Here is a 45,590-nt window from a genome sequence, read left to right as displayed (position 1 = left end):
GCGCCCGGATCGCTATGCGATCCGAAACAGGCTTCCTATTGCTGCTGGCGGCAGTATGGTCGCGGTCAATGCGCAGATTGATACAGAACAGAGGGTGAGACATGCCGGTATTGCTGGAAACAGAATTCAAAGGGGAAGTGGTTTGGGCGGGGGAAACTGCATCAGACAGCGGTATTTCTGCTTCGGTTGTTGAAGCTCTTACATTTGGTTTTCACGGTATTAGCGGCGAGCGGCGTCAGGGTGAGAACCGGGCTTCTTGTGTGCGCGTGCGCAATCTCTATCCAGAAGGCACGAAAATTCGAAACGTACGACAACTGACGGTCCTCTCGGAGGAGGAACTGGCGTTGATCGCCGCTGACATGGGGCTGGACCAGGTCGACCCATCGGCATTGGGGGCCAATTTGGTGCTACGCGGCATTCCGGATTTCACCTTTGTGCCGCCTTCCTCACGTTTGCAGGGGCCGGATGGGGTTACCCTGACTGTGGATATGGAAAACCGCCCCTGCATTTTTCCAGGCCGTGAAATCGAAAAGGACCATGCTGGCTTTGGCCCGAAGTTCAAACCGGCCGCAAAGGGGCGGAGGGGAATCACCGCCTGGGTGGAGCGTCCGGGGCATCTAAAGCTTGGTGATAGCCTGCGGTTGTTTGTGCCGGATCAGCGCGCCTGGGCCCCCTAGGGCAACCCATCGGGTACAGAACTTTCGTTTTGGCGACTTTCGTCCCCTCAATCTTTGCCTCGACGCCGCTTCATGGCCGGATAATGTCGGAAATCACGCGCGCGAATTGCCGCATTCTGACTAAATCTGGAACAGATCCGGCACATCAAAGTCGGTGTTTGTATTCTCACATTCAGGAACCAGGCCATGAGCTACAAGAGTGACATCGAGATCGCCCGCGAGGCGAATAAGCTCCCGATCCAGGAAATCGGTGCCAAGATTGGCATCTCCAGCGATGATCTGCTGCCCTATGGTCACGACAAGGCCAAGGTCAGCCAGGACTTCATCAACTCGGTTCAGGATCGCACAGACGGCAAGCTGATCCTTGTCACCGCGATCAACCCAACACCCGCAGGCGAAGGCAAGACCACTACAACCGTGGGTCTGGGCGATGGTCTGAACCGCATTGGCAAAAACGCCATGGTCTGTATTCGCGAAGCAAGCCTGGGCCCGAACTTCGGCATGAAGGGCGGCGCTGCTGGTGGTGGCTATGCGCAGGTCGTGCCCATGGAGGAAATGAACCTCCACTTCACCGGTGACTTCCATGCGATCACCTCGGCACATTCGCTGCTTTCTGCGATGATCGACAACCACATCTACTGGGGTAACGCATGCGAGATCGACATTCGCCGCGTGGCCTGGCGCCGTGTGGTTGACATGAACGACCGGGCTCTGCGTCAGATTACCGCTTCTCTTGGGGGCGTGTCCAACGGCTTCCCCCGTGAAACCGGATTTGACATCACCGTGGCCTCCGAGGTCATGGCGATTCTCTGTCTGGCCACTGATCTGAAGGATCTTGAAAAGCGCCTGGGCGACATCATTGTGGCCTATCGCCGCGACAAGACCGCTGTTTACTGCCGCGACATCAAGGCCGAAGGTGCAATGACCGTGCTGCTGAAAGACGCGATGCAGCCTAACCTAGTGCAGACCCTAGAAAACAACCCGGCCTTTGTGCATGGCGGTCCTTTCGCCAATATCGCCCATGGCTGTAACTCGGTCATCGCCACCAAAACCGCGATGAAAGTCTGCGACTACGTTGTGACCGAAGCGGGCTTTGGGGCGGACCTTGGCGCTGAGAAATTTATGAACATCAAATGCCGCAAGGCCGATATCGCGCCTTCAGCCGTCGTCTTGGTCGCCACCGTGCGGGCGATGAAAATGAACGGCGGCGTTGCCAAGGCCGATCTGGGGGCCGAAAATGTCGAGGCCGTCAACAATGGCTGCGCCAACCTGGGCCGTCACATCGAGAACATCAAAAGCTTTGGTGTGCCCGTTGTTGTCGCCATCAACCACTTTGTCACCGATACCGATGCCGAAGTGCAGGCCGTCAAAGCCTATGCCGAAACCCACGGCGTTGAGGCGGTTTTGTCGCGTCACTGGGAGTTGGGCTCGGAAGGGTCTGCGGATCTGGCCAAGAAGGTTGTTGAAATCGTCGATACCGGATCGGCCAACTTTGCGCCGATCTACCCTGACGACATGTCACTCTTCGACAAGATCGACACCATCGCCAAGCGTATCTACCGTGCGGACGAAGTGCTGGCCGACAACAAGATTCGCAACCAGCTGAAAGAGTGGGAAGCTGCAGGATACGGGAACCTGCCGGTCTGCATGGCAAAAACCCAGTATTCCTTCTCGACTGACCCCAGCCTACGTGGCGCGCCTGTTGGCCATTCGGTTCCGGTTCGCGAAGTACGCCTTTCGGCAGGGGCAGGTTTCATCGTTGCGGTTTGCGGCGAGATCATGACCATGCCGGGTCTGCCCCGCACCCCAGCGGCAGAAAACATCCACCTGAACGAAGATGGACAGATCGAAGGCTTGTTCTAAGCTCAAAAACACGCAATCTGCGGCCCGAGACAGTCTCTCGGGCCGCATGAGTTTCTACCCGGGCCCAAGGGCGAGACCTTCGCACCCATTGCGATCCGGGCAGAGGTCTAGATCCCACGGGTGATATCGGTAAAAAGCGGGCCGTGAGGTGCGCGGTAAAAGGAAGAATGCAATGGCAGCAAACATCATTGACGGCAAAGCCTTCGCCGCCACAGTACGGGAAAAAGTGGCAGGCCATGTTGCGCGGCTGAAAGAAGAAAACGACATCACCCCGGGTCTTGCCGTGGTTCTGGTGGGCGAAGATCCTGCCTCTCAGGTCTATGTGCGCTCCAAGGGCAAGCAGACTGTTGAGGTCGGCATGAACTCCTATGAGCACAAGATGGACGCCGATACCTCACAAGAGGATTTGCTGGCGGTCATCACCAAGCTGAACAATGACCCTGCGGTGCATGGCATTCTGGTGCAGCTGCCGCTGCCGGGTCATTTGAACGAAGATCTGATCATCAACTCGATCGCGCCAGAAAAGGACGTGGACGGGTTTCACATCTCCAACGTGGGCCTGTTGGGCACGGGGCAGAAAGCCATGGTGCCCTGCACCCCGCTGGGCTGCCTTATGATGCTGCGGGACTATCATGGCAGTCTCTCGGGTATGGATGCAGTGGTGATTGGCCGCTCCAACATCGTTGGAAAGCCGATGGCACAACTGCTGCTGGGTGACAGCTGCACAGTTACAATTGCACATAGCCGCACCAAGGATTTGGCAGAGGTGGTGCGTCGTGCCGATATCGTGGTTGCCGCTGTGGGCCGTCCTGAAATGGTACCAGGGGACTGGATCAAAGAGGGCGCCACTGTCATCGACGTTGGGATCAACCGGATCCCTGCGCCAGAAAAGGGCGAAGGTAGGATGAAACTGGTGGGCGACGTGGACTTCGCCAGCTGCTCTGAGCGAGCTGGAGCCATTACGCCGGTTCCCGGTGGTGTCGGCCCGATGACCATTGCCTGCCTGTTGGCCAATACCGTGACCGCCTGCTGTCGCGCCAATGGTCTGGCGGAGCCTGAAGGGCTGACGGCCTGAACTGGTAGCCACTGAATTCTTGCATAAGAAGGGCGCTCCTGAGGGGCGCCCTTTTTTGCACTAGGCCAGGGAAGGTGTCGAGTTGGGCCAGGTGGCCAAGCGCAACGGTCGACCAAGGAAACTGCCAGAGGCGAGGCCCAGAAGGCCGGGAAACAGGATCTGGTAGGTCACCCCTGCTGTCAGCTCCGGTAGCACTGCTGCCAGGGCGCCATTGGCGAAATTGGCCCAGAACAGCAGCATCATCACTGTGAGACTTAGCCACTCCCCAGCGACCTCGGCCCGCAGACCTCTGCGGGCGACGATCCAGCGTCCCTGGACCCAGAAACCACCACCGATGCCACCAAGGTAGGCAAAACCCCATGACATAAAGGCCAGCTCGCCCGAGTGCTGCGCCAGCAGGGTGGGCACATTGGTCAGGGCAATCAGCGGCATCAGAAAATAGGGCAGAATGGACATTTCACGCCTGCGGCTACAGTGCAGCCCCAGCGCGATGAGCAGGAGCAATAGTGGCCAAATCCAGAGCGGGGCACCGTAAAAAATGCCGGTCAGAAAGCCAGTCAAGAATTCCATCAAACTATTCCTTGGTTAAAGACTAAAAAGGACGGCGTGCATCAGCCGACCAGGAAGCAGGGTAAAGGCACCGGCACCCATCAGGGCCGCAAAGGTGATCCAAATCATCACCTGGCGATGCTGGCGGATCCTCTGGTGCCGTGCGGCCAAGACCGCCGCCAGAAGCGCGATCAGCGTCCCGATTGACAGCAAATGGATCGGGCTAAAGCCGCCAATCAGGCGGATTTCTTGGATCCAGAAACTGGTGAGCGCAACGCAAGTGATCAATAAAACCCAGGTCCAGCCTAGGATCCGGTGCAGGCGGTTTCCGCGCTTTAGCGAGAAAATTGTGATGGTCAGCGGGATCAGGGCCAGGGCAGCGAAGGCATGTAGCTGTATCGGCAAAGGCGCGTTAACTAGCGGTGAGAAAGTCATATCGGGTCCGTGGTTGATATCTGTTCTCAAGCCATGGCAAATTCGATGCACTATCAGCAAAGTGATTTACGCCAGAGACGTTCTGGCTTCGTAAAATGCAGGGATTTGGGACGTAATGTCATTCACGAAGCGTGAAAAACCAATGGCGGTCTCGCTGTTCTTGCTCTGGGCATTGCTAACGGTTTTTGCTGCGGCCACTGGCCCCTTTGGCACTTTTGAGGGGCTGGGTTTAGGCGGTCGCATTGCCTATTGGGCGGTCATTGTGGGCGTGTCGATCGGGCTGACCAGGCTGCAGTTGCATCTGTTGCGGGGCGCGCCGCAAATCCTGCGCTTTGCCAGCCAGCTGCCCTATGGGTTGGCCTTGGCCGCCCTGGCGCATGGCATGAACCTGATGATATTTCCGCAGTGGGGCGGCTGGGCGGATTTTGGCTTTTTGGCCCTGGTGACGCTCAGCGTTGTCTTGATGATCGAAGCCGCCGTGTTCCTCGGGCGCCGCCACCTAGCTGCCAACACCCTCAGAGGGGCAGCGCCAGACGCCAAGGATCAGCTGCCAGAGAGGGGAGCGCAAGCGCCCCCAAACCCCGAGGTTCTATTTCAACGGCGTCTGCCCCTGGACAAACGCGGCGCGCTAATCCGGTTGGAGGCGCAGGATCACTATCTATTGGTGGTCACGGATAAGGGTAGCGAGACCCTGTTGATGCGCCTGGGCGATGCAGCTAGTGAACTGGCCGATGTCGGCCTGCGGGTGCATCGTTCCCACTGGGTCAGCCGCGCTCAGGTACGAGGACATATCCGGCAAAAGGGGCGGGATGTCCTCAAGATGTCTGATGGCGAGCCCGTTCCTGTCAGCCGCAGTTACAAGGCTGCGGCGCAGGCCGCGGGTGTTTTGTAGCGGGAATCTTCATTAGAGCGAGACAGGGATCATAGTGCCCTGCAGCACCGCAATGAGTTTTTCCGTCTCTTCGGTGACGGCGTGAACTTCGGCGCTGACCACAACGAGGCGGCGGCCGGGTTTGATGACGCGACCAGTTGCACGCAGATAGTCCCCAGCGCCTGGTGCCAACAGGTTCACCTTGATCTCCGCCGTCATTACCTCTTGCTCCTCAGGCAGCAGCGTCAGTGCTGAATATCCTGCCGCGCTGTCGCCGATTGCAAAGGTCAGTGCCGCATGCGCGTAGCCCTGCTGTTGGCGACTTGTGCCCAGGATGGGGGCGGTGATCACCACCTCTCCGGGAGTTATGCTGGCGATCGTGGCTCCGAGGGTCTCCATCATGCTTTGACGGGCAAAGCTGTCGCGAATGCGCTGTTCCAAAGGCGGCTCCTTTTGGTGGTTCTGAGCTTGTTTTGATGGTCAGCCTAGCGCAACAAACGGGGGCTGGGCAGGTGACGCGGCGCCACATCCAGGTTGTCATGCCGTCAGATTGCCTTCCACAGGCATAAGCGAGGGGAACGCCTGAATGTGGATCCGTTATGGGCGTTGCTCGTAGTTCCATCATTTCAGAACGCCAGCAAAGGCAGAGGGCTTTTCAGGGTCCGGAAGGCTGGGCTCTATGCACAAAATGGGCCCCAATGCCTCTTACATTTCTGCGCTGAAATGGCTTGGGGTTGAGGTTTCGATGCGCAGAGGGAGCGCCCCGATTTTTATCTGTTTTGTGAAGAAAGGCGACGGAATTTCGGCGCTGCTGCGTCCAAACTTAAAGCAAGACACATACAGGAGCATTGCTGATGTCCACCCTACGTAATTGGGCCACGCCTTTGACCGTTGCGACATTTCTTTTTATGGGAGTGACGGGGATTTTGATGTTCTTTCATTTGGATAGCACGCTGAACAAGCTGCTGCATGAATGGGGCGGCTGGCTGATGGTGATTGGCGTGCTGGCACATCTGCTGCTGAACTGGCGTCCCTTTACCACCTACTTAAAGCGTCCGCTGGCCAAGGGTATCATGGGGCTAGGGGCCGTGGTCCTGGCGGTGTCCTTCTGGCCGGTTTCCAGCGGTGGTAGTCCGGTGCAACAAGTCATGCAGGCGGTGGCGCAGTCGGATGTTGCAACGGTCATCGCGCTAAGCGGCCAGGAGCTGGACGCAGGCCTGAAGGCGCTGACTGCGGCTGGGCTGGTGGCGGACAGTAGCACCACCATGGCGGAGCTCACCGGTGGTACGCGCGCGATGCAAATGCAGGTGATTGATGTGTTGTTTGGCGCAGGCCAGTGAGGCAGCGATTGGCAGGCGGCATCCGCGCCGAACCTATCGGCTCTCGGGTAACGGGGCGATTTTGCCGTAGCGCATCAACTAAGCGGGAAACAGTATTCGAGCCGGTATTGCTCAAGCAGAGAAATGAAATGGCTCGGCTTCTGGGGGCTCTCCAGCATATCGTGCAGGATAAAGAAACGGGTCGAATCCTTGTAGATATAGCTATCCTCTCCCTCTCTGGGGGAGGGGGTGTAGGGCGGTTTGGGATTGCGGCGCATGGCCATTTCGTGGCGCGCAACGGCCCCTTTTGCCATTGAGAATATCATGATGGCCCCCCCTTTTCCGTGAACGAAGTCGGGGATCCAGGTGAAGCGACGTCCGTCGTGGTCTGGATCTTGCAGCTGCAAATCCTTCAGGTTGAGCCGAAACGAGGACCACAGAACCTTGCCGTGGTCTTCCCAGTCTTCATAGACATAGGTGGTGAGGGTACAGTGGTTCAGGCGTATTTCATGCCGCCGTTCTACGGTTTCATGAAAGCCTGCGGCTTCCAGCTGGGCAGCCAGGGCCTGCCGGTCTGTCTGGGCGGCGGCTAGAGAGGCCACAAGGGCGGTCAGGCTTGCCAGGACAGCTGCACAGATATGGCCCAAAGCGGGTGTCTTCATTTTACAATGTGCTCGTCTTTCACAAACATATTTGCCCAGGCACGGTCGATCAGTTCCGGCGACATCTGATAGGGGATACCTTCAAACTCGCAGATCGCTATCATCTGATCAATCAAGAAGATCGGCTGATAATTGGCATAGGTATTGTCGATGGTTGGGTACTTCGCCTTAAGCAGGTGTACCAGGGCGCTCTCCTCCAGGGGCATGCCGCGTTTGCGGGCCACCATGGCAAAGATCTTGAGGAAGTTTTCCTGGTTTGGCCCGTCGATCTTGATCTTGAAGAAGATCCGCCGCAGCGCCGCTTGGTCAAAGATTTCATTGGGGTGAAAGTTGGTTGAGAAGATCACCAGCGTGTCAAAGGGTACTTCGAATTTCTCCCCCGATTGCAGGGCGAGGATATCTTTGTTTTCTTCCAGAGGGACAATCCAGCGGTTGACCAGGGTCTGAGGCGGTTCCGCCTGGCGGCCAAGGTCATCGACGATGAAGATGCCTCCTGCGGATTTTAGTTGCAAGGGTGCCTGATAGGTGCGCGCAGTGGGGTTGTAGACCAGATCCAGCATATCCAGCGTCAGCTCGCCGCCTGTGATCACGGTGGGGCGTTCACATTTCACATAGCGGCTGTCGAACCGTTTGGGGCGGCGAATGGCGTTGGGATCTTCTGGCGCTTCTTCAATCAGCGTATGCACGATAGGGTCATAGACGGTGATCACCTGGCCGGCATATTCAATCGCGCGGGGCACATAGACGTGATCGCCCAGGGCATCGCGAATACCGTTGGAGATCGAGGATTTACCGTTGCCAGGCGGGCCATACATCAGGATCGAACGGCCCGCGCTGACCGCTGGGCCCAAATGATCCAGCAGGCTGTCAGGCAATACCAGATGGCCCATGGCGCTGACCAATTGCTTGCGGGTCACCATGATATTGCGGATCGACTGGCGTTCGATTTGTTCGCGGTAGACATCCAACGGCACGGGCATGGGGCCGAAATACTCGGACTGGGCCAGCGAATCCTGGGCGCGGGCCTTGCCTGCATCCGTGAGCTGGTAGCCCATTTCGTTGCCACTATTGGCGTTGAGCGTGCCCGTGGCCTCCAGCAGTTTCTGCTCGCGGGCCATATCGATCAGCTCTTGTGTTATCGGAATGGGCAGGCAGATGGCCTCGGCGACTTCGCTGACGACATTGACGTTCTTGCGAAAGATCGTCTTGAGCAGAATGTCCCGCATCATCACGATTGGCAGCTGCATCTGCTCCAGTCCCTTTGGGGTGGGCGGGGCAGTGACGGGGCTGTTTTGCATGTTCATCTGGTGGCCTGCTTATCTGTTCGTTAGACGCCGTGCCTGCCAAAGGGCCAGGGGGCTTTGCGCAACAGTCTATTCACCACTGCGGCAAGACTGAGGCAGGTAGAAAGCAATTTGACGGTGGATGAGACGGATTAGATCGGATTCGAAAAAGATCGACAGGATTTGATGGGGGCCTAGCGGTGGGAAGTCTCGGATCGTCGCTGCGCGCCGGATCGTGGCAGTCGGCCGCCGTCTTGCGGCGTATAAAGCGGCTTACCCGCTGCCACTTACCGTACGCGACCTGCCCAGCGTGGTTAATTTGATTTTAGACAGTCCAGTGTACCCAATGGGGCGAGGGCAACCGCGAGGGACCACAATGTATAGCTATCTGAAGCAACTATCACGCGTTTTGGTTTTGTTGCTGGTTCTGTGTGGAACTTTGGTGGCCAATCGGGCTGTCGCGCAAGATTTTGTCCCGAAATGGATCGACTATGCGCAGCTTGACTTTGGAACCTATGCGCGCTGTGCCAAGCCAAGCTGCAAGACAACATTCCCCACACGTGGCAATCGGTGGTACGGCGCGCTGGAGGGCACCGTTGGGCGGCTCAGCTTTGGTTTGGCAGCACATGGCTACAGAGCAATCGCAATGGGTTACGGTGGGCACGTCTACGTGAGACAGTACAGCCTTGGCATAGATATGACCGATAACATCAGCGCCTATGCGATCCAGGGGGATGTGAATAGCAACTATCAGTATGCACGCGATTATAGTGTTTTGGGGCTTGAACTGAGCTTCGGCGATTTCCAGTTCGCGGGTGAGCATCAGCGTGCCAAGACACATTATTTTGAGCCAAAAATCAAACAGTTTGCGGGGCTTTGGCAGGCCGGAGAAGCAACCAGTATATACGCAACCTATTGGAAACGCGGGTTGCTCCGGCACGGTTCGCTTGGCGTTCACTACGAAGGGCCGCGTCTCACCTTGGATGCGGTGAATTACTTTTATCACTCGGACTTTGGCAATGGGAACATGTGGGTCTCAGCGCGCTATGGGTTCAAACCCCGCTTTAGTGAACAGCCCTTTTCGGTGTTTGGCAGTCTTGGGTTCAGTCCAAATTACGTTGATCAGTGGGGCGTGTATACACTTGGTCTTGGGGCACCAATTGCGCAGAACACATTCTTGGAATTCACCTATTCCGGTTGGTATGCGGGCAGTATTTCGAACACCGAATTTGCAAACATTGGAATACGCCTGCGCTACAAGTTTGGACGCAAGCGCAAGCGGGTGCTGGACCAGATAACGGATTACGTGCGTGAAGCTCGCGAGCCCTATCTTGTCTATTATGACACCACACCGTTGTCGCGTGGCCTGTTTGGCTATGTCGGGCGCTACCTTCCGATCGAGTAGGCATAGATAATAGCTAGGCCCAGCGTGAACAGCTAGCTTTCAGCCGACAGAGCCGACGGTGTAGTTCTGCGCCGGTTCGCTTGGAGCCTGGGCAACAGAGGGCCCACAGTCGGGCCGAAACAGATTATTGTCCGAAATAGGCGACCAGGATCAAGTATATGGCAAGGGTTCCGCCGAGGCTGAAGCCCATGGGGAACTTCTTGCCGACGCTCCAGCTCTGCCAGTTTGGTGCCAGACGGTTGAGAGGTGTGAACTTTGCCAGACGGTGCGTCGCAAAGGCGGCCAGCAGGTTGGCGGTATAGATCATGATGAGCGCAGGCAGGTCGGCCAGGACCACCAGCGGCGCGGCTGCGCCAATGAATTTGGCATCACCTGCGCCCATGACGCCAGCTGAATAGAATAAAAAACCGATGGCAACGCCAATGGGCAGATGCAACAATTGCCAGCCGTAGTCCGCCCAGGATGGCATGATAAACAGCCCCAGGATGACGTAGACCGCGCCGAGGCTGTCCGTAATCCAGTTTGGGATGCGCATACTGGACAGATCGGTATAGGCCGCCGCAAAACACAGCGGCAGCACAAAGGGCAGGAACCAGCGGGCGACTTCGGCCGAGCCGGCAAGAACCGCCATGATCAGCCGTTCTCCAAAGCGCTCAAAGCCTTAGCTGCGGCTTCAAAATGTTGCGGATGGGTGGCAACTGCCTGACGCAGCAGGCCTTCGCCAATCTTGACATCGCCTTGCTTGACCGCTGAGAGCGCCAGCGTATGAAGCAGTTTCGCCTGCTCGGTCTGGGTCATGGTGATCACTGGCAAATCGTAATTGCGCTGTGCACCGCGGGCCAGAACCAGATTGTTCTTAGCTGTGAACAGGCTTTGATCCTGATGAATGGCTTCGCCAAACAGGCGTTCTGCTTCGCGGTAGTCGCCACGCGATAGTTTGGAGTACCCCCAGTTATTCATGATTTTCGCCGGTTTGGTGGTCAGGCCTGCGGCGATTTCATAAAAGCTATCGGCGCGTTTCCAATCCTGATTGGCATCTGCGACCATGGCCTCTAGCCGGTAGCGTTGGTAGCTCTCATGGGTGGGGGGAATGGCATTCAGCGCCTCTTTGGCCCCGTCCCAATCGCCGGTGCGGATCAGAGAATCCGCCAGCCCGAGCCGGTCCTCATGGGTGGCATCCGGCAGCGCGGTCACCCGTTTCCAGGCCGCAACGGCCTCGGTGTTGCGTTTGGCGCGGATCAAGGAGATCGCCAAACCGCGCTGCAGGTCGATCCTGTCAGGGCTGCCTTTTGCGGTGTCTCGGAAGTAGTTCACGGCCTGGTTTGGATCTGCAACTGTCATCATCACGTCATTGAGATTGCTCTCATCAATGACGTTCACGTCCTGAAAGGCGCGTTCGACTGTTTCTTCGCCGTCTTGTTTGCCGCAGGCTGACAGCGCCACGGCGCCTGCCAGACATGCAGATACTAGAATTACATGGCGCATTTTTCTGCGTCCTTTTGCTGCTCTGCCTCTAAAGGTCCGGGGATTTGCGAATCGCGTAGCTCCCTCCGCCCTGTTGCACCAACTTGTAAGCGTTGTTTTCTGTGCTTTGATCGTCACTATGAGGGGTGTTCTCAAATTTTTCGAGGGCCAGACGCAAATTATCCCGGATTGCGTCACTTTCGCCATTGTTGAGCGCATAGGCGCGCTTGAGGATTTGCACTGCTTCCGCGGTTTTGCCCCGCTCCATCAACACGATGCCAAGATTGTTGTGCGGTTCAGCCCAATCCGGAGCCTGCTTGACTGCGCGACGTAGCAGATCCTCGGCCTGACCTAACCGGCCAAGCCCCAGATTGGCAGAGCCCAGGCTGGACAGAATTTCAGGGGTTAGCCCGTGATCCAGCGTAGCGCGGGTAAAGGCGTCCAGAGCAAGCTCATATTCCTCGGCCTCCATCAGGCGGTGCCCCACAAGCAATGGGTCGGCGCCTTCTTGGCGGCTGTCTACCCCCGGCGCCCAGGGATTCGCAGGCTCTGCCGGGGAACAGCCAACCGCCACCAAAGCAAAAGCAAAGGCGGCGGTGCAGGGGCCAAGTCGGCGAGCAAGAGGCGCCCACCCATTTTTTTTAGTCATTCAGTTGCCTGCATTACCCATGTTCATGATGTTCTTCACCGAAGGGCCAACCAGGATGATCAGCAACGGCGGAACCGTGAGCATCATTGTGGCAAGGGTCATCTTCACTGGCAACTTATTTGCGGCCTCTTCAGCCCGCATCACGCGTTTGTCCCGCATTTCAGAGGCATAGACCCGCAGGGCTTCGGCGATCGAGGTCCCAAAGGCAGCAGATTGAATCATCACAGTCACAAAGGAGGAAATATCCTGTACGCCGCAGCGCGTACCCATGTCGCGCAGAACCTTTTCCTTGTCCTTACCCGCCTTCATTTCATGGGCAACGATGTCGAATTCATAGTCCAGTTGCGGGTAAGAGGCCTTGAGCTCTGAGGCCACGCGAACGATCGACTGATCCAAGGATTGACCGGCCTCTACACAGACCAGCATCATATCCAGCGAGTCTGGAAACCCTGCTTCGATCTCTTCTTTGCGCTCTGCGATACGGCGTGTGACCCAATATTTGGGCAGCATATAGCCGGCACCACCGGGTCCAATGATGCGGATCATCAAAGCCTGGGTGTCGAATTCAAAACCAGCGTTCATCACATAGACGTAGAACAGCCCTAGGGCGAGACCGGCGAGGCCAAGAGACATCTGGGCAAAGTGAAAGAGCCGCACCGCATCTTTGGAATGATACCCGGCCTGGCGGAGCTTCAGCTCCATGGCCGAGAGTTCTTCGGCGTTCTGCGGCTCGAGGAAGCTGGCGAACTTCTGCAACTGCTCATTGCGGTTGTTCTGGCGCAGGCGTTCCTTTTGCGGCTTGCCTCGAGTTTCTGGAGCCTGGGCGCGTTGCAGTTTTTTCAGCGGATCTTCGGGTTGGTTCAGCAGCAACAGCGCCGCAATCACCACCATCAGGAGGCCGAGTAGTCCCAGAACCAGCAGTGGGCCAAAGGCGCCAAACTGATCCGTCAGGGTGGTTTCGATCGTGGTAAAGAGGCTCATTTTCTCATCCTCAAACCTTGATATTGGTCAAAACGCGCATCACAAACAGGTTTACCGTCAACATGATGCCAACAAAGAAACAGGCTGGGATGAAGTAGGGGTGATCCATCACGTCGTCGTAGTAGTTCGGATCCTTGAGAAGGGTACCGATAAGCGCCAGTAGTGGAAAAGCCGACAGGAACTTGCCGGACCACTGCGCTTCTGCCGTAATAGCCTTGACCCGGCGAAACAGCCGAAACCGTGCCCGGATCACCTTGGCCAGACCAGCCAGTACCTCGGCGAGATTACCGCCAGACTGCTGTTGGATGGTCACGGCAACGGAAAGAAAGCGCAAATCCTGAATATCCAGCCGTTCGGCCATTTCTTTCAGGGCTTCGCCGATATCGCGTCCATAGGCGCATTCGTCGGCGATAATGCCAAATTCGGTTGCTAGAGGGTCTTCGATTTCATGGGCGACGATCTGCACCGTTGAATTAAACGGATGCCCCACCCGCAGGCTTCGCACCATCAACTCCACCGCATCCGGCAGCTGTTCTTCGATCAAGGCCATGCGCTTGCCAGCCTTCCGGTTGACCCAGAAGAACACGCCGCCCACGCCAATCACGATGGAGGCAAGAACACGCAGGGGCAGGGGGGTATTGGTACCGATGCTCAAGCCAAAAAAGGCCAGGGTGGCGAGCCCGGCCATGATCATCATCAACTGTTTGGGGCTAAAGGCAATGGCGGCCTTTTGCGCCTTTTCTGCCAATATGGAATAGAGCGGGATGGTTTTGGATTTGCCATGCTGGCCCAGCTCTTTACGCAGCTGCTCGAGCACTTGCTCGCGGCTGCTGCCCTTTTCCATCATCTCCAAGCGGCGATTGACCTGGTTGTTCAATCGGATGGATTTTCCAAAGGCGACTAAATAGATGCCTTCGACCAGCACCACGACACCAACAAAGATCAGAATATAGATGACCGGTTCCGCACTCAGTTGCATCTTTAAACCTCCACTTTACTGGGTTCATAGATTGACGAAGGCAAGTCATAGCCCCACAGACGGAACCGTTCAGAATAGTGACTGCGCACGCCGCTAGCGGTGAAATGGCCGATGATCTTGTTGTCGGGTGTCAGGCCGACTCGCTGGAAGCGGAACAACTCCTGCATGGAGATCACATCGCCTTCCATGCCGGTAATTTCGGTGATCGAGGTCATCCGGCGCGAACCATCCTGCAGGCGCGAGGCCTGCACGATCACGTTCACAGCAGAGGAGATCTGACTGCGTACCGCCTTGATCGGCATCTCCATGCCGGCCATGGCGATCATATTCTCCAGTCGGCTGATACCATCGCGGGCCGAGTTGGCGTGGATGGTGGTCATCGAGCCATCGTGCCCTGTGTTCATCGCCTGCAACATGTCGATGACTTCTTCGCCGCGGGTCTCCCCCACGATGATCCGGTCAGGGCGCATCCGCAGAGCGTTCTTCAAACAGTCACGTGGCGAGACTTCGCCCTTGCCCTCAACATTTGGGGGGCGGCTTTCCATCCGGCCCACATGGGTTTGTTGCAGCTGAAGTTCCGCGGTATCCTCAATGGTCAGGATGCGTTCGGAGTTATCAATAAACGATGACAGCGCGTTCAGCGTGGTGGTCTTACCTGAACCGGTGCCGCCCGATACGATCACGTTGAGCCGGGTCGACACTGCGGCCTGAAGATAGGCGGCCATTTCTTCAGTAAAGGCGCCGAACTCGACCAGATCGTCAATGCCCAGTTTGTCTTTTTTGAATTTCCGGATCGACACCAGCGAGCCATCCACGGCTACGGGCGGCACCATGGCGTTAAAGCGTGAACCATCGGCTAGCCGAGCATCCACGTAGGGGTTGCTTTCATCAACACGACGCCCAACAGCCGAAACGATCTTATCGATGATCCGCATCAGGTGCTTTTCATCTTTGAAGGCAATATTGCTCAGCTGGAGTTTACCACTGCGTTCGATAAAGATCTGGTGGGGGCCGTTGACCAGAATATCGCTGACAGTCTCATCCTGCAAAAGCGTTTCAAGCGGGCCCAGGCCGGTGACTTCATCATAGAGCTCTTTGTTGAGCGTCATGCGGTCTTCGCGGTTGAGGACAATGCCTTTTTCTTCCAGGATCTCGGCAGCAATCGCAGAGATCTCACCGCGCAATTCAGCCTCTGGCGCGGTTTCCAAGGCAGCCAGATTGAGGTTTTCCAGCAGATCGCGGTGCAGCTGTACCTTAATCTCGCTGAGCCGTTCCTGGCGCTTGCGTTCTTTGTCATGCGCTGAGGCTTCAGCCGCCAGCCGCGCCATGGGGCGACGCAGGCTGGTTTTGGGCTGCGGGCTGGGCGCGGCTGCAACGGCGGCTTCAACGACCGGAGCTGCGACTTTGGGCTTGGATGACGACTTCTTGTACTTGGAAAACATGAGAGACCCCCCGGTTACTCAATGAAAAGGGACGTTAGAGACTAGGCGGCTGCCTCGGCCTCGTTGGCCCCCAAGTCGTGCAAAGAGCGTGCCAGTTTGCCGATCTCTTTGCGCAGGGGGTTCTTGGCATTTGATGTTGCAAGCGGCAGACCGTGGTCGCAGCTCTGAGTGATCGGCTTGCCGCCATCGGGCAGTTGCAGATCAATTGAGATCCCAAGACTTTCAGCCATGCGCTTCACCCGGCTTTTGCCGCTCAGGTCGGTGAATTTGGGCGCTCGGTTCAGAGCAAAGCGTAGCTTGTCAAAGGGCAGACCTTCGGACTGTAGCGCGCGCTTCATACGCAGCGCATTCTGGGCCGAGCGCATATCCAGTTCGATCAGGGCGAAATAGACATGGGCCATCTGCAAGATGGTCTCGGACCATTGGACCAGGGTGTGGGGCATGTCGATGATGACAAAATCAAAATGGCTGCGGGCCATCTCGACAACCCGTTCCACGTCCTCAACCGAGATGAAATCCAGCGGGATCATCTCGCTGGGCGCGGTCAAAACCTGGAGTTTGTCCTCAAAGGTCAGCAGGGCTTGGCCAAAGATATCGGCGTCCATCTCTTCGGTTTCGCTCAACATCTCCATGACCACCTCGCGGCGGGGCAGATCGAGATAGGTCGAAACCGACCCCTGTTGCATGTCAAAATCCAGTAAGCAGACCGAAGGGGTCTTTTGCGTGCTCATCTGGGCCAGTTCCCAAGCCAGGTTCACCGCCAGCGTGGTCGAGCCGGTGCCACCTGCGAGGCCATGGCAAACAATCACTGCGCCTTCACGGCGGGAATCGGCCTGCAGGGCATGCAGATTGTTTGGCGCAACCGGTTCCGGTTCGGGTGTGCTCAGGCGGTCGATGGCCGCCTGCAATTCGCGCTCGGGCAGCGGGTAGGGGATGAACTCATCGGCACCTTGACGCAGCAGGGTGTGCAGCGCTGCGGGGCTGACCTCTTCGGCAATCAGGATCACCTTGATATCGCGGGCCTTGGCCTGGGTGATGATTTCCCCCATTTGCGCTAGGTTGGCCTCATCTGCGCTATCCATGGCCAGGGCAACAAATTCCAGCGTCTCGGCTTCGGGTTGGGCAAAAAAGGCCATTGCTTCGCCAAACCCCAGATCCCCCCAGGCTTCACCAAGAGCGGTTTCCATGTCTTCAATCAGGAGGTCGAAGTTCTGCACGTCGCGACTGATCGTGCAGGCAACAATGGCAGCTGTTTCTGGTTGTGGCATTTCACCGCTCATCGACATTATCCTCTTGGTTTAAAAGCGGCCTAGCAAACACGGATTGCCTGACTGCCTCTGAGGATCAATGTCGATGAAGATCTGGGCAAGATTGGGGCCAAAAAGCCCCATTTATTGGGAAATGTTAAGAGTTCTTAAAACTCTAAGAACTCAGTTACCCTGACGTCTACGCTCATTCACCGGTGGTCGGCAATGACTGCTCGACCGTCAAGGTGGTGGCTGGGACCGCGCTTTCGACATAGTCGCGATAGACGATCTGCGCGTATTTCCCATCCAGAACCGTTGGGTGGCGTTTCAGGAAGCCGCTGACCTCGGTGACAGTGCGGCGATTGCGACGCTCGGGTTCTTGGGTCAGAATGAGCGGCTGGCTTTCCCCCTTCGAGACCATGGCCTCCAGGCGGCGGCGGTCAATGCCGCGGCTCACCAGATGGTTCACGGCCGAACGCGCGCGGCGCAGTCCAAGCTGTTTGTTGTAGCTATTGCCGCCCACCGCATCTGTGTGGCCATAGACCCGGAAACGGACCTCTGGGAATTGCTTGATCCAAGCGGCCTGGCGGTCCAAAACGGCACGGGCTTCGCCATCCAAACGTGCATCGTTAAAGGCAAAATTTATGGTGGTAGGGACTTCTTCGGCAAATCGGGCCGCCAGTTGGATGGCATACTCACCTTCACCGCGCATCACAGCTGCGTTGTTTGCCGTGGCCGCGCCCATGAGGCTGCTGTCGAGTGGCTCGCCGGCCTGGTTATGGCTGCAGGCTGTGGCGCTCAGGACCAGCCCAAGGATCGCTACGCTTTTGATCATTTTCCCGGTCATCCTTTGCTTTAGTCCATCACATAGCCATAAGAGCCATTGAAGTCTTGCTTGGCGACTTCGCTGGCTGGGCCTTTCTGAGAGTGGACCGTGCGGCCTAGCAGAAAGAGCTCAGACTCGCTGGGCGGTTTGATACGATCGGTCGGCAGGCTCAGGGCCTCGCCGCGGGTTGGGGTCACCAGATGGGCGCTGACAATAATGACGAGTTCTGTCTGCTCGCGCTGATAATCGGCGCTGCGAAACAGCGCGCCCAATACCGGGACGTCACCGATCCATGGAATCTGCGAAGTGTTATCGAGAAAGTCATCCTGGACCAGGCCCGCAACGGCAAAGCTCTCACCATCGCGCAACTCGACGGTCGTCGAGGTCTCGCGGCGCGAGAAGGCAGCAATCGAAAGGCCATTTGCGGTGACCGTATTGGAGGTATCAATTGCGGATACTGCGGCCTTGAGTTCAAGGTTGATCACATCACCATCAACAACCCGTGGAATGAAGTTCAGTTCGATCCCAAAAGGTTTGAATTCTACGGTCACGGTGCCCCCGTCTTGGGAGACCGGAATGGGATATTCACCGCCTGCCAGAAATTTAGCTTCCTGCCCGGAGAGGGCCGAGAGGTTTGGTTCTGCCAGGGTGCGCACGACACCTTTTTGTTCTAGGGCTTCTAGCAATAGGCCAACCTGAAGTGATCCGACGCCAAACTGAAAGGCCAGGGCGCCGGCGATACCGTCTTTGACTTCGATAGGAGTATTGCCCAAGCCGTTGTTACCAAAAAGCCACTGGCCTGTTTCCCCAGAGGCATTACCGTTCTGGCTTCCCAAGGCGACCGAGGAATGCAGCGCTTTGGAAACCGACCGCTGCATTTCAGCAAAGCGAACTTTCAACATGACCTGTTGCACGCCGCCGACGCTCATCAGGTTGCTTACCCGTTCGGGGGCATAGCGCTCTGCCAGGTCAAGGGCGCGTTGCAGGCGCGCGGCGCTGGACACATTGCCAGACAGAACGATCCCGTCGTTTGCTGTACGGACTTCGATCTGTTCACCCGGCAGAATCTGGCGCAGGCGCTCTTTGAATTCAGAGACATCCGCAGCAACCCGAACATTCACATTGGTGATCAACTTGCCTGAAGCATCCAGCAGAGTGAGCGTTGTCAGGCCAGGAGATTTTCCCAGTACATAGATGGTGCGATCAGACAGAGAGGAAATATCAGCGATATTGGGGTTGGCGATGCTCAGCTCGGCAAAGGGGTCATCGCTTTCGACAACCACCGCCCGGTTCATCGGCACATCCAGGGTGACAGAGGTACCCCGTTTGACCACGCGCAGCCCATTTGCCAGACCCATCTCTGGCACAGCAATACTGAGGAGCGAGAGCCCCGTGAGAGCTGCCGCCATAAATCTACGAATTTTCATGTGACCTGCCTTTCCGATCACGCCTCATTTTCGGGTCTTTTTGCCCGTTGATTGGCACCACTGTGCTGCAATTTGTGAATTATTGCAAGAATCAATGGCTTCTGCGGGGCAGTTGCAGTCAGCCCCCTGTGGGGTCGCAGCAACAGAGAGTGCCGAGCCGCCCTAAAAGGACAGCCCGGCATCGGAGGTAAATTGTTGAGAACACGAAGGTTCTGACGGTACTTTCTCAGAGTAGGCCGAGACTATTGTACGCAGCTTTAGTTAGTGCAGGGGATCGGAATTTCGACCACCTCTGCGCCACGACGGGTGCGAATGGTGCAGACCCGCTTTTGCTCGGCCGGCGCGGGGGCTTGTTGCTCCCCCAGCCCCAAGAGGCTGCGCTGGTTTACTTCGATGACCGAGGCCACAGTATCATCGCCCGCTCCCACAAGAGAGAGCGACAGACGGCCAGTGGTCTGTGCCTGAGCAAGGGCAGCCACCTGTTCGGGCTGTACGGCAACGGTCACTGTGCGGGCAATGGTGGCCCCGTTGGTTTCGGTGCTGGCGCTTTGATCCACGGCGATCAGTTCGATGCTGGGCTCAATCAGTCGCGTGATTTCTTGACCACGGCCCCCGGACCCATCGCGTACGCCGCCGGTCCAGTAGACATCCACATGATCCCCTGGGCGCAGGAAGCCCGAAACACCCGAAGACACATCGACGCTAATGGCAAAGGCTCGCATTCCGCGTTGCAGCTGCGAGGTAATCCCTGCATCTTGTCCTGGGTTCGTCAGCTTGGCCTCCAATAGCGCTTCGTCTTTTTCCATAGTGCGCAGCACAACCCGTAAATCACCGGGGTTGGCCGGAGGAAACAACGTTTCAAGTGTGGTAAAGGCGCCTTCCGGGATGGCATCGCTTGGCCAGCGCACCTTGCGCACCGCGTCTTCGGTAAGGCGTTCGCCGTATTTCAGCTGCTTGGTGGCCACAAAAACATCTGTGGTAGGGATCACTTCGCCCCGATTTGCGCGTTCCCGAGCAAGTTCAGTCTGATAGGCGGAAATATAGTTCTTTGCCATCATCACAGCGCCACCTGCGAGGGCGACCCCGACAATAAGGACTAATCCAAATACTGCGCGCATAGCATGACCTTTCACAGTGGGGACCGGCCCCACCCAGAAGAGCGGGGCCAGAAGGTTGAATAATCTTGTCAGTGACAAAGAGCGCCATTCTGGCGCTTGGCTCCAATAGGGTCAGGAGAAGTCCCAGTTGGCCATGTAGGATGCCAGGGCATCTGCCAACCCCATGATTCCAGTCCCCATCTCTGAGGAAATCAGAGCTGCAAGACCAGCCATAGCGGCAGTTAGAACCACCCAGTCGACTGTTACTGCGCCATCGTCACTCGCGATAAATGTCCAAATTTTTTTCATTTTGGCCCTCGCTCGTATCTGGCTAAGGAAAAGGGCCGCGCCTTTACGCAAAAGGCGCGGCCCAGAACATGATCAGCTTAGGCTAGACTTAGCTGTCTGTTGGAGTTTTGCCAGCGATGTAGGTGCCTGTGGTCGAAGTCAGGTTCGAGGAGCCGGTCTCGATGGCGGTGTAGGCGGCACCGGCCAGAGCAGCAACAGCAGCGGTCAGAACAACCCAGTCAACGGTCACGGCGCCAGAGTCGTCTTTGCGGAAGTTTTTGATGAATTTGATCATTGTGTTGTCCCTCCAGGGATATCTAAGGTTTTTTACATTACCCGGCGACGTTGTTTCAGGGTCTGTCTCTCTCTCTCACCGACCCTGTATCGCTTGGATGAGTACATATAGCCGGTAGAGCGTGGCAGGAATTGGGCCGGATTCTGGAAATCGCTGCCCAATTTTAACTTTCTGGCAAGACTGTGTGTAAGTATCTGTAATTGAACAGATTAATAATTTACTTTTTGTCAATCATCGGGGCTTCACTGGGGCGAAGGGGGGCAAATAAGGCGAAATCGCCAGATTTGGGCGGCTAGAACTGGCTTTTTGCACCTGGATCGGCGAGGCTGTCGCAAAAAAGATCCAAGTATTGAGCGGTAAAATGACCATGAGATCTTCTTTGGGGCTGACATTTATTTTTGCCTCTCTCCTTTTGGCCCTTGGGACCAGAGGGGCATTTGCCCAGCAAGGCGGGGAGGCCGGGACCAAACCGGCACCAAAGGCCTTTCCTAAATTTGAGGCGAGACGAGTCGCGGCGCCCAAGCCCGGGACCCCTCCAAAGATCACGATACAAATTCAAGAACCGCAGTCCTCACCACCCGTGGCGGTCGACAGCGCGACCACACCTGGTGCGGGAGGCAGTTCAGAAAGCGGCGAAATAGGCCGCTATGCATGGTTCTGGCAACGCGTTCCCACTGATATTGAGGCAGGCACAGCCTATAGTCGACTGGAGCAGGCGCTGACGGCGCTCAAAACTGCACCAACGCCCGTTTCTGCGCCAGGCCTGCAATTGATGCAGCAGATTATTCAGGACCAGGCTATGCCGATCCTGATTTCATCTGCCGATAGTCAGGTTTCTCCCGCTCTCGTCCTCGCGGTGATTGCGGTGGAATCCGCTGGCAAGTCAGAGGCGGTGAGCAGTGCCGGAGCAATTGGATTGATGCAGTTGATGCCTGACACGGCTGCCCGGTTTGGCGTCACGGATGCGCTGGTGGCGGATCAAAACATCCAGGGTGGCGTCAAATACCTGGACTGGTTACTTGAGGAGTTTTCCGGTGACGCGGTTTTGGCCTTGGCTGGATATAATGCAGGCGAGGGGGCGGTTCGTGCCCATCAGGGGGTGCCCCCCTTTGCTGAGACACGCGACTACGTGCCAAAAGTGCTGGCCGCCTATCAGGTGGCACGTGCGCTATGTGTGACCCCGCCGCAATTGATCAGTGACGGCTGTGTCTTTCGACAGCTGAAATAGCGGGCCGCTTCTACAATTTTGGCCTGCGCCAAATGCACTTTGATTGGTAGGGGGGGGCTGCGTTCAGACCTGCTACCGGAAGTGCCACAAAGTTGGGGGGCCGGGACCACAACCTGATCCCGGTGCGTGTTTTAGATCGGCTTAGCCGTAAAGAGCACGGGCCTGCGAGAATGACAGCAGGCGTTTGCTGTTTTCATCCCACAAATGCAGTCTTGCACAGGCAAAGCTCTCGCGAATGGTAAGCCGGTTTTTCATGGCCAGTTCCGAATGATCCCGGATTACCTCTGTCAGGCGGTAAAAGGGGATGCGGCTATACAGGTGATGCACCTGATGAATGCCGATATTGGCGGTAAACCACTGCAAAACCGATGGTAGCACATAGTAAGAACTGCCATTCAGGGCCGCATCATGCAGCTGCCAGTCGTCGGCATTTTCCCAATGGGTGGTTTCAAACTGGTGCTGTACGTAGAACAACCAAACCCCTGCGGTGGCTGCAAGAATGGTCGAGGGCAGGAAGATCAGCAACAGAGGCAGCAAGCCGCCAAAGTACCATATCGCCCCCAGTGCGGCGAGAATAGCCAGATTGGTTCCCATAGCACTGGTCCAGTAGCGTAGGCTGTTCATCAGACCCAGTGGGATACGGTTCTGTAACAAGAACAGATAGCTTGGCCCCAGGCCAAACAGCGTAAAGGGGCTGCGGTAAACCCGGTAGTGCAGTTTTCCGAAGGGGGACAGAGCCTTGTATTCTGCCACGGTCAGCGTGTGAACGTCTCCCATGCCACGCTTGTCCAGATTACCGGCCGCGCTGTGATGCTCAGAATGGGTCCGGCGCCAAACGTCATAGGGGGTCAGAGTCAATACGCCCAAGATTCGGCCAACCCAGTCGCTCACCTGGCGGTTCTTGAAGAAAGCACCGTGGCCGCAATCGTGTTGGATTGTGAACAGGCGCAACAGAAACGCCGCATTAACCACCGAGATCGCAAAGGCCAGCCAGTAGCTGTATGAAAGGGCCCACCAGGCTAGCGCCCAGAGCAAAAAGAACGGAATAGCGCTGACCCCCAGTTCAAAGCCACTGCGTAGCTCGTTTGGCTCCCGGTATTTCGCCAGAATTTTCACCCAATCGCGCGAAGACCGCTCAGTTGGTTGCGGTTTGGGAAGGTCATTGGAATTTGTCATGCGCCTGCCGTGTTTTTGAATATGTGCCTTCGGATAAACTACCTGCGCCGCTTGGCAAGCTATTTGTGCCGGCATTGTGTTGACAGCGGCTTTATGCCGTCAAAAAAGCGCATGAATAGTGGATTTTGCAGGGCGCTTTCAGCTAAAGCGGGAGTGAGGCTTACCTTACGTGAACGTCACGCCCTTGGGCCAAAACCCAGGCACCATCGTGAAACATGAAAATGGCTCACCTCGGCAGAGATGAGCCATAACCGTAACTTTTCTAGGCAATCCCGGCCCAGAGGCTAGGTCTTGCAGGTCTAGTCGACGATGGTCGCCAATGTGGAGGCGCGCAGTTCGTCTTCAGAGACGCCATCAGCGCATTCCACGATCTTCAAACCACCTTCAACCACATCCAGCACGCCAAGATTGGTGATGATACGATCAACGACCTTTTGACCCGTCAGTGGCAGGGTGCATTCCTTCAGAACCTTGCTGTCACCATGCTTGTTGGTGTGATCCATGACCACCACAACCCGGCCAACACCGGCGACCAGATCCATGGCGCCCCCCATGCCCTTGACCAGCTTTCCTGGGATCATCCAGTTCGCCAGATCGCCGTTTTCAGCCACTTCCATCGCGCCCAGGATCGCCATGGCAATTTTGCCGCCACGGATCATCGCAAAGGATTGTGCACTATCAAAATAGGCGGTCTGCGGCAGCTCAGTGATGGTCTGCTTGCCTGCATTGATCAGGTCAGCGTCCTCTTCGCCGTCAATGGGGAAAGGTCCCATGCCCAGCATGCCGTTTTCTGACTGCAGGGTCACTTCGACGCCTTCGGGGATATAGTTGGACACCAGGGTCGGAATGCCGATGCCGAGGTTCACATACCAGCCGTCCTGCAGTTCCTGCGCAGCCCGGGCGGCCATTTGATTGCGGTCCCATGCCATGGATCAGGCCTCCTTCTGGCGCACAGTGCGCTGTTCGATGCGTTTCTCGTGATCGCCTTTGATGATACGATGCACATAGATGCCGGGCAGGTGGATGCTATCGGGCTCTAGGCTGCCGGTCGGAACGATCTCTTCGACCTCGACCACGCAAACCTTACCGCAGGTGGCTGCGGGTGCGTTGAAGTTGCGCGCGGTTTTGCGAAACACCAGATTGCCGGTCTCATCGGCTTTCCAAGCTTTGACGATAGCAAGATCGGCAAAAATGCCCTCTTCCAAGATATAGTCTTCCATGGCGCCATCAGCCCCGGTGGGGAACTGTTTTTCCATCTTGCCTTCGGCAATCACGGTGCCAACGCCGGTCTTGGTGAAAAAGCCTGGAATGCCCGCGCCGCCCGCACGCATACGCTCGGCCAGGGTGCCTTGGGGGTTGAATTCCAGCTCCAGCTCGCCACTCAGATACTGCCGCATGAATTCTGCGTTTTCCCCAACGTACGAAGAAATCATCTTTTTGACCTGCTTGGTCTGCAACAAGATGCCAATGCCGAAATCATCCACACCTGCGTTGTTGGAGGCAAAGGTGAGATCCTTGGTGCCCGCCTCTTTGATGGCATCCAGCAAAAGCTCAGGAATGCCGCAGAGACCAAAGCCCCCTGCTGCAATAAACATGCCGTCATGAAGCAACCCATCAAGGGCTTCAGAGGCACTGGAATAGATCTTCTTCATTGAATTCTCCCATCAACAGCCAGTTGCCCCGGTTTCTGGCCCCGAGACGTCTCGGAGTCAATAATACTGAACCAGGCCGGTATTACTACGGAGGGAGAATCGAGCCTGTCGCGACGCCGGACTTCATCTTTCCAAAAATATTCCGGGGGAGGCCCAAAGGGCCGGGGGCAGAGCCCCGAATGGCGCGGGCAAACCTGCTGCCCGCGCAATCGGCAAATCTATTCGCTGGCAGCAGGCTTTTTCGCGGCTGTTTTCTTTGCCGCGGGCTTTTTTGCTGCAGCTTTTTTGGCAGGCGCCTTCTTCTTGGCTGGTGCCTTTTTCTTGCTAGCTGACTTGCCGGCCTTTTCCGCGATCAATTGAACCGCCATCTCCATGGTGACATCTTTGGCTTCGACATCCTTAGGGAGAGTGGCATTGACCTTCTCCCATTTCACATAGGCGCCATAGCGTCCATCCATGATATTGACGGCGCCCCCGCTCTCGGGATGGTCACCCAGCTCGCGCAGTGGCTTGGCCGCAGCCCGGCGGCCGCGCCCGGGATTGTTGCGCTTTTCGGTGATCATCTCCATGGCCCGGTTCATGCCGATCTCAAAGACATCCAGTGTCTCTTTCAGATTGGCATAGACGGGTTTCTCCTCTTCGGGCAGCTGGTGCATGATATAGGGACCAAAGCGCCCCAGATTGGAGGAAATCACCCCGCCTTCGGGGTGGGGACCGATCTCACGCGGCAGGGTCAGCAGGGTAACGGCCTGCTCCAGTGTCAGGTCATTGGGCCCCCATCCGGGTAGGAATTCCTTGCCCTGTTTGGGCAGCGATGACCGTGGAGGTTTTTTGTTCTCAGGCGTCGCCTCGCCGCGCTGCACATAGGGACCAAAGCGGCCGGACTTCAGGTGAATCTCATCGCCGTCATCCTCGCCCAGGATCCGCTCATAGCCTTCGGCCCCTTCGCCGGAAATCGGCCGGGTGTAGTTGCATTCGGGGTAATTGCCGCAGCCGACAAAACCACCAGTGCGCGAAGTCTTGAGGTGCAGCTGGCCTGCGCCGCATTTGGGGCAGACGCGCGGATCGGTGCCGTCTTCGCGCGGTGGGTAAAGCTGCGGTGCCAGAGTTTCGTCCAGCACATCCAGCACTTCCGAGATCCGCAGATCCGAGGTTTCCGAAATCGCCGCCGAAAAATCGCGCCAGAATTTACTCAGGATATCCTTGTAGTCGCGCCCGCCTGCGCTGACATCATCCAGCTCCCCTTCCAGATTGGCGGTGAACTCATAGCCCACATAGGTGCGGAAGAAATTCAGCAGGAAGATGGTAACGATGCGGCCCTTGTCCTCGGGGAACAGGCGGTTCTTGTCCTTGCGGACATATTCGCGGTCCTGGATCGTGGTGATGACAGAGGCATAGGTGGAGGGGCGACCAATGCCCAGCTCTTCCATGCGCTTGACCAGGGTTGCTTCGGTAAAGCGGGGCGGCGGCTGGGTGTGGTGTTGTAGGCCCAGAACCGCCTTGTTGTCGGACAGAATGGATCCCTCCGCTCCGGCCTTTTCCGCCTGTGTCGCCAGCGAGGAGGCAAATTTCAGCGCTTCGCCCTGCATGATCTGGGGCAGGCGCTTGTCGTCTTCATCGACCACATCATCGCGGCCCTCTTCATAAACCCGCAGGAAGCCGTCAAACAGCATCACCTGACCAGTGGCGCGCAGCACAACCTGGCCATCATCAGAGCCCAAGTCAACTGTGGTGCGCTCCAACCGGGCGCCCGCCATCTGGCAGGCCAGGGTCCGCTTCCAGATCAGATCATAGAGTTTGCGTTGATCGTCCTCGGACACCTTGAGGCTCTTGGCATCGCGCCCCATCTCAGTGGGGCGGATACATTCGTGAGCTTCCTGAGCGTTCTTGGCTTTGTTCTTATAGATCCGCGGGGAGCTGGGCACATATTCTGCACCATAGCGGCTTTCGATCTCGGAGCGGGCCTCCTGCACGGCCTCGGGGGCCATGTCGATACCATCGGTACGCATATAGGTGATGAGACCTGCCTCATAGAGGCGCTGGGCGGCATTCATGCACTGCTTGGCACCCATGCCAAATTTTCGGCTGGCTTCCTGTTGCAGGGTCGAGGTCATGAAAGGCGCAGATGGATTGCGGGAGGCGGGTTTGGCCTCAACCGATTTGGCCACCATGTTGCGGCTGGAGACGGCCTGCACCGCCAGTTCAGCTGCGGTGGAATTGGCGAGGCTGTATTTGTCCAGCTTGTCGCCAGCCAAAACCGTCAAGCGGGCCTCGAATTCCTGACCGCGCGGGGTCGCCATATTTGCTTTGACTGACCAGTATTCCTGCGGGTTAAAGGCCTCGATCTCCATCTCGCGCTCGACGATCAGGCGCAGGCAGACTGATTGAACGCGACCGGCCGAGCGCGCACCAGGCAGTTTGCGCCACAGCACCGGCGACAGATTAAAGCCCACCAGATAGTCCAGCGCCCGGCGGGCCAGATAGGCCTCCACCAGGGGCATATCCACCTGACGCGGATTGCGCATCGCTTCAGCCACGGCCTCTTTGGTGATGGCATTAAAGGTCACCCGGCTCACCGGCGTGTCCTTTTTGATCGAGCGCCGCTTTGTCAACGCCTGTTGCAGATGCCAGCTGATTGCCTCGCCTTCGCGATCGGGGTCAGTCGCGAGAATCAGTTCGTTATCTTCTTTCAGCGCATCGGCGATGGCTTTGACATGTTTGCGGCTATCGGTGCCGACCTCCCATGTCATTTCAAATTCGTTGTCAGTATCGACCGAACCATTCTTTGCCGGCAGGTCGCGCACATGGCCGTAAGAGGCCAGGACTGTATAGTCTGACCCCAGGTATTTATTGATCGTTTTGGCCTTCGCCGGGGATTCGACAACAACAACTGGCATGTAATTCTTGGGCCTCTTATGTGCACTAACGGGCGTTCTATGGCCGCGCAAGTTCAGCGGCGCAAGGGGAGAATGTCAATGAGAGAGCATTGGACGCAGGAAGGGAGAGAGCCCAGATCAAGGTTTTCTGGGTTATCTGCCTGTCTCTCAGCGGCTTCGCCTGGCGAGTAGGCCGCCAGGAATTCGGCTGATCTTTCCTTCCAGTTCCAGTTCGGTCAGGGCCGGAGCAAAAGCCTGCGGTGAGAGGTCCAGATCCCGCATCAACTGATCAGAGGCCGTCGGGCTGGGACCAAGGCCGGCGAGGATCATTTGGTGCAGCGCAGAGGTTTCTTGCAGGCTGCGTTTTTCAGCAGGGGGCGCGGGAATTCCCGCCAAGGCCTGGGTCAGCGCAGAGAGCTGGTCAAGTTTTTTGGAGATTCTAGCGCGGGGCTCTGCGGGGGCTGGCTTCTGGGCCTTTTGAACGGCCGCAGTTCTGGCCTCGGCCTGTCGGTGAGGGGGCGGTGCGGGCCTGGCTTGTGCGATGTTGGCCGAGGCCTGTTTGCCGAGGGAAAGAGGGGAGAGCGCTGTTATGACATCCTCGGCGTTGCGCACAAGCACCGCGCCGTCGCGGATCAGGGCATTGCAGCCAAAAGCCCGGGCGTCAAAGGGGTGACCGGGTACCGCCATGACCTCGCGTCCAAGATCCAGGGCTTCGCGGGCGGTGATCAGGCTGCCAGAGCGCCCCGCCGCCTCGACGACGATCACAGCCTGGGCAAGGCCCGCAATGATGCGGTTTCGTTTGGGGAAGTCACGCGCCTGCGGTGTGCGCTGCATGGGTTGTTCCGACAGGATCAGACCCTTGGCGGCGATGTCCTGCGCCAGCGCGCTGTTTTGCGAAGGGTAAATCACGTCGCAGCCCCCAGCCAGGACTGCGATTGTGCCAGTCTTCAAACTAGCGAGATGGGCGGCGGTATCCACACCGCGGGCCAGGCCAGAGACCACTGAGAACCCTGCAGCGCCAAGATCCTGGGCCAGGCTGCGGGCCATGCGCGTGCCCAAGGAGGAGGCATTGCGGGCGCCAACCAGCGCAATCATGGGCCGCGTCAAATGCTGCAAATCACCCACTGACCAAAGCAAGGGCGGGGCTGAATTCAATTGCGCCAGGGCAGGGGGATAGAGAGGGTCATCAAAGCACAAAAGCCGCGCTTTGGCGGCTTTTGCGGCAGTTAGTTCTGCGGCGACCGCACTTGCAGAGCATATTTCATACCCAGACATTCCGGCGGTACGTGCCATTTTTGGCAACGCTTCCAGCGCGTTCTGCGCTGAACCGTGCTCTGCGAGGAGGCGGTGAAATGTCACTGGGCCTACGCGTCGAGAGCGCAAAAGACGAAGCCTGGAAAACCAGCTATCTTCCGTGGTGGGTGGGAGTGGGGGGTGAGTGGAAGAATGTGCTTCCTCGGTCATCCGGTGCTCCGCCTATTTGCAGTTAAAGGAATACCCCTGAAACGGTTAACGGGCGGTGAATGTTTGAAAATTATTCGAAGTTTTTCGACAAACGGGTCATGGTCTGTAAAGGCCCTTCGAGTGGGCAGGTCAGGCCATTGAAAAACAACAGTAAAGAATCTCACCGCCGCGACTATTCTGCCTCGATTTTCCAGGCACGGCGCGCAAAAAAAGCAAAAAAACGCGACCAAAGCGGCCGCGTTTTTGATGAATGCAGGTCTTAAGAGTGCGATTTGCGATAAAGTCACGATATTTTCTGAGCTGTCATTTTGTCGTCTGGCCCTGGAGGTCCGGGCTCAGTGTCATGTGGCTGAGCCCCCGACCGTTAGCCCATCCATCAGAACGCTGGGTTGTCCGACACCAACAGGCACCCATTGCCCAGCTTTGCCGCAGTTGCCCATACCAGGATCCAGCTCCATGTCATTGCCCAGAGCGCGGATTTGTTTCAGTGCAGTGGCACCGTCTCCAATAAGCGTTGCGCCCTTGACGGGCGCGCCGACTTTGCCATTTTCCACCCGGTAGGCCTCGGTGCAGGAGAAGACAAATTTGCCATTTGTGATGTCGACTTGTCCACCGCCAAAGCCCACGGCCCAGATGCCATCCTTGACACCTGCAACCAGATCTGCGGGATCGGTTTCTCCGCCCAGCATATAGGTATTGGTCATGCGTGGCATTGGCGCATGGGCATAGCTTTGGCGTCGCCCATTACCGGTGGGTTCTACCCCCATCAGGCGGGCGTTCTGGCGATCCTGCATAAACCCAACAAGAATGCCGTCCTCGATCAGTGTGTTCTTTTGTGAGGGCGTTCCCTCGTCGTCCACAGTGATCGAGCCGCGCCGATCAGCGATGGTGCCATCATCCAGCACTGTCACGCCAGGGGCCGCAATGCGTTGCCCCATCAGCCCCGCAAAGGCAGAGCTGCCCTTGCGATTGAAATCGCCCTCCAGCCCATGGCCGATGGCCTCGTGCAGCAAAATGCCAGGCCAGCCTGGCCCAAGCACGACCTCCATGGCACCGGCCGGGGCCGGGACGGCCTCCAGATTGACCAGAGCCACGCGGAGCGCCTCTTTGACCTTGGCCCCCCAGGCGGCGGGATCAATCAATCCGTCAAGCCCGACACGCCCGCCACCGCCCGCAGAGCCACTTTCACGCCGCCCATCCTGTTCAACGATCACCGAGACATTGAGCCGCGTCATTGGCCGGGTGTCACGCACCCGAACCCCGTCGGCGCGCAGGATCTCGATCTCCTGCAGCGAGGCCGCAATCGAGGCAGAGACCTGGACGACCCGTTTGTCCAGATCGCGTGCGAAGGCGTCAATTTCGCGTAGGGTTTCTACTTTGACCGGGAAGGGCAGATCGCCAATAGGGTCGGCATCGGTATAGAGCTTGGCGTTGGTGGCCTGGGGGGCATCCGCATAGGTGCCTCCGCCCTCCCCGACGGCGAGCCGAGCAGTTTGCGATGCCCGTTTCAGAGCCGGAATGGAAACTTCTGTGGAATGGGCATAGCCGGCCACTTCGCCGTTCACCGCCCGCAGGCCAAAACCTTCTGAAGCATCATAGCTGGCGCTGCGTAGCCGACCATCATCAAAGGTTAAGGCCTCTGACTTGTGACGCTCGGCAAAGATCTCGCCATCTTCGGCCCCCGCAAGGGTTTCGCGCAGGATCGGCAGGGCCTCATCTGCGGGGAGAAGGGTTTCAAAGGGTCGAAAGGCTGAGTTTTCCATGTCACGGACCTCGAGTTTTTTTGATCTAAATCAAGAAAGCGACGCTTTGACGCTCGCCTGCCTCTTTATCTGTACGCCTGAATATGATTTTAAGCAGCGTCAAAGACAACGGGTTCGAACGCGATTTGTGGAATCAACGCCGCATGGGGCGATCGACTGTAGGTACAACACGATCAAAAACGATCAGGACATGATATGAAGAATGCTTTGAAGCTTTCGGGCCTTTTTGCTGGCCTTTCCAGTCTTCCAGCCGCCGCGCAAGAAGGATTGGAAACCATTGGTAAGCCGGTAGATGGCGGCCTGAACTTTCAGCCGGCGGCGACCGAGCTGGCGGAGGGCATCCACTCGCTTGACTGGATGATTCTCATCATCATTACTGCGGTCTGTGTATTTGTTGGCGGGTTAATGCTCTATGCCATCGTGCGCTTCAACCGTCGTGCCAACCCAAACCCCGCCGCCTTTACGCACCACACGCCGATCGAGATTGCCTGGACCTTGATTCCGATCCTGATCCTGGTTTTCATCGGGTCCTTCTCGCTGCCGGAGCTGTTCCGTCAGCAGGAAATCCCCGAAGGTGATATCACCATCAAAGTGACTGGTTACCAATGGTATTGGGGCTACGAGTATGTCGATCATGAGTTTGGCTTTGACAGCTATATGATTGGTAACAACGCGACGACAGACGAAAGCACACGTGCGGCTGATGCTGATGTGACACCTTTTGTGCTTGACGATGCGATGCGCGCCAAGCTGGTGGATGCGGGCTACAACGAAGATGAATTCCTGCTGGCCACGGACACTGCAGTTGTCGTTCCGGTCAACAAGACCATTGTCATGCAGGTCACAGCCGCCGATGTTATCCACTCCTGGACCATCCCTGCCTTTGGCGTGAAGCAAGATGCCGTGCCCGGTCGTCTGGCAGAGCTGTGGTTCAAAGCTGAGAAAGAGGGCATCTACTTCGGTCAGTGTTCCGAGCTTTGCGGCAAAGAGCACGCCTATATGCCGATCACCGTCAAAGTGGTCAGCCAAGAAGCCTATGATGCTTGGTTGAAAGGCGCGATCGACGAATATGCCGGTCTGCCCCAGTCCTATCAGGTTGCTTCTAACTGAGGCATGCTGCACCACGATCTCTCCGGGGGCATAGCCATGCCTCAGGAGAGGTAAGAACCAGAGAAATGCGCAGCAGCTCTGCGCATTTTTGGTCGACAAGAGGGTCTACGATGAGCGACGCAAGCATCAACGCCAGCACACCACGTGAAGACGAGGCCGGGTTTGGCGACTATTTCGCCCTGCTGAAGCCCCGCGTGATGTCACTGGTGGTCTTTACCGCCTTTGTTGGGCTGATGGCCGCTCCCGTGGGGGTGCATCCGGTGATCGGATTCTGTGCCGTCTTGTTCATCGCGATTGGGGGAGGTGCCTCCGGGGCGCTGAACATGTGGTGGGATGCGGATATCGACCAGGTGATGAAACGCACCAAAGCGCGCCCCATTCCCGCAGGCAAGGTTGAGGCCGGAGAAGCACTTAGCCTTGGTCTGGCTCTCTCGGGCTTGTCGGTCATTATGTTGGCGCTGGCCACCAATGTCTTTGCCGGCGCGTTCCTGGCTTTCACCATCTTCTTTTACGTGGTTGTCTACACCATGTGGCTGAAACGGGCGACGCCTCAGAATATCGTGATTGGTGGCGCTGCAGGTGCCTTCCCGCCGGTGATTGGCTGGATCGCGGCCACCGGAACCATGTCGGTCGAGCCTTGGCTGATGTTTGCCCTGACCTTCATGTGGACTCCGCCCCATTTCTGGGCGCTGGCGCTGTTTATGCGCTCGGATTACGATGATGCGGGTGTGCCGATGTTGACCGTGACTCACGGTCGCCGGGCAACGCGGGTCCATATCCTTGTTTACACTGTGCTGCTGGCAATCCTCGCCGTTGGTACCGCCTTTTCTGGCATTGGCGGGCCGATCTATCTGGCGGTTGCAAGCGTGATGAATGGGCTGTTCCTGCTGGGCGCCTGGAAGATTTTCCGCCGCAATGAAGATGATTCAGAAGTGGATGACTTCAAGGCCGAGCGGAGTTTCTTCAAACTATCCTTGCTCTATCTCTTTTTGCATTTTGGTGCGATTTTGGTAGAGGCAAGTCTGAAACCCTATGGGCTAGGAGGCTGGTAACATGGCTTTGAAAAAAGAACATGATCTGCACAAACGTCGTTTTGGCCGCAACATGGGCGTGGGCCTGTTGCTGGGCAGTTTTGTTGTACTGGTGCTGGCGCTGACCATGGTCAAAGTGACCTCGAGTGGTTTTCAGTTCCCGCAAACACAGGGCACGCAGGACTGATGGCGTTGCAAGGACCCCAAAAAACGGTTGTTCAGCTGGTGGCGCTGGTCGTCACTATGGGGGCGCTGTCCTGGGCTTCTGTTCCGTTTTACGACTGGTTCTGCCGGGTGACTGGCTTTGGCGGTGTTACTGGCGTGGCCGCTGGGGCGTCGAATACCGTCCTGGATCAAACCATAACGGTGCGCTTTGATGCCTCCAAAGAACGCGACTTTGCCTGGGAGTTCAAACCGGTACAGCGCGAGATGGAGATCCAAATCGGCGACACTGGTCTGGCTTTCTACGAGGCCTATAATCCAACGGACCGGCCCATTGCTGGCCAGGCCTCTTACAATGTGACGCCCTATTCCGCAGGCGCGTTCTTTGAAAAAATCGACTGCTTCTGCTTTACCGAGCAGGTGCTGCAACCGGGGGAGCGGGTGGAAATGCCCGTTACCTTCTTTGTCGACCCGGAAATCGTTACCGACCGGGACGGGAAATTCGTGCATACGATAACGCTTTCGTACACGTTTTATGAAATCGATCTACCCGAGGGCTATGCCGCTCTCGATACCGGGGATAACACCGGGGCAGATCTTACTACGAACCAGGCCGACGGGTGAGGGACACTTAAATGGCACACGCTAAAAATCACGACTTTCATATTCTGCCTCCATCAATTCTGCCGTTTCTGGCAGCGGTTGGTGGTTTCATCATGCTCTTTGGTGCCGTTCTGTGGATGCAGGGTATCACCTCCTTCATGTTCTGGGGCGGCCTTGTCATGGTGCTCTATGTCAGCTTTGACTGGTGGTCCCAGATGGTCACCGAGGCGCGCCAGGGCGATCACGCCCCCGTCGTGCGCATCGGGCTGCGCTACGGTTTCATCCTCTTTGTGATGTCCGAAGTGATGTTCTTCTTTGCCTGGTTCTGGTCGTTCTTCAAGCACGCCATGTACCCGATGGAAGAATACATCGGCACGGAATATGCGCAGCCGGAGATCTATGCGGTGGACCCGTTCCACCTGCCTTTGATCAACACGCTCGTGTTGCTGCTGTCCGGCTGTGCCGTGACCTGGGCACACCACGCGCTGGTGCATGACAATGATCGCAAGTCGCTGATCCAGGGCCTGTCTATCGGCATCGTGCTTGGCATCTTCTTTACCTTCCTGCAGGGCTACGAATACGCGCATCTGCTGCACGAAGGCTGGCAGTTTGGCGGCGATGAGTTCTACTCGAACTTCTTCATGGCAACTGGCTTCCACGGATTCCACGTCCTGTTGGGCACCATCTTCCTGATTGTGTGCCTGATCCGCGCAATCAAGGGGGATTTCACCCCCGAGCAGCATGTCGGTTTTGAGGCCGCAGCCTGGTACTGGCACTTCGTGGATGTTGTTTGGCTGTTCCTGTTCTTCGCAGTCTATGTCTGGGGCACCTCGGGCTTGTAATCATCCATCCTGTGTCCGGTACAATGTACCGGGTACATGTTTGAGGTTTCAAAACGACGCAACAGACCGTATCAAGCACAGCGCATGGGGCAACTCATGCGCTGTTTTTTGTGGCAACGGAACTGACATGCAGCGACTGATTTTCCTTTCCGGCATTGGCGGGCTGGGCCTAGCGACCCTGCTGGGGCTGGGCACCTGGCAGGTACAGCGCCTGGCTTGGAAAGCGGATCTATTGGAAACCATCCAAACCCGTATCGCAGCGACCCCTGTGGATGTCCCGCAGGCACCATCAGAGACCGCAGACCGCTACCGTGCCGTCACCGCCGTGGGGGAGCTGGGAGCGCAGGAGTTGCATGTTTTCTGGGTCACTAAGGAGGCCGAAACAGGCTATCGTGTGATCTCTGCCCTGGAAACAGAGGAGGGACGCCGCCTGCTGTTGGATCAGGGCTTCCTGCCAGCCGCTGACAAGGATACCCCCCGCAGTCCTGGAGCAGTCTCGGTCACAGGCAATCTGTTGTGGCCGGATGAGGGCGATTGGACGACGCCCGCACCGGATGCCGATGCCAATATCCTTTACGCGCGCGATCTTGCGTATATGGCTGATCAACTGGCCACCGAGCCGGTTATGATCGTTGCCCGCAGCCTCACGCCTGAGACAAGCGTGACACCACAGGCTGTGACTTCGGTGGGCATCCCGAACAACCACTTGCAATATGCAATCACCTGGTTTTCGCTGGCCTTTATCTGGGCCGCGATGACCGCCTCTTTTCTGTGGCGTTCCCGCGCCAAATCCGAAGGCTGAAGCGATGAAATATATCTCTACCCGTGGGCAGGCGCCCGAGCTGACATTTGAAGAGGCCATGCTGACAGGCCTGGCCCGTGACGGCGGATTGTATGTGCCTGCCGAGATCCCGCAGATGAGTCGCGAAGAGATCGCAGCCCTGTCCGGCCTTTCTTACGAGGAAACCGCCTTTCGGGTGATGAAGCCTTTCATTGGTGACTGTTTCACGGACGCCGAGTTCCGCGGCATTATTTCCCGCGCCTATGCGGGCTTTGGCCATGCCGCCCGTGCGCCGCTGAAACAGCTGGCGCCCAATCATTTCCTGCTGGAGCTGTTCCACGGGCCAACCCTGGCCTTCAAAGACTTTGCCATGCAGCTGATTGGCCAGCTGTTCCAAGTGGCGCTGGAACGCCGCAATGACCGCGTAACCATCGCCGGGGCCACCTCGGGCGATACCGGATCGGCAGCAATGGAAGCCTTCCGCGGGCTCAGCAATGTGGATGTCTTTATCCTTTATCCCCATGGTCGGGTCTCTGAGGTGCAGCGCCGCCAGATGACCACTCCGGCGGATAAGAACGTGCATGCGCTGGCGCTGGACGGCGATTTTGATGATTGCCAGGCGCGGGTCAAAGACATGTTTAACCACTTTGAGTTCCGCGACGGGGTGAAACTCGCCGGGGTGAACTCGATCAATATCGCCCGTGTTCTGGCGCAGGTGGTCTATTATTTCTCTTCCGCCGTGTCGCTTGGTGCGCCCGCGCGCGAGGTGAGCTTTACCGTGCCCACCGGTAACTTTGGCGATATCTTTGCAGGCTACATTGCCAAACAGATGGGGCTGCCGATCAAGGATCTGGTGGTGGCCACCAACCAAAACGACATCCTGCACCGCTGCCTCGAGGGGAAAGGCTACCACAAGGGCGATACTGTGCCCTCGATCAGCCCTTCGATGGATATCCAGGTCTCGTCGAACTTTGAACGCGCCTTGTATTTTGCCTATGACAAGGATGCCAGCGCAGTGGCGCAGCTGATGGAAGAGCTGAAGGCTGGCGGTTTTGAGGTTAGCCAAGGCGCCATGCAGGCTCTAACCGAGACCTACAAATCCGGCCGTGCCTCGGAAGAGGAAACTCTGGCAACCATAAAGTCCGAACTGGCCGCTTCGGGGGAGCTGTTGTGCCCCCATGGTGCAGTCGGGGTAAAGGTCGCCGCAGAACAGCGCCAGGCAGAGGTGCCAATGATCACCCTGGCCACAGCCCATCCCGCCAAGTTCCCGGCTGCGGTGGAACAGGCATCGGGTCAATATCCGGACTTGCCCGACCGTATGGCTGATCTGTATGAGCGGGATGAACGGGTCACGCAAATTGCCAATGATCTGACCACAATCGAAGACCACATCAGAAAGAATATCGCAGAATGAGATCTATTCAGTGAGCGTCCAGCAGCATCAACTCGCCAATGGCTTTCGCATCGTCAGTGAGGCCATGCCGGGACTGCAGTCGGCCTCGATCGGGATCTGGGTCACCGCAGGTGGCCGCAATGAGCGCCTAGAGCAGAACGGTATTGCGCATTTTCTCGAGCATATGGCGTTCAAGGGCACCAAGAGGCGCAGCGCTCTGCAGATTGCCGAGGCGGTTGAGGATGTGGGCGGCTATATCAACGCCTATACCTCGCGCGAAGTGACGGCCTATTATGCGCGGGTGCTAAAGGATGATGTGCCGCTGGCGCTGGATGTGCTGGCGGATATTTTGCGCAATCCGGTGTTTGATCCACATGAGATCGAGGTGGAGCGCGGGGTGATCCTGCAGGAGATCGGCCAGGCGCTGGATACGCCGGACGATGTGATCTTTGACTGGTTGCAGGAGCAGAGCTACCACGACCAGCCGCTGGGGCGCACTATTCTGGGCCCGGCTGAACGGGTCAGCGCCTTTAATCGTGAGGATCTGACGCAGTTTGTTTCTGAACACTATGGTCCGGGGCAGATGATACTGTCAGCAGCGGGTGCGGTGGATCACGCGGCGCTGGTCAAACTGGCCGAAGACCTGTTTGGCGATATGACGGCACGGCCCTCACTGGTGATGGAACCTGCCCAGTTTACTGGCGGCGAGGCGCGCCACGTCAAGGATCTGGAACAGGCCCATTTTGCCCTCTCCTTTGAAAGCCCCGGCTACCGCGATGAGGCCATCTATACGGCGCAGATCTATTCGGCGGTGATGGGTGGTGGCATGTCCAGCCGCTTGTTCCAGGAAGTGCGGGAAAAACGCGGGCTGTGCTATTCCATCTTTGCCCAAGCCGGGGCCCATGCGGATACGGGCAGCACCACGATCTATGCCGGGACTTCCGGCGATCAGGTTGAGGAATTGGCTCATATCACGGTGGATGAGATGAAACGCGCTGCATCTGATATGTCGGATGCCGAAGTGGAACGTGCTCGGGCCCAGATGAAGGCGGGAATGCTGATGGGGCTGGAAAGCCCCACCAACCGGGCTGAGCGTCTGGCGCGTCTGGTGCAGATCTGGGACCGGGTGCCGGCGCTTGACGAAACGGTGAAACTGATCGATGCGGTCAGCACCGAAGATGTGCGCGCCATGGCGGAGCTGCTGGCCGTGAAGGCGCCCTCGGCGATGGCGCTTTATGGTCCTGTGGAGGGGGCGCCGAGCCTGACCGCACTGCAGGAGCGCCGTGTTGCCTGATGCTGCTGGGCCGTCGCAAACTTCGACTTGAGACCGAACGTCTGACGCTGCGCCCGCCAGTGCATTCGGACTTTCAGGCCTGGGCGGCCCTGCGGTTGCAAAGCCGGGACTATCTGACCCCCTGGGAGCCTGCCTGGGCCAGCGATCATCTGGGGCGCAAGAGCTTTACCAACCGGGTTTACTGGGCGCAGCGCTCGGTCTCGAGTGGGACCGCATTGCCGCTGTTTTTGATCCGGCGCGAGGATCAGGTGATCGTGGGGGCCATCACGCTTGATAATATTCGTCGTGGCCCGGCCATGGCTGGGACGCTGGGCTATTGGTCTGGACAACCCTTTGCGCGCCAAGGCTATATGCGCGAAGCCATTGGTTCGGTGGTGCATTATGCCTATGGCAAGCTGGACCTAAGCCGTATTGAGGCTGCCTGCCTTCCGGAAAACGCGGCTTCGCGTGGTTTGTTGGAGAAGTCCGGATTCAAATACGAAGGCGTGGCCCAGTCCTATCTGCAAATCGACGGGCGCTGGCGGACCCATGTGCTCTATGCGGCACTTCGCCATGACCGGCGGGGCCGCACCCAAGTGGGATAGGGCTCAAAGGGGGAAGGGGTTGTGGTTTCCTGCGGTGGTGGGGACCAGAAAAAGGCAGTGCTCCCGCCTCTTTGGCGACAATCCGAGCCCCTAGGGCCCTGGATTGCCACGCAGAGTTGGGCCCGGCGCCGCGCTGTCGCGCGGCGCGGTTGCGTAGCTTGGTGATCCTTGGCTTGCAGCTTTCTACCGCACCCTTTTCAGGCAGGGATGCGAGAAAGGCTTGCCTTGTGCCGTGGGATTAGGGATGCAAGGGCATGAGTTACACACCTGCTGATCCCGCCTTTGCCGCCAGTCTCACCGCCGCTCTGCCAGAGGGCGTTCTGGCGCCCTGTGAACCAAGATACCTGGAAGAGCCACGCGGGCGCTATCGGGGGCAGGCCGGGATCTTGGCCAAGCCTGGCAATACCGAGCAGGTGGCGACGCTTTTGCGGGCTGCGAATGCCACGCGAGTGCCGGTGGTGCCCTATGGAGGCGGCACCGGTCTGGTTGGGGGGCAGGTTAAGCCCGAGGGAGTCGCGCCACTGCTGATATCCTTGGAGCGCATGAGCAAAATTCGCGCGGTCTACCCAGAAGAAAACGTCATTCTGGCTGAGGCTGGGGCTATCCTCGCCGATGTTCAGGCCGCTGCCTTGGCGCAGCACCGCCTGTTTCCGCTGTCCTTGGCGGCAGAGGGCACTGCACGGATCGGTGGCAATCTGGCGACCAATGCGGGCGGGGTAAATGTACTGCGCTATGGCAATGCTCGGGAGCTCTGTCTGGGGCTGGAGGCGGTCTTGCCAAGCGGCGAGATCTGGAATGGGCTCACCCGGCTGCGCAAAGACAACACTGGCTATGACCTGCGCAATCTGTTGATTGGCTCCGAGGGCTCCCTAGGGGTGATCACTGCGGCGGCGTTGAAACTCTCGCCAATTCCGGCGCAGCAAGGGGTGGCGCATTTTGTGGTGCCCTCACCAGAGGCAGCGATGGCGCTGCTTGCCCTGGCACGAGACCAGCTGGGCGAGGTGGTGAGCGCCTTTGAACTGATGCATCGACAGGGGCTCGATTTTTTGGCACGGCACCTGCCTCAGCTGCGCCAACCCTTTGCTACTGCGCCGGAATGGTCGGTTCTGATCGATCTAGGGCTGTCCCGGGGCCAAGATCCGGTGCAGGCCCTCTCGGATCTGTTCGAGGCAGCGCTTGAGGCCGGATTGGCCGAGGACGGGGTGATTGCCCAGTCAAAGGCGCAGGTAGAGGCGCTGTGGGCAGTGCGCGAACAAATCCCGGAGGCGAACCGGCTGGTGGGGTCGATTTCCAGCCATGATATCTCGGTGCCGATCTCGGCCATCCCCGAGTTCATACGCCGGGGGGGCGCGGCAATTGCGGCACTGGGAGGGGGAGACATGCGGGTGAATTGCTTTGGTCATCTGGGCGATGGCAACCTGCACTACAATGTTTTCCCGGGGCATGGTAAATCCCGCCAAGACTATGAGGGATTGCGCGAGACGGTGAAAACTGTGGTGCATGACTTGGTTCTGGAGATGGGCGGTTCCTTTAGTGCGGAACATGGTGTTGGCCGAATGAAGGTCACAGATCTTCAGCGCTATGGAGATCCAGTGAAGGTTGCAATGATGCGCGCGATTAAACAGGCACTGGACCCACAGGGGATCATGAACCCAGGGGCGGTCCTGCCTGCGCAAGAGAACTGACGCTAAATTAAGGGAGAGCTCCCGCGCAGCCTATTCCCTCCTGTGAGGAGGCAGGTCTGCTTGGGCCCGGCGCCGCGCTGGGGCGCGGCGCGCCTTTTGGGCTCTTTGAGCCCAAAAGGCCATGCCCAACGGGAAGGCGCCATGTTAATGGCGATCTGACGGGCGGGAGCACCACCAGTGGAGAGGCGAGTGACACGCCTCCGATGGCTCATTCGCCCTCAAACTCACAGAGCACATGCACATCCATGCCCAGGTCTTCCAGCACCTTTCGGCCCCCCAGATCAGGCAGGTCGACGATGAAGGCGCAGGAGATGATTTCTCCACCCAGCCGTTCAATCAGCTTGATCCCGGCAGAGGCTGTGCCGCCCGTGGCCAGCAAGTCGTCGACCACCAGAACCTTCTCGCCGGGCTGGATGGCATCTTCATGGATCTCTACAATGGCTTCACCATATTCCAGCTTATAATCCTGGCTCAGGGTGCGCCCAGGCAGCTTGCCCTTTTTACGAATTGGCACAAATCCAACGCTGAGTTGGTGGGCGATCGCGCCGCCCATAATAAAGCCGCGCGCCTCGAGGCCGACCACCTTGTCGATCCGCTCGCCCGCATAGGGGTGCAACATCTGGTCAATGGCCATACGAAACCCACGCGGATCAGCAAAGAGCGTGGTGACATCGCGGAACATGATGCCCTCATGGGGGAAATCAACGATGGTACGGATGTAATCTTTCACGGCTGTCTTTCGGGGCATTGTGAGGCTTTCTTTGGCTTAGGCGGATCGGAACAGGGCGTTTGAGGCCATTTTTGGCCAGTTTCCCAGGGACCAAGAGGGTTTGACCCAAGCTTACGCCGCTTGCAAGGGGCAAGCGCCGCGATCTGGCCGGAAATCTCAGGCAGGGCGGCGCAAGACAGCCGTCGCCAGACCCATCGCGACCAAGGCGGCCCCACCAGCCCGTGTCAGATGCGCGATGGCTTTTGGACGTGAAATCCAAAGCCGCAGGCGGTCCGCAAGCAGCGCATAGGCCAGCGCGTTGACAGCGGCCAGCGCCACAAATGTTAAAATAAGGATCACAAACTGTGGCGCCAGCGCATCGCCGGGACTGATGAATTGGGGGACAAAGGCGATAAAAAAGGCGATGGATTTTGGATTCAGCGCCGTCACCACAGCCGTATGACCAAAAACACCACGGGCGTTCACGGCCTTTGTACGCACCAGCTGTTCCAATCCGCTGGCACCTGAGGCGCTGCGCCACAATTTGATGCCGAGCCACAAGAGATAGGCGGCCCCAACCCATTTCAAAGCGGTAAAGAGCGTGGCAGAGGCCAGAACCAATGCCCCCAGGCCGAGCAGCGACGCGGTCATCGCAATGAGATCGCCCAAGGCGACCCCAAGCGCGGAGGCCACCGCCACTGGGCGCCCCTTGGACAGGGCGTAGCTCAGCACCAACAGGACCGTGGGGCCTGGGATCAGCAGCAGGGCAACAGAGGCGGAGGCAAAAGCCAGCCAAAGCGTAAAATCCATCGGCTTTCCTATCTCATTTTCAACGCCTCAGAAGCAAAGACAGCAGATCTAAGGTTGGTCAACGGAAAATTTCTGAGATCCGCCGCATCATGGTTTCGAGTGGCCCGCGCGGTGCCAAAAGGTTCCAGACCCAGGTCATCACCATGGCGAGGGCGCAGAACCCAAGACTGAAGCCAAAAATGGCCTCTGGCGTCAATGAGCCGTCCAGTTGCCCCATGGCCTCGAGTGTGCCCATGCCCAAGATGATATGCGCCACATAAAGGCTGAGTGCCATGCGCCCCGGTGCGGCCAGCCATTCGGCCAGACCCAATTGGTCCAACAGATTGCCCAATCGAAGCATTAGGCCGATCATGGCACAGGCGCTGCCACTGGCGGCTATAATGTAAAAGGGGCCAGGGGGAATTGAAGCCGTGCCCAGAAGCTCTTGCAGCTCCGGGTCTTCCACAAGCAGCCCTGGCAGCAGGGCAATCAAGCTTGCTGCAAGCCCCCATAGGATAAGGCGGTTTTGCACGGTCTTGTGCCCCAAAGCCTGCCGCCCGATCCACATCCCCAAAAAGACATAGCTCACCCAGGGAAAAACTGGATGCCAGCCGTTAAAAAACGAATGCCGGACAAAGCCTTCGATGGTCCAGAAGTTTGAATAGGCAAGGGTGCCCCAATTCCAATTGGCCTCATAGTCGAGCAGGATCAACCCGGCAAAGCCGATCACAGTGGCGGCGAGAGCGGCCCATAAGAAGACGCGGGTTGGGGCGGCAAGGATGGGGAGGGCGACAAGAAAATAGAGCGCATAAAAATGTAGGATATCTGCCTCAAAAATCATCAGATTTGCCATTCCCAGGCCAAACAGAACAGCAGCGCGGGCTGCTACTACGCGTTTGGGAGCGGGGCTGAGGGTCAGGCCGATCCCGGCCAGAATGACAAAGAGAGCGGCTGCACGGCCCTCTAGGGCATTGGTCAGGTTGGAGGCAAAATCACTGCCTGCGGTGACCTGGGCTGCAATGCGAAAATTCACCAGAACCATGCCACAAAAGGCAAAAAACCGGGCAATATCGAGTCCATGAAGGCGCATGTTGCTTATGTCTCATCAAATTTGCGGAACCGTTGCTCTCTATCAAGGGACTAAAATAGAAAGAAAAAGGGGGCAGGGGAAAATACCTGCCCCCTTATGAGGGTTCTCGCGTTCCGGATCGGCGGGAATGAAGTCTCGTGACCGCTGGATCACCGTGGCCTCTTCAGTTCTAAGCCGTTGAACAAGGCAAGCAGGCCCACTGGCGCCGCCTGTTAGCCCAAGACGCGACCAGCAACCGCGTCCAACCGAGCAAGCAGGGCTGGGTCGCGTTTTTCTGGTGCGGTCATCACTGCAAACTCCAGGGCGCGATCACAGCCATGGGGGCAGATCTCGCGTGTCGAACCAAGCAGAGCAGGCAGCCGACGCACCAACTCACGCCCATTGCTGGAGTTACCTTGCAGGGTTGCCAGGATGTCGCTGATATCTACGGCGCCATGTTCCGGATGCCAGCTGTCGTAATCGGTGACCATGGCGATGGAGGCATAACACAGCTCTGCTTCACGGGCCAATTTGGCCTCAGGCATATTGGTCATGCCAATGACATCGCATCCCCAGCTTTCGCGGTACATTTTGCTTTCGGCGATAGAGGAAAACTGGGGTCCCTCCATACAGAGATAGGTGCCGCCGCGATGGATCTTGATCCCGGCGGCCTTGGCGGCCTTTTCTGCAGCGTCAGACAGGCGCTCACATGTGGGGTGGGCGACACTGACATGGGCAACGCAACCGGTGCCAAAGAAGCTTTTTTCACGGGCGAAGGTTCGGTCGATGAACTGGTCCACGATGACAAAATCCCCGGGCGCCATTTCTTCGCGGAAAGAACCGCAGGCGGAGATAGAGAACACATCCGTCGCGCCCAGACGTTTCAGGGCGTCGATATTGGCGCGGTAAGGCACTTCGGTTGGGGAATGGACATGGCCGCGGCCATGACGCGGCAGGAAGGCCATTTTGACCCCATCCAATTGTCCGGTGAGGATCTGATCAGACGGCGCGCCCCAGGGTGTGTCGACCGAGACCCATTCAGCGGCATCCAGCCCGTCGATTTCATAGATGCCTGAGCCGCCAATGACGGCGATCATAGTGTCCTGTGTCACGTGCTATACTCCTGATTATTGTGCGCTTGCTTTGGGTTGTGCCTGTCCAGATGTAGTTTGACAACTGCCGGTGCTGTGGCTGACGAATTTTTGAGTCTCCTGCGGGAATATTTTTTGAAAGATGAAAAGCTGGGCGCGGGCGGTCTGGGGCGGCTTTTACGGCATCACTGATGGTGCTTGGGGCGGGCGTCGGGGCTCTACCCTTGTGCCATTGGCGAAATTCCGCTAGGGGCGGGCAGCGAAGACCAAGCTCCTCCAAACACAGGTATCCCCCATGAGACGCGCCGCCATGGCCCTGCTGGCCAATCGTATTTCCCCGCCGAACCTTTCGATCATGCAGGATGAGGGCTGGTCGGTTGCGCGTGTGCGCACTGAGCTGCTGTCAGGACTGACTGTTGCGCTGGCCCTGGTGCCGGAAGCGGTGGCCTTTGCCTTTGTTGCCGGAGTGCATCCCTTGGTGGGGCTCTATGCGGCCTTTCTGGTGGGGTTGGTTACGGCGCTGATCGGCGGACGTCCTGGGATGATTTCTGGGGCGACCGGGGCCTTGGCAGTTGTCATGGTGGCCCTGGTGGCGGAACATGGGGTAGAGTATCTTTTTGCCACCGTGGTCTTGATGGGCATCCTGCAATTGATTGCCGGTGTCATGCATTGGGGGAAATTCATCCGTTTGGTTCCGCATCCGGTGATGCTGGGCTTTGTGAACGGCTTGGCTATCGTGATCTTTCTGGCGCAGATGACCCAGTTCAAGGTGCCTGGGACCGATGGGGCCGAGTGGCTATCAGGACTGCCCATGATGCTTATGCTGGGGCTGGTTGGTCTGACCATGGTGATCATTTGGGCGACGCCCAAGATAACCTCGATTATTCCAGCGCCTCTGGCGGGGATTGGCATCGTTGCGATTCTGGTGATTGCTCTGGGGCTGGATGTGCCCCGGGTTGGAGATATGGCCTCCATTGAGGGCGGATTGCCCTTTATTCATAGCCCCTTTGGCGAAGGCATTGGGATTTATGGGGATGCTTTGGCGCCCCTGACATTGGAAACCCTATGGATCATCCTGCCCTATGCCGTCATTCTGGCGGCTATCGGGTTGATTGAGAGCCTTCTGACACTGAACCTGGTGGGAGAAATCACCGGTAAGCGCGGTGGCGCCAGCCAGGAATGCATTGCACAGGGCACAGCCAATGTGATCACCGGCTTCTTTGGCGGCATGGGCGGTTGTGCCATGATTGGCCAGTCGATGATCAATGTGAAATCGGGTGGACGGACGCGTATTGCCGGCATCTTTGCTGCTCTGTGTCTGCTGGCCTTCATCGTGGTGGCCTCGCCGCTGATTGAGCAGATCCCGCTGGCGGCCCTCGTTGGGGTGATGTTCATGGTGGTGATCGGCACCTTTGCCTGGAACAGTTTGAAGATCATGACCAAGGTTCCGCCCA

The 45,590-nt window shown here is 57.6% G+C and carries 45 protein-coding genes (1 of these 45 running past the window's edge); 18 read left to right on the top strand and 27 right to left on the bottom strand.

The window, feature by feature from the left end; translation table 11 throughout:
• Window positions 1–101: 101 nt before the first annotated feature.
• The 3 genes from MED193_RS08785 to folD all read left to right on the top strand — a co-directional run bounded on the left by MED193_RS08785 (window position 102) and on the right by folD (window position 3,615).
• Entirely contained in the window at window positions 102–677 is a 576-nt protein-coding gene (locus MED193_RS08785; protein WP_009809342.1) for an MOSC domain-containing protein, read from the top strand.
• Between the two features lie 186 nt (window positions 678–863).
• Window positions 864–2,540, top strand: coding sequence for a formate--tetrahydrofolate ligase (locus MED193_RS08780; protein WP_009809341.1), 1,677 nt, complete (start codon window positions 864–866; stop codon window positions 2,538–2,540).
• Window positions 2,541–2,712: 172 nt separating this feature from the next.
• The gene (gene folD / locus MED193_RS08775) at window positions 2,713–3,615 is read left to right on the top strand and encodes a bifunctional methylenetetrahydrofolate dehydrogenase/methenyltetrahydrofolate cyclohydrolase FolD (protein ID WP_009809340.1); all 903 of its coding nucleotides are present in this window, start codon (window positions 2,713–2,715) and stop codon (window positions 3,613–3,615) included.
• Between the two features lie 60 nt (window positions 3,616–3,675).
• Here the strand turns inward: folD and MED193_RS08770 are convergent, their stop codons facing one another.
• Together MED193_RS08770 and MED193_RS08765 are read right to left on the bottom strand one after the other, a co-directional pair.
• The gene (locus tag MED193_RS08770; protein ID WP_009809339.1) at window positions 3,676–4,185 is read right to left on the bottom strand and encodes a hypothetical protein; all 510 of its coding nucleotides are present in this window, start codon (window positions 4,183–4,185) and stop codon (window positions 3,676–3,678) included.
• 15 nt (window positions 4,186–4,200) lie between these two features.
• Window positions 4,201–4,599, bottom strand: coding sequence for a DUF2306 domain-containing protein (locus MED193_RS08765; protein ID WP_009809338.1), 399 nt, complete (start codon window positions 4,597–4,599; stop codon window positions 4,201–4,203).
• A gap of 115 nt (window positions 4,600–4,714) precedes the next feature.
• Between MED193_RS08765 and MED193_RS08760 the strand changes: the two genes are divergently transcribed.
• Window positions 4,715–5,491 (top strand): LytTR family DNA-binding domain-containing protein, encoded by a 777-nt coding sequence (locus tag MED193_RS08760; protein ID WP_157041317.1) that lies wholly within the window; start codon window positions 4,715–4,717, stop codon window positions 5,489–5,491.
• Window positions 5,492–5,503: 12 nt separating this feature from the next.
• Here MED193_RS08760 and MED193_RS08755 read toward each other — a convergent pair whose 3' ends face one another.
• On the bottom strand, window positions 5,504–5,911 hold the full coding sequence (locus tag MED193_RS08755; RefSeq protein WP_009809336.1) for a PaaI family thioesterase: 408 nt from the start codon (window positions 5,909–5,911) through the stop codon (window positions 5,504–5,506).
• A gap of 413 nt (window positions 5,912–6,324) precedes the next feature.
• Here MED193_RS08755 and MED193_RS08750 point away from each other — a divergent pair, with 413 nt between their 5' ends.
• Window positions 6,325–6,810 (top strand): DUF4405 domain-containing protein, encoded by a 486-nt coding sequence (locus MED193_RS08750; RefSeq protein WP_009809335.1) that lies wholly within the window; start codon window positions 6,325–6,327, stop codon window positions 6,808–6,810.
• Between the two features lie 74 nt (window positions 6,811–6,884).
• Here the strand turns inward: MED193_RS08750 and MED193_RS08745 are convergent, their stop codons facing one another.
• Together MED193_RS08745 and MED193_RS08740 are read right to left on the bottom strand one after the other, a co-directional pair.
• Entirely contained in the window at window positions 6,885–7,451 is a 567-nt protein-coding gene (locus tag MED193_RS08745; RefSeq protein ID WP_009809334.1) for a hypothetical protein, read from the bottom strand.
• Window positions 7,448–8,755: an ATP-binding protein gene (locus tag MED193_RS08740; protein ID WP_009809333.1), complete on the bottom strand. Its 1,308-nt coding sequence runs from the start codon at window positions 8,753–8,755 to the stop codon at window positions 7,448–7,450. Before MED193_RS08740 ends, MED193_RS08745 begins: the two co-directional genes overlap by 4 nt.
• A 355-nt stretch (window positions 8,756–9,110) precedes the next feature.
• On the opposite strand from MED193_RS08740, the gene MED193_RS08735 reads away from it, so the two are divergent.
• Window positions 9,111–10,139, top strand: a complete 1,029-nt coding sequence (locus MED193_RS08735) for a hypothetical protein (protein WP_009809332.1) — start codon at window positions 9,111–9,113, stop codon at window positions 10,137–10,139.
• A gap of 124 nt (window positions 10,140–10,263) precedes the next feature.
• On the opposite strand, the gene MED193_RS08730 is transcribed toward MED193_RS08735, so the two are convergent.
• From MED193_RS08730 to MED193_RS08680, 12 genes are all read right to left on the bottom strand, one after another.
• Window positions 10,264–10,770 (bottom strand): prepilin peptidase, encoded by a 507-nt coding sequence (locus MED193_RS08730; RefSeq protein ID WP_009809331.1) that lies wholly within the window; start codon window positions 10,768–10,770, stop codon window positions 10,264–10,266.
• A gap of 2 nt (window positions 10,771–10,772) precedes the next feature.
• Window positions 10,773–11,624 carry a lipopolysaccharide assembly protein LapB gene (locus MED193_RS08725; RefSeq protein ID WP_009809330.1) on the bottom strand — a complete coding sequence of 284 codons (852 nt, stop codon included), beginning with the start codon at window positions 11,622–11,624 and terminating at the stop codon, window positions 10,773–10,775.
• Window positions 11,625–11,652: 28 nt separating this feature from the next.
• Window positions 11,653–12,252 (bottom strand): tetratricopeptide repeat protein, encoded by a 600-nt coding sequence (locus MED193_RS08720; protein ID WP_009809329.1) that lies wholly within the window; start codon window positions 12,250–12,252, stop codon window positions 11,653–11,655.
• Complete coding sequence (locus MED193_RS08715; protein WP_009809328.1) at window positions 12,253–13,233, bottom strand: type II secretion system F family protein; 981 nt, start codon at window positions 13,231–13,233, stop codon at window positions 12,253–12,255.
• 10 nt (window positions 13,234–13,243) lie between these two features.
• Complete coding sequence (locus MED193_RS08710) at window positions 13,244–14,212, bottom strand: type II secretion system F family protein (RefSeq protein WP_009809327.1); 969 nt, start codon at window positions 14,210–14,212, stop codon at window positions 13,244–13,246.
• Between the two features lie 2 nt (window positions 14,213–14,214).
• Window positions 14,215–15,654, bottom strand: coding sequence for a CpaF family protein (locus MED193_RS08705; RefSeq protein ID WP_009809326.1), 1,440 nt, complete (start codon window positions 15,652–15,654; stop codon window positions 14,215–14,217).
• A 41-nt stretch (window positions 15,655–15,695) separates the two neighbouring features.
• The gene (locus MED193_RS08700; protein ID WP_009809325.1) at window positions 15,696–16,934 is read right to left on the bottom strand and encodes an AAA family ATPase; all 1,239 of its coding nucleotides are present in this window, start codon (window positions 16,932–16,934) and stop codon (window positions 15,696–15,698) included.
• Between the two features lie 172 nt (window positions 16,935–17,106).
• Window positions 17,107–17,736 (bottom strand): OmpA family protein, encoded by a 630-nt coding sequence (locus MED193_RS08695; protein WP_039966054.1) that lies wholly within the window; start codon window positions 17,734–17,736, stop codon window positions 17,107–17,109.
• A gap of 20 nt (window positions 17,737–17,756) precedes the next feature.
• Window positions 17,757–19,154 carry a type II and III secretion system protein family protein gene (locus MED193_RS08690; protein ID WP_050757581.1) on the bottom strand — a complete coding sequence of 466 codons (1,398 nt, stop codon included), beginning with the start codon at window positions 19,152–19,154 and terminating at the stop codon, window positions 17,757–17,759.
• Between the two features lie 257 nt (window positions 19,155–19,411).
• Complete coding sequence (gene cpaB, locus MED193_RS08685) at window positions 19,412–20,272, bottom strand: Flp pilus assembly protein CpaB (protein WP_009809322.1); 861 nt, start codon at window positions 20,270–20,272, stop codon at window positions 19,412–19,414.
• Window positions 20,273–20,383: 111 nt separating this feature from the next.
• Window positions 20,384–20,560 carry a hypothetical protein gene (locus MED193_RS23065; RefSeq protein WP_198133858.1) on the bottom strand — a complete coding sequence of 59 codons (177 nt, stop codon included), beginning with the start codon at window positions 20,558–20,560 and terminating at the stop codon, window positions 20,384–20,386.
• Between the two features lie 88 nt (window positions 20,561–20,648).
• On the bottom strand, window positions 20,649–20,834 hold the full coding sequence (locus MED193_RS08680) for a hypothetical protein (protein WP_009809320.1): 186 nt from the start codon (window positions 20,832–20,834) through the stop codon (window positions 20,649–20,651).
• A 367-nt stretch (window positions 20,835–21,201) separates the two neighbouring features.
• Between MED193_RS08680 and MED193_RS08675 the strand changes: the two genes are divergently transcribed.
• Entirely contained in the window at window positions 21,202–22,062 is an 861-nt protein-coding gene (locus MED193_RS08675) for a lytic transglycosylase domain-containing protein (RefSeq protein ID WP_157041463.1), read from the top strand.
• A 141-nt stretch (window positions 22,063–22,203) separates the two neighbouring features.
• Here the strand turns inward: MED193_RS08675 and MED193_RS08670 are convergent, their stop codons facing one another.
• The 6 genes from MED193_RS08670 to tldD form a co-directional block, all read right to left on the bottom strand.
• Window positions 22,204–23,238, bottom strand: a complete 1,035-nt coding sequence (locus MED193_RS08670; protein WP_009809318.1) for a fatty acid desaturase — start codon at window positions 23,236–23,238, stop codon at window positions 22,204–22,206.
• Between the two features lie 299 nt (window positions 23,239–23,537).
• On the bottom strand, window positions 23,538–24,167 hold the full coding sequence (locus MED193_RS08665) for a 3-oxoacid CoA-transferase subunit B (protein ID WP_009809317.1): 630 nt from the start codon (window positions 24,165–24,167) through the stop codon (window positions 23,538–23,540).
• A gap of 3 nt (window positions 24,168–24,170) precedes the next feature.
• Window positions 24,171–24,890 (bottom strand): CoA transferase subunit A, encoded by a 720-nt coding sequence (locus MED193_RS08660; RefSeq protein WP_009809316.1) that lies wholly within the window; start codon window positions 24,888–24,890, stop codon window positions 24,171–24,173.
• A 218-nt stretch (window positions 24,891–25,108) separates the two neighbouring features.
• Window positions 25,109–27,787, bottom strand: coding sequence for a type I DNA topoisomerase (gene topA, locus MED193_RS08655; protein ID WP_009809315.1), 2,679 nt, complete (start codon window positions 27,785–27,787; stop codon window positions 25,109–25,111).
• 147 nt (window positions 27,788–27,934) lie between these two features.
• Window positions 27,935–29,230 (bottom strand): DNA-processing protein DprA, encoded by a 1,296-nt coding sequence (gene dprA / locus MED193_RS08650; protein ID WP_039966050.1) that lies wholly within the window; start codon window positions 29,228–29,230, stop codon window positions 27,935–27,937.
• A 341-nt stretch (window positions 29,231–29,571) separates the two neighbouring features.
• Window positions 29,572–30,993, bottom strand: a complete 1,422-nt coding sequence (gene tldD / locus MED193_RS08640; protein WP_009809312.1) for a metalloprotease TldD — start codon at window positions 30,991–30,993, stop codon at window positions 29,572–29,574.
• A gap of 195 nt (window positions 30,994–31,188) precedes the next feature.
• On the opposite strand from tldD, the gene coxB reads away from it, so the two are divergent.
• From coxB to MED193_RS08590, 10 genes are all read left to right on the top strand, one after another.
• Window positions 31,189–32,103, top strand: a complete 915-nt coding sequence (gene coxB, locus MED193_RS08635; protein ID WP_009809311.1) for a cytochrome c oxidase subunit II — start codon at window positions 31,189–31,191, stop codon at window positions 32,101–32,103.
• 110 nt (window positions 32,104–32,213) lie between these two features.
• A complete protein-coding gene (gene cyoE / locus MED193_RS08630) occupies window positions 32,214–33,155 on the top strand; it encodes a heme o synthase (protein WP_009809310.1) in 942 nt (313 codons plus the stop codon).
• 1 nt (window position 33,156) lies between these two features.
• Window positions 33,157–33,321 (top strand): hypothetical protein, encoded by a 165-nt coding sequence (locus tag MED193_RS08625; RefSeq protein ID WP_009809309.1) that lies wholly within the window; start codon window positions 33,157–33,159, stop codon window positions 33,319–33,321.
• Complete coding sequence (locus MED193_RS08620) at window positions 33,321–33,920, top strand: cytochrome c oxidase assembly protein (protein ID WP_009809308.1); 600 nt, start codon at window positions 33,321–33,323, stop codon at window positions 33,918–33,920. Before MED193_RS08625 ends, MED193_RS08620 begins: the two co-directional genes overlap by 1 nt.
• A gap of 11 nt (window positions 33,921–33,931) precedes the next feature.
• A complete protein-coding gene (locus MED193_RS08615; protein WP_009809307.1) occupies window positions 33,932–34,741 on the top strand; it encodes a cytochrome c oxidase subunit 3 in 810 nt (269 codons plus the stop codon).
• A 127-nt stretch (window positions 34,742–34,868) separates the two neighbouring features.
• Window positions 34,869–35,543 carry an SURF1 family protein gene (locus MED193_RS08610; RefSeq protein ID WP_009809306.1) on the top strand — a complete coding sequence of 225 codons (675 nt, stop codon included), beginning with the start codon at window positions 34,869–34,871 and terminating at the stop codon, window positions 35,541–35,543.
• A 4-nt stretch (window positions 35,544–35,547) separates the two neighbouring features.
• Complete coding sequence (gene thrC, locus MED193_RS08605) at window positions 35,548–36,936, top strand: threonine synthase (RefSeq protein WP_009809305.1); 1,389 nt, start codon at window positions 35,548–35,550, stop codon at window positions 36,934–36,936.
• Between the two features lie 10 nt (window positions 36,937–36,946).
• Complete coding sequence (locus MED193_RS08600; RefSeq protein WP_009809304.1) at window positions 36,947–38,209, top strand: pitrilysin family protein; 1,263 nt, start codon at window positions 36,947–36,949, stop codon at window positions 38,207–38,209.
• Window positions 38,209–38,793, top strand: a complete 585-nt coding sequence (locus MED193_RS08595; protein ID WP_009809303.1) for a GNAT family N-acetyltransferase — start codon at window positions 38,209–38,211, stop codon at window positions 38,791–38,793. The genes MED193_RS08600 and MED193_RS08595 overlap by 1 nt, the downstream gene beginning before the upstream one ends.
• Before the next feature lie 254 nt (window positions 38,794–39,047).
• Window positions 39,048–40,478 carry an FAD-binding oxidoreductase gene (locus tag MED193_RS08590; RefSeq protein ID WP_009809302.1) on the top strand — a complete coding sequence of 477 codons (1,431 nt, stop codon included), beginning with the start codon at window positions 39,048–39,050 and terminating at the stop codon, window positions 40,476–40,478.
• Between the two features lie 208 nt (window positions 40,479–40,686).
• Here MED193_RS08590 and MED193_RS08585 read toward each other — a convergent pair whose 3' ends face one another.
• From MED193_RS08585 to MED193_RS08570, 4 genes are all read right to left on the bottom strand, one after another.
• Window positions 40,687–41,226, bottom strand: a complete 540-nt coding sequence (locus MED193_RS08585; RefSeq protein ID WP_009809301.1) for an adenine phosphoribosyltransferase — start codon at window positions 41,224–41,226, stop codon at window positions 40,687–40,689.
• 138 nt (window positions 41,227–41,364) lie between these two features.
• Complete coding sequence (locus MED193_RS08580) at window positions 41,365–41,997, bottom strand: LysE family translocator (RefSeq protein WP_009809300.1); 633 nt, start codon at window positions 41,995–41,997, stop codon at window positions 41,365–41,367.
• A gap of 58 nt (window positions 41,998–42,055) precedes the next feature.
• Window positions 42,056–43,066 carry a DUF418 domain-containing protein gene (locus MED193_RS08575; RefSeq protein ID WP_009809299.1) on the bottom strand — a complete coding sequence of 337 codons (1,011 nt, stop codon included), beginning with the start codon at window positions 43,064–43,066 and terminating at the stop codon, window positions 42,056–42,058.
• Window positions 43,067–43,278: 212 nt separating this feature from the next.
• Window positions 43,279–44,157: an S-methyl-5'-thioadenosine phosphorylase gene (locus MED193_RS08570; RefSeq protein ID WP_039966049.1), complete on the bottom strand. Its 879-nt coding sequence runs from the start codon at window positions 44,155–44,157 to the stop codon at window positions 43,279–43,281.
• Between the two features lie 274 nt (window positions 44,158–44,431).
• Between MED193_RS08570 and MED193_RS08565 the strand changes: the two genes are divergently transcribed.
• A protein-coding gene (locus tag MED193_RS08565) for a SulP family inorganic anion transporter (protein WP_009809297.1) crosses the window boundary here: on the top strand, window positions 44,432–45,590 show its 5' portion. Its footprint extends 557 nt past the window's final position; only the first 1,159 of its 1,716 coding nucleotides appear in the window; the start codon lies at window positions 44,432–44,434; its stop codon lies beyond the right edge, outside the window.

The sequence above is a fragment of the Roseobacter sp. MED193 genome (genome assembly GCF_000152965.1).
Classification (GTDB): domain Bacteria; phylum Pseudomonadota; class Alphaproteobacteria; order Rhodobacterales; family Rhodobacteraceae; genus Pseudophaeobacter.
The sequence above is the reverse complement of the archived record's forward strand: the minus strand, read 5'-3'. Positions and strand labels throughout refer to the sequence as shown.

Excerpts from the sequence above, each read along its gene's own strand:
- MED193_RS08700 (WP_009809325.1), bottom strand. The coding sequence starts at position 16,934 with ATGAGCGGTGAAATGCCACAACCAGAAACAGCTGCCATTGTTGCCTGC.
- MED193_RS08710 (WP_009809327.1), bottom strand. The coding sequence starts at position 14,212 with ATGCAACTGAGTGCGGAACCGGTCATCTATATTCTGATCTTTGTTGGT.
- MED193_RS08740 (WP_009809333.1), bottom strand. The coding sequence starts at position 8,755 with ATGAACATGCAAAACAGCCCCGTCACTGCCCCGCCCACCCCAAAGGGA.
- MED193_RS08695 (WP_039966054.1), bottom strand. The coding sequence starts at position 17,736 with ATGATCAAAAGCGTAGCGATCCTTGGGCTGGTCCTGAGCGCCACAGCC.
- MED193_RS08770 (WP_009809339.1), bottom strand. The coding sequence starts at position 4,185 with ATGGAATTCTTGACTGGCTTTCTGACCGGCATTTTTTACGGTGCCCCG.
- topA (WP_009809315.1), bottom strand. The coding sequence starts at position 27,787 with ATGCCAGTTGTTGTTGTCGAATCCCCGGCGAAGGCCAAAACGATCAAT.
- MED193_RS08780 (WP_009809341.1), top strand. The coding sequence starts at position 864 with ATGAGCTACAAGAGTGACATCGAGATCGCCCGCGAGGCGAATAAGCTC.
- coxB (WP_009809311.1), top strand. The coding sequence starts at position 31,189 with ATGAAGAATGCTTTGAAGCTTTCGGGCCTTTTTGCTGGCCTTTCCAGT.
- MED193_RS08750 (WP_009809335.1), top strand. The coding sequence starts at position 6,325 with ATGTCCACCCTACGTAATTGGGCCACGCCTTTGACCGTTGCGACATTT.
- MED193_RS08720 (WP_009809329.1), bottom strand. The coding sequence starts at position 12,252 with ATGACTAAAAAAAATGGGTGGGCGCCTCTTGCTCGCCGACTTGGCCCC.
- thrC (WP_009809305.1), top strand. The coding sequence starts at position 35,548 with ATGAAATATATCTCTACCCGTGGGCAGGCGCCCGAGCTGACATTTGAA.
- MED193_RS08735 (WP_009809332.1), top strand. The coding sequence starts at position 9,111 with ATGTATAGCTATCTGAAGCAACTATCACGCGTTTTGGTTTTGTTGCTG.
- MED193_RS08745 (WP_009809334.1), bottom strand. The coding sequence starts at position 7,451 with ATGAAGACACCCGCTTTGGGCCATATCTGTGCAGCTGTCCTGGCAAGC.
- MED193_RS08580 (WP_009809300.1), bottom strand. The coding sequence starts at position 41,997 with ATGGATTTTACGCTTTGGCTGGCTTTTGCCTCCGCCTCTGTTGCCCTG.
- tldD (WP_009809312.1), bottom strand. The coding sequence starts at position 30,993 with ATGGAAAACTCAGCCTTTCGACCCTTTGAAACCCTTCTCCCCGCAGAT.
- MED193_RS08730 (WP_009809331.1), bottom strand. The coding sequence starts at position 10,770 with ATGGCGGTTCTTGCCGGCTCGGCCGAAGTCGCCCGCTGGTTCCTGCCC.
- MED193_RS08725 (WP_009809330.1), bottom strand. The coding sequence starts at position 11,624 with ATGCGCCATGTAATTCTAGTATCTGCATGTCTGGCAGGCGCCGTGGCG.
- MED193_RS08715 (WP_009809328.1), bottom strand. The coding sequence starts at position 13,233 with ATGAGCCTCTTTACCACGATCGAAACCACCCTGACGGATCAGTTTGGC.
- MED193_RS08615 (WP_009809307.1), top strand. The coding sequence starts at position 33,932 with ATGGCACACGCTAAAAATCACGACTTTCATATTCTGCCTCCATCAATT.
- cyoE (WP_009809310.1), top strand. The coding sequence starts at position 32,214 with ATGAGCGACGCAAGCATCAACGCCAGCACACCACGTGAAGACGAGGCC.
- dprA (WP_039966050.1), bottom strand. The coding sequence starts at position 29,230 with ATGACCGAGGAAGCACATTCTTCCACTCACCCCCCACTCCCACCCACC.
- MED193_RS08620 (WP_009809308.1), top strand. The coding sequence starts at position 33,321 with ATGGCGTTGCAAGGACCCCAAAAAACGGTTGTTCAGCTGGTGGCGCTG.
- MED193_RS08575 (WP_009809299.1), bottom strand. The coding sequence starts at position 43,066 with ATGCGCCTTCATGGACTCGATATTGCCCGGTTTTTTGCCTTTTGTGGC.
- MED193_RS08610 (WP_009809306.1), top strand. The coding sequence starts at position 34,869 with ATGCAGCGACTGATTTTCCTTTCCGGCATTGGCGGGCTGGGCCTAGCG.
- MED193_RS08670 (WP_009809318.1), bottom strand. The coding sequence starts at position 23,238 with ATGACAAATTCCAATGACCTTCCCAAACCGCAACCAACTGAGCGGTCT.
- MED193_RS08595 (WP_009809303.1), top strand. The coding sequence starts at position 38,209 with ATGCTGCTGGGCCGTCGCAAACTTCGACTTGAGACCGAACGTCTGACG.
- MED193_RS08675 (WP_157041463.1), top strand. The coding sequence starts at position 21,202 with ATGAGATCTTCTTTGGGGCTGACATTTATTTTTGCCTCTCTCCTTTTG.
- MED193_RS08760 (WP_157041317.1), top strand. The coding sequence starts at position 4,715 with ATGTCATTCACGAAGCGTGAAAAACCAATGGCGGTCTCGCTGTTCTTG.
- MED193_RS08680 (WP_009809320.1), bottom strand. The coding sequence starts at position 20,834 with ATGATCAAATTCATCAAAAACTTCCGCAAAGACGACTCTGGCGCCGTG.
- MED193_RS08590 (WP_009809302.1), top strand. The coding sequence starts at position 39,048 with ATGAGTTACACACCTGCTGATCCCGCCTTTGCCGCCAGTCTCACCGCC.
- folD (WP_009809340.1), top strand. The coding sequence starts at position 2,713 with ATGGCAGCAAACATCATTGACGGCAAAGCCTTCGCCGCCACAGTACGG.
- MED193_RS08625 (WP_009809309.1), top strand. The coding sequence starts at position 33,157 with ATGGCTTTGAAAAAAGAACATGATCTGCACAAACGTCGTTTTGGCCGC.
- cpaB (WP_009809322.1), bottom strand. The coding sequence starts at position 20,272 with ATGCGCGCAGTATTTGGATTAGTCCTTATTGTCGGGGTCGCCCTCGCA.
- MED193_RS08585 (WP_009809301.1), bottom strand. The coding sequence starts at position 41,226 with ATGCCCCGAAAGACAGCCGTGAAAGATTACATCCGTACCATCGTTGAT.
- MED193_RS08665 (WP_009809317.1), bottom strand. The coding sequence starts at position 24,167 with ATGGCATGGGACCGCAATCAAATGGCCGCCCGGGCTGCGCAGGAACTG.
- MED193_RS08660 (WP_009809316.1), bottom strand. The coding sequence starts at position 24,890 with ATGAAGAAGATCTATTCCAGTGCCTCTGAAGCCCTTGATGGGTTGCTT.
- MED193_RS08690 (WP_050757581.1), bottom strand. The coding sequence starts at position 19,154 with ATGAAAATTCGTAGATTTATGGCGGCAGCTCTCACGGGGCTCTCGCTC.
- MED193_RS23065 (WP_198133858.1), bottom strand. The coding sequence starts at position 20,560 with ATGAAAAAAATTTGGACATTTATCGCGAGTGACGATGGCGCAGTAACA.
- MED193_RS08705 (WP_009809326.1), bottom strand. The coding sequence starts at position 15,654 with ATGTTTTCCAAGTACAAGAAGTCGTCATCCAAGCCCAAAGTCGCAGCT.
- MED193_RS08785 (WP_009809342.1), top strand. The coding sequence starts at position 102 with ATGCCGGTATTGCTGGAAACAGAATTCAAAGGGGAAGTGGTTTGGGCG.
- MED193_RS08765 (WP_009809338.1), bottom strand. The coding sequence starts at position 4,599 with ATGACTTTCTCACCGCTAGTTAACGCGCCTTTGCCGATACAGCTACAT.